We start from the raw sequence: 54,959 nt of genomic DNA, 5'->3' as shown, positions 1-54,959 counted from the left end.
CTGGCGTCCGCGTGGTAAATGATCAGGTCGCCGGGGCGCATGTTCTTGATGTCGATGCGCGGCAGTTGCTTCCACTGCTCCTGTGACGTGCGCGGAATGCCCTTGCCCGCGGCGGCCCATGCCTTGGACGTGAGTCCTGAGCAGTCGTACGAGGACGGGCCCTCGGCGCCCCAGACGTACGGCTTGCCGATCTGCGCGGTGGCGAACTCGATGGCCTTCTTGCCGGATCCGCTCGCCTTGCCCTTGATGTCCTCCAGGACACCCGAACTCACCCACGCCGACTGCTTCTTGAGCTGGGCCTCCTCCTCGAGCTTCCGGAGCCGCTGGAGCTCCTTCTTCTCGAGCTTGGACTCCATCTCCTCGGCGGTCTCGATCTTCTTCTTGATCTTCTTCTTCGACTCGGCCTTCGCCTTGCGGTTGGCTTCCAGCTTCTTCCACTGGGCGGTGGCGTCCTTGGCGTAGATCCGCAGGTCTTCCTGCGTCCGCTCCATCTCCGTCATCATGCCCTTGGTGGCCTTGTGGCCCTCCCGCATCCGCCCGGCTCCGTCGAGGAACTCCTGGGGGTCGTCGCTCAGCATCAACCGGGCCTCGGAGGACACCCCGCCGCTGCGGTACTGGGCGCGGGCGGCGGCGCCCGCGCGGGACTTGAGCTTGTCCAGCTTCTGCTGGCCCTCGGTGATGGACCGGGCGAGCTTCACGATCTGCTTGGACTGCTTCTCGCTCTTCTCCTCCGCCGCGTTGTACGCGTCCGTGGCGACGCCCGCGTCGTGGTAGAGCTTCTCGATCTCCTTGCGCAGGTCCTCAAGGGACTTGGTCTTGCCGGGCGTTGGCTTCGCCGGACTCGCGTGGGCCGCGCCCGGTGCGCCGAGCACCGCTGCCGCGCAGATCAGCGCCAGGCCGGCCACAGTCGAACTCCGCTTGCCGGTCACGTCCGCCTCCCCAGAGCTGATTTACCGTCAGTAACTTACGGGTGCCCCGGGGATGGTGCCACGCCGACGCGCAATGCGACAGGGCACAGCGACAACTCCGATCCCCACCCGCCCCATGTGACGAACGGCACGCGTAGATCGTTCCCTTCGCGGCGCGCCGCACGCGGAGTTCACCCGGCGCCGCCTCGCGAATTCACCCGTAGGCACCCCGCGCGTTCACCCCTGACGCGGCGCCAACGCTCCCCACGGAACTGTCACTTCACCCTGCCGCCATCGCGCGGCGCGGTCCGCCACCGGCCAGTCCGCCGCCAGGTCCCGCACCGCCCGCATCCACCGCTGCCGCGCGCCGTACGAGGCGTAGGGCGCGGCGGCGGCCCAGGCGCGGTCGAAGTCGCGCAGGAACGCGTGCACCGGCTCGCCCGGTACGTTCCGGTGGATCAGCACCTTGGGCAGGCGCTCGGCGAGGTCGGACGGCCGGTCCAGCGAACCGAGGCGGGTCGCGAAGGTCACCGTGCGCGGCCCTTCGGGTCCGAGCGCGACCCAGACGTGCCGCCGCCCGATCTCGTCGCACGTCCCCTCCACGAGCAGCCCGCCGGGCGCGAGCCGCCCGCACAGCCGTTCCCACACGGCGGCGACCTGTTCCTCGTCGTACTGCCGGAGCACGTTCGCGGCCCGGATCAGCGTGGGGCTGCCCGGCAGCGGGATCTCGAAGCCGCCGTGCCGGAAGGACAGCCCCTCCCTCTCGTACGGCTTCGCGGCCGCGACCCGCGCCGGATCGATCTCGACGCCGACCACGCGCGCGTGCGGGGCGGCGGTTCTCAGCCGCAGGAGCAGCTCGACGGCGGTCCAGGGCGCGGCCCCGTAGCCGAGGTCGACGGCGAGGGGGTCGGGGGAGCGGCGCAGCTCGGCGCCGTGCGTGGCGGCGATCCAGCGGTCCATGCGGCGCAGGCGGTTGGGGTTGGTGGTCCCGCGCGTCACCGTTCCCACGGGGCGGGAAGGGGTGCGGGAGGCCATGGGGGAAAGGGTATGCGCCCTGGTGGCGGGGTACGCGCCCGAGCCGGGTGCACTCACCGTGTGCTCACCGGTTGAGCCTTGGCCGGTAATGATTTGGCAAACAGGAAATGGAGCGGCCCCTTCCGATGTTCTCCCTCTGGAGGACCGTGCACGCCCTCCCTCAAGCCATGCCCGCGCGCGCACAAGGAGGACCGCCACGTGAGCCAGTACGTGACCAGGCTCGGCCGTCGCTCGCCGGCAGCGCCCAGCAGGCTCCGGATCCCCGGCACCCACCGGCGCCCCCGCCGGGTGGCCATGCTCAGCGTGCACACGTCCCCGCTGCACCAGCCGGGCACGGGCGACGCGGGCGGCATGAACGTCTACATCGTGGAGCTGGCCAAGCGCCTCGCCGCCATCAACATCGAGGTCGAGATCTTCACGCGCTCGACGACGGGCGCGCTGCCGCCCTCCGTCGAACTGGCACCCGGCGTCCTCGTGCGCCACGTCGACGCGGGTCCCTATGAAGGCCTGGCGAAGGAGGAGCTGCCCGCCCAGCTCTGTGCCTTCACGCACGGCGTGATGCAGGCGTGGGCGGGCCACCGTCCTGGCCATTACGACCTGGTGCACTCCCACTACTGGCTCAGCGGCCATGTCGGCTGGCTCGCCGCCGAACGCTGGGGCGTGCCGCTGGTGCACGCCATGCACACGATGGCCAAGGTCAAGAACGCGGCGCTCGCGGCGGGCGACACCCCCGAGCCGGCGGCGCGCGTGATCGGCGAGACGCAGATCGTGCGGGCGGCCGACCGGCTGATCGCCAACACCTCCGAAGAGGCCGACGAGCTCGTACGGCACTACGAGGCCGAGGCCGGCAAGGTCGCCGTCGTCCACCCCGGCGTGAACCTCGACCGCTTCCGGCCCGCCGACGGCCGCGCGGCGGCCCGCCACCGCCTCGGCCTTCCGCAGGACGCGCTCGTCCCGCTCTTCGCGGGCCGCATCCAGCCCCTGAAGGCGCCGGACGTTCTGCTCCGCGCGGTGGCCGTCCTCCTCGACCAGCGCCCCGAGCTCCGTTCGAACATCGTCGTCCCCGTGGTGGGCGGCCCGAGCGGCAGCGGTCTCGCGAAGCCCGAGGGGCTGCAGAAGCTGGCGGCTCGTCTTGGCATCGCCGACGTGGTCCGTTTCCAGCCGCCGGTGGACCAGGAGCAGCTCGCGGACTGGTTCAGGGCGGCCTCGGTCCTGGTGATGCCGTCGTACAGCGAGTCGTTCGGGCTCGTGGCCATCGAGGCCCAGGCGGCGGGCACTCCGGTCCTCGCGGCGTCGGTGGGCGGTCTGCCGGTCGCCGTACGCGACGGGGTCACGGGTTTCCTGATGGACGGCCACGAACCGGCCCACTACGCGCGCGTGCTGCGCGATTTCGCCGAGACCCCGCACCTCGCGGACCGGATGGGCGAGGCTGCCGCGCTGCACGCGGAGTCCTTCGGCTGGGACACGGCCGCTTCGGCCACGGCGGACGTGTACACGGCAGCCGTGCATGAGCACAGGCGTCGCGTACGCTCGCATCATGGCTGATGAGGCGGGCGCGGCGGAGATCATCGAGGGGACGCTGACCGAGGCGGACCTGCAGTGGGAGAGCCCGGAGCCGGGCTCGTACGTGGTGACGCTCCCCGGCACGCGCAAGTTGTCGACGACCCTCTCCGTGAAGCTCGGCAAGCACGCGCTGTCGCTGACGGCGTTCGTGATCAGGCATCCCGAGGAGAACCACGAGGCGGTGCACCGCTGGCTCCTGGAGCGCAACCTCCGCCTGTACGGCGTGAGTTACGCGATCGACTCCCTCGGCGACATCTATCTCACCGGAAAGCTCCCGCTCTCGGCGGTCACCCCCGACGAGCTCGACCGCCTGCTCGGCTCGGTCCTGGAGAACGCGGACGGCTCCTTCAACACGCTCCTGGAGCTGGGATTCGCGTCGGCGATCCGCAAGGAGTACGCGTGGCGGGTGTCGCGGGGCGAGTCCACGCGCAACCTGGACGCGTTCACTCACCTGACCCAGCCGCAGGGCTGAAGCGGGCTGACACGGGCTGGCACCGGAGAGCCAAGAGGCTTAGCGCGACTCCTTCCCCGTAGGGGGCACCCATGGCATGCTCGCGCCCATCGCAGACGTGAATGGCGTTCACATCCATGGAAGGTGGCGGCGGGCATGGGCAGGGAACACCCCAGCAGACGTGGCGTACTCGGCGGCGCGATGGCCGTGGCGGCGGTCACCGCGAGCGGCGGATCGGCACAGGCACACGCGGGAGCAGGCGAAACCCCCCTTCTCTGGCGGGAGTTCAAGGCAGCCCCGTACACGCACCCCCAGATCCCCTACGTAGCCCGCGCGGGCGCCCACTGTGGCACCGGCCGCCTCCCTCGCCCCAAGGTGGTCGCGAACGTAAGGGACTACGGAGCGAGGCCGGACGGCACGCAGGACGCGGCCCCGGCGATCAACCGCGCCCTGGCGGACGCGGGAGCGAGGGGCGGGGGCACGGTCGTCATCCCGCCCGGCGACTACCGCATCGACGACATCATCCGCATCGCCCACGACAACGTGGTGCTCCGCGGGGCGGGCAGCGCCCGCACCACCCTCCACGCGACGAAGAACCTCACGGAACTGATCGGCCCGTACGGCTCACGGTACGGCGGCGACAAGTCCAGCTGGTCCTGGGCGGGCGGCCTCATCTGGCTCTGCCCGCAGGCCCGTTGGCAGTCGCTGACGACGGCCATCAGGGCGAAGGAGTGGCCCTTCGAGGGCTGGACGGGCAACAAGCGCGACGCATGGCAGACGCTCACGACCACGGCCCCCGCGCGCCGTGGCGACCGCACCCTGAGGGTTACGGACCCCTCCCGCCTCCACAAGGGCGACCTGGTGCTCCTACGCCTCGCGGACGACGCGGACCACACGCTCCTGGAGCACATGGCGGGCGGGGGCGATGGCCCGAAGGCGTACACCTGGGACGACAAGACGAAGCTCACGTCGTACGTCCCCTATGAGTGGCCGGTACGGATCACTTCGGTAAAGAAGAGCACGGTCACCCTGGAGCGCCCGCTTCCGTTGGACGTACGCGAGGAGTGGGACCCGCGCCTGACGACGCACGTAACGGCACTCACGGGCGCGGGAGTCGAAGCACTGACCCTCGAAGCAGTCGAGAAGCCCCAGTCCCCGCACCTCCTGGACAAGGGCTACAACGGGGTCACGTTCCAGTGCGCGTACGACTGCTGGGCGGACGACATCGTGGTCCGGCACGTGGACAACGGCTTCGGCCTGGTCAGCGCATCGGCCTGCACCCTGCGCCGCACACGTGTCACCGGCAGGGGCGCGCACCACCCGTACTTCTGCCGGGAGGGCTCGCACGACAACCTGACCGAGGACTTCCGCATAGACCGGCGCACGACCCCGGCACCCTCGGACACTCAGCTCCACGGCATCAACGTGGAGGGCCTGTCCTCCTACAACGTCTGGTCCCGGGGCGAGATGGAGATGGGCACGTTCGACAGCCACAGGGGCATGCCCTTCGCGAACGTCCGCACGGACATCACGGTCGACAACAACGGCCGCCACGGAGGAGACGCCAGCGCTGGCCCCCTCTTCGGAGCCCGCTTCACCCACTGGAACATCCGCGTCACCAACGAGCGCGCGGGCCTGATGAAGATCGACGGCCTGGCCCCGTACAGCGCCACGGTGGGCATCAACGAAGTCCGCGAGTTCGACCAGATCGACGTACCGGACTTCCCCGGAGCCCTGCACGCACGCCTGGAGCTCTACGGCACGACGAACGCGGTACGCCCACGGAACCTGTACGAGGCGCAGCGGGACCTGTAGTCCGCACCGCCCTGGCAAGCTCGCCGATTCGGCCCCGGATGGGCGCTTTGCCGCCAACCCCGCCCAACTGAGTGCCCCCGGCACGCGGTTGGGGCTACACAGGAGAACTGGAACGTTCTTGCCTGATGGGGAGGGCCGGCCAAGTGGTGATGACGATCGACCTCGCGGTTCTGCTGGCTGTTGTCATCATCGTGCTGCTGCGCAGGCGCGTGGCGCCGCGGACCAAGTTCGACACGGGGATGACCATGGCCGTCGTGTTGGTGTTCGGCGTCCTGATCGCCCCGACCGCCTTCGGCCAGTGGATCCTGGACGCGGTGCGCGAGCTGGCCCAGGGGATCTCGGACACGGGCAGCCCGTGACCGGGCCCCCGGCCCGCGCCACACGCGCGGGCCGAGGGCGTGGTCGTCGTCCCTGCCTACTTCTTCTTGCCCTGGTTCTTGACCGCCTCGATGGCCGCCTTCGCCGCGTCGGGGTCGAGGTATGTGCCCCCGGCCTTCAGCGGCTTGAACTCGGCGTCCAGTTCGTACGACAGCGGGATGCCCGTCGGGATGTTCAGGCCCGCGATGTCCTCGTCCGAGATGCCGTCCAGGTGCTTGACCAGGGCGCGCAGCGAGTTGCCGTGGGCCGCGACCAGGACCGTCCTGCCGGTCAGGAGGTCGGGGACGATGCCGTCGAACCAGTACGGGAGCATCCGGACCACGACGTCCTTGAGGCACTCCGTCTGCGGGCGCAGCTCCGGCGGGAGCGTCGCGTATCGCGGGTCCTCGAACTGCGAGTACTCCGCGTCGCGGTCGAGCGCCGGCGGCGGGGTGTCGTACGAGCGGCGCCAGAGCATGAACTGCTCCTCGCCGAACTCGGCGAGCGTCTGCGCCTTGTCCTTGCCCTGCAGCGCGCCGTAGTGACGCTCGTTCAGGCGCCAGCTGCGGTGGACCGGGATCCAGTGGCGGTCGGCCGCTTCGAGGGACAGCTGCGCGGTGCGGATCGCGCGCTTCTGGAGCGACGTGTGGACCACGTCGGGGAGCAGGCCGGCGTCCTTGAGCAGCTCACCGCCGCGGACCGCCTCCTTCTCGCCCTTCTCGTTGAGATTGACGTCCACCCAGCCGGTGAACAGGTTCTTCGCGTTCCACTCGCTCTCGCCGTGGCGGAGGAGGATCAGCTTGTACGGTGCGTCGGCCATGCCCCTGAGCGTAATCGAACCGCCGGGTGCCCCGCGCGTCCGCCCGCGGCCCGGACGGGGCGGCCGTGGGGGCGGCGTCAGTTGACGGGTTCTGCTAATCCACTGGCTCTTCCGGCCCCGCGCGACGTAATGTTCGATCGTCGATAGAGACGCTTACACGTCGACGCTCCGACCCATCGGCGCTACGGCGCTACGGCGCTACGACACTCGTACCTCGGCGCGCTCGGGCGTCGGCACTCACCTGCCCGTCAGATCCTGTGGGGGACCCCTATGCCACTCGCCGCCCTGAGACGCGCCGCCAAGGAGTCCGTCTCCGGTCTTCCCCGCGAGTTCTGGTGGCTGTGGATCAGCACCCTCGTCAACCGCCTCGGCGCCTTCGTCGCCACCTTCATGGCGCTCTATCTGACCCTCGACCGCGGCTACTCCGCGACGTACGCCGGTCTCGTCGCCGCCCTGCACGGACTCGGCGGAGTCGTCTCCTCGCTCGGCGCGGGCGTGATGACCGACCGGCTCGGGCGGCGGCCCACCCTCCTCATCGCCCAGGCGTCCACCGCGCTCTCCGTAGCCCTCCTCGGCTTCATGAAGGACCCCCTGGCCATCGCGGCCGTCGCCTTCCTCGTCGGCATGGCGAGCAACGCCTCCCGGCCCGCCGTCCAGGCGATGATGGCCGACATCGTCCGTCCCGAGGACCGGGTGCGGGCCTTCTCGCTCAACTACTGGGCCATCAACCTCGGGTTCGCGATCTCGTCCGCGGGCGCGGGCTTCATCGCCGAGTTCAGCTACCTCGCCGGGTTCCTCATCGAAGCCGTGATGACCATGGTCTGCGCCGTCGTCGTCTTCATGAAGCTGCCGGAGTCGCGGCCGGTGCGGTCCGCTCTGGAGAAGGAGTCGGAGCCGGAGGTCGGGCTGGGGACCGTCCTGCGTGACGGGCGCTTCATGGGCGTGGTCGGGCTCTCGTTCCTCATCGCGCTGATCTTCATGCAGGGCTCGGTGGGGCTGCCGGTCGCCATGGGGGAGGCCGGGTTCACACCCGCCGACTACGGAGTGGCCATCGCCGTCAACGGCGTACTGATCGTCGCCCTCCAGATCCCCGTCACCCGGTTCATCGAACACCGCGACCCGCAGCGGCTCCTCGTCATCTCCGCGCTGCTCGCCGGCTACGGCTTCGGGCTCACCGCCTTCGCCGGGTCCATCGGCGTCTTCGCCCTGACCGTGTGCGTCTGGACCCTCGCCGAGATCGTCAACGCCCCCACCCAGACCGGCCTCGTCGTACGCCTCTCGCCGACCCACGGCAGGGGCCGCTACCAGGGCATGTACACCCTGTCGTGGGCCGTGGCCTCGCTCGTCGCCCCGCTGATGTCCGGCTTCGTCATCGACCGCTTCGGGGCCCCGTGGCTCTGGGCCACCTGCGCGGTCATCGGCACGGTCGCCGCCATCGGCTACTGGTCGCTGATGCGGGGGCTGCCCGCCGAGGGGGAGACGGTGGAAACGGTCGTCGTGCCGGCGGCTCCGCCGTCCGGCGAGGCCGCCGATCTTCCCGCCCGCGCATAGGGGCCGCGCCACTGCCCGCCCGTCAACACCCGCGCGCGTGTGCGCCGTTGCTGCGCCCCTCCCAGTGGGCATGGAATGGGCATCAGGCAGTACGCCTTCGAGGAGGAGACCCATGGCCGAGTCCCCCATGACCGAAACCGCCCCCGAGCAGTCGGCGAAGACGCCCGGCCTGCCCGAGCTCGTGCTCCTTGGCTCCTGCGGCTGCGGCTCGGGCTGCGGCTGCGGCTGCCAGTCGGGCGGACCGTGCCAGTGCGGCGGCTGCTGCGGCTGAGCCACCGCCCCCACCCAGCACAAAAGGGTGTGCCCCGCACGAATAGCGGGGCACACCCTCATGCAGCGGGTCCGGTGCGAGGGCCAGGCCCCCTCCACCGGCGGAGCCCGGTCCGGTGCGAAGGTCAGGCCCCCTCCACCGGTGCCCCCGTCACCTTTCCTCGTGCGCCCCTCGCACTGCTCGGCGCCGGGGCGCCTCCCAGGCTTCGGAGCGCTGTGCCGGACTCCGTCCGGCGGTGTGAGTTCGGGGGGGGTCCGGTGCGAGGGCCAGGCCCCCCTCCACCGGCGGAGCCCGGCCGGTGCGAAGGTCAGGCCCCCTCCACCGGTGCCCCCGTCTGCTGCATCTCGTCCGCGTGTTCGCCCGTCACCAAGTAGACGACCCTCTTCGCCACCGATACCGCGTGGTCCGCGAAGCGCTCGTAGTAGCGGCCCAGGAGCGTCACGTCCACGGCCGTTTCGATGCCGTGCTTCCAGCGGTCGTCCATCAGGTGCTGGAAGAGGGTCCGGTGCAGCAGGTCCATCTCGTCGTCGTCCTGCTCCAGCTGGAGCGCCAGGTCGACGTCCTTCGTGATGATGACCTCCGCCGCCTTGGCCATGAGGCGCTGCGCCAGCTGACCCATCTCCAGGATCGTCGCGTGCAGATCCTGCGGAACGGCCGACGCGGGGAAGCGCAGGCGGGTCAGCTTGCCGACGTGCTGGGCGAGGTCACCCGCGCGCTCCAGGTCGGCGCTCATCCGCAGCGAGGTGACGACGATGCGCAGATCCGTGGCGACCGGCTGCTGCCGCGCGAGGAGGGCTATCGCGCGCGCCTCCAGCTCGTGCTGCAGATCGTCGACCTTCTGGTCGGCGGCGATCACGCTCTCCGCCATCTTCAGGTCGGCGTCGAGCATGGCCGTGGTGGCGCGCCCGATCGCGGACCCGACAAGGCGGGCCATCTCGACCAGGCCTTCGCCGATCGAGTCAAGTTCCTCGTGGTACGCGTCCCGCATGTGGATGTCCCTCTCTAGTACGTCCCGGGGGGTGACCCCCACGCTCCCACGGTGCGGCTCGGACGCGTCCGTTTCCGGCACCCTGAATGAACCGCCCCTGTCACCGAGGTGAACTGTGGGCGACGGGCAGCGCCACGCCCGGAACCGCACCGGTGCGGACCGGAGTAACCCGTTCGGCCGAAGTGAACCATCACCGTCCCCTCGGTGAACTCTGGGCGACGAGTGTTCGAGCGGGCCCCCGTATGGCTGTGGCCCGTGCGTAAAGGGCGCATAACCTGGAGGCATGGACGTGAACGCGGCGGTCGCCGCAGCGGCAGCGATCGCCGGGGTGTGCACCGGTGTCATCGCCATGCTGGCGTTCCGCTGGAGCGAGCGCGACCTGAAACGCCCCACCCGGACCTCCCTGCACACCGACCCCGTACTGCCGCCGGGCGTCGACACCGTACTTTCCGTGCTCCGCTCGTCCGCCGTCGTCCTCGACGAGGCGGACAGCGTCGTCAAGGCGAGCTCGGCCGCGTACGCCCTCGGGCTCGTCCGCGGCGGCAAGCTCGCCGTGGAGCCCATGCTCCAGATGGCACGCGACACCCGACGTGACGGCGAGATACGCCAGGTCGAGCTGGACCTGCCACGCCGCGGCACCGGCCGGGGCGAGGCCCTCGCCGTCTCCGCACGCGTGGCCCCCCTCGGCTCCCGCCTGGTCCTGCTCCTCGTGGAGGACCTCACCGAGGCCCGCCGTATCGAGGCCGTACGACGCGACTTCGTCGCGAACGTGAGCCATGAGCTCAAGACCCCGGTAGGGGCACTCTCCCTGCTCTCCGAGGCCGTCATGGACGCCTCGGACGAGCCCGAGGCAGTCGAACGCTTCGCGGGCCGCATGCAGATCGAGGCGACCCGCCTGACCAGCCTCGTCCAGGAACTCATCGACCTCTCCCGGGTCCAGAACGACGACCCCTTGGAGGACGCCGAACCCGTCCGTGTCGATGAACTGGTGGCGGAGGCGATCGACCGCAGCCGTCACCAGGCCTCCCACAAGCAGATCACCATGGCCGCGGGCGGCACCGCCGACCTGCAGATATGGGGCAACCGCGGCCAGCTGGCCGCGGCTCTCGGCAACCTCGTCGAGAACGCCGTGAACTACTCGCCCGCCCGCACCCGCGTGGGCATAGCGGCCCGCCGGGTCAGCGCGCCGGGCGGAGACCTCATCGAGGTGGCCGTCACCGACCAGGGGATCGGCATCTCGGACAAGGACAAGGAGCGCATCTTCGAGCGCTTCTACCGAGTGGACCCGGCCCGCTCCCGGGCCACCGGCGGCACCGGCCTCGGCCTCGCCATCGTCAAACACGTGGCCGCCTCGCACGGCGGGGAGGTCACCGTGTGGAGCTCCGAGGGACAGGGCTCCACCTTCACGCTGCGGCTGCCCGAAGCAGCCGCGAACCGCGACCGCGGATCCGGTCACGGCGGAGACGGCAGCGAAGCCGGCACCGCACGGCCCGAAGAGACCACTTCGTACGAACCCATTCCTGCCCCGGAGGTCCTTCCGTGACCCGAGTGCTCGTCGTAGAGGACGAGGAGTCCTTCTCCGACGCCCTGTCCTACATGCTTCGCAAAGAGGGCTTCGAGGTCGCCATCGCGGCCACCGGCCCGGACGGTCTCGACGAGTTCGAGCGCAACGGCGCCGACCTCGTCCTGCTCGACCTGATGCTGCCGGGCCTGCCCGGCACGGAGGTCTGCCGCCAGCTGCGCGGCCGCTCCAACGTCCCGGTGATCATGGTCACCGCCAAGGACAGCGAGATCGACAAGGTGGTCGGACTCGAAATAGGAGCCGACGACTACGTGACGAAGCCCTTCTCGTCCCGTGAGCTCGTGGCCCGCATCCGCGCGGTCCTGCGCCGCCGCGGCGAGCCCGAGGAGGTCGCGCCGCAGGCCCTGGAGGCGGGCCCGGTCCGTATGGACGTGGACCGTCACGTCGTCACGGTCTCCGGCTCCAAGGTCGACCTGCCCCTCAAGGAGTTCGACCTCCTGGAGATGCTCCTGCGCAACGCGGGCCGCGTCCTGACCCGCATGCAGCTCATCGACCGCGTCTGGGGCGCGGACTACGTGGGTGACACCAAGACCCTCGACGTCCACGTCAAGCGCCTGCGCGCCAAGATCGAGCCCGACCCCGGCGCACCGCGCTACCTGGTCACGGTGCGCGGCCTCGGCTACAAGTTCGAGCCGTAGACGGCTCCTCGGTAGAAGCCACGTGAAAGGGGCGGGAACCCGGCACCGGGTTCCCGCCCCTTTCACATGTACGGCGACGCGTGCACGTACGGCGGTGCGTACGTAAGGCGACGCGTACGTACGTCGATCAGTGCTCGACGGCGGCGTCGCCCGCACCGTGCGACTGCGTGCCGCCACCGGCCGGCGACGATGCCGCGCCGGACGGCTCGGTGTTCGCACCGTCGGCGGGCGTGCCCGAGGGGTTCGTGGAGGGCGAGCCCGACGGGTCGGCCGAGGCGCTGCCGGACGGCTCCGACGAAGCGCCCGAGCCCGGAGCCTTCGGCACCTCGGTCGGGCCCCACTTCTTGAAGTAGCTCTCGGCCGGCACGACGAAGGTCTTCATCTTCACGTCGCCGGTCTTGTCGAAGGCGAAGGTGACCGGCTGCGCGTTGCCGTCCTTGACGGCCTCACGGCTGCTGGGCAGGACGGCGGAGGCGTTGTCCTTGCCGCCGATGATGACCGAGCCGCCCGCGGGGATGGTCAGCGGACCGCCACGCTTGGAGATCTTGTCGTCCTTGGCGGGCGTGATCTTGGCCTTCTTGCCGGTGCCGTCGACCGCGATCTCTTCCAGCTTCTGGTCGGTGCTGCCGTTGTTGAAGATCGTGGCGGCGATGACCGCGGGACCGGTCGACTTCAGATCCGGCTGGGTGATCACCATGGCGTTCTGGATCTTGATGTCGCCGACGGTGATCGCGGCGTTGTCCGGCTTGATCTCGTGCGTCTGGGCGTTGTTACCGGCGCCGCACGCGGCGAGCGACGCGAGCGAGAACGCGATGGCGGTGGCGGCAATGGCGCCACGTCGAAGGCTGCGGCTCACGGCGGCGGCAACTCCTTGAACGAGGGCGGAACGGAGGGGGCGAGCGGCCGTAAAGCCGCCCTAAGTGTGTGTCAGCGGGCTTAGGTTACCGAGCCGTTCCCGTGCCACCGCACCCGACCCGCCCCTACGGGTGGTGAGCCGTTCTCCCACGGCTCGTGTCCCGACACGTGCGCCCCTGCCGTCACGTCCACGACATTGGCATCTCGTTCACCATTCACTTAAGCGCCGTCAAGAGTCGTCACGGCCCCTCCTGCGGATTTCCGGTAAGGAATGCATGGCGGTCCGGGGAAGTCCGGAGAATTGATCACCGGAGGCTCTTGATCAATTTCGGATTCCTGTCGAACAGGAAGCCGTACGTCTCTCCGGTCGCCGAACGGAGTAGCGGAAGTTCACCGCTTGGAACCCGGCAAAACGGGACGTTCAGCCTCGTGGAGCGCTCTCGCGGGGGGCGTGACGGGCGCGTTTCCGCTTCCCCGAAGAGCCGCTCCCACCTGCGAATACCTCGCTCCGGAAGCCCTTCGCAGCACGTTCCTGTTGCTGTTGTCAAGCCCCGAGATATGCCCTGACCTGCGAAAACGCCATTCAGAAGAGGCGGTTCTCGTGTTAGGATGGATAGCCACGGAAGGGGTACCTGTCACATGACGTTCAAGGTTGGCGACACCGTGGTCTATCCCCATCACGGGGCCGCGCTGATCGAGGCCATTGAGACTCGCCAGATCAAAGGCGTGGACAAGACCTACTTGGTGCTGAAGGTCGCCCAGGGCGACCTGACGGTACGTGTGCCTGCGGACAATGCGGAGTTCGTCGGCGTGCGTGATGTGGTCGGTCAGGACGGGCTCGACCGGGTCTTCGAAGTACTGCGCGCGCCGTACGCCGAAGAGCCGACGAACTGGTCCCGTCGCTACAAGGCAAATCTCGAGAAACTCGCTTCGGGCGATGTCATCAAGGTCGCGGAAGTCGTGCGTGATCTGTGGCGTCGTGAGCGTGAGCGCGGACTGTCCGCGGGCGAGAAGCGCATGCTCGCCAAGGCTCGCCAGATCCTGGTGAGCGAGCTCGCCCTCGCGGAGAACACGAACGAGGACAAGGCCGAGGCCCTGCTTGACGAGGTCCTCGCGTCCTGATCGCGTCCTGACACAGGCATACGTCTTGGCGCCATGAAATGCCGCGGTGCCCGCTGACCCTCAATGGTGTCGCCGGGCGCTGCGGCATGTTCGTACCCGGACGTAATCCCTGAGGAACGCCATCCTGAAGCGCCTCATTCCTGAAGCGTGAGTGCCGGGCTCGGGCAGCTGGCTCGACCAGATGTCACGGAAGGGTCCGGTCAAAAGGCCCGCGCCCGGCGTCGCTGTGGCCATACCCACCTCGGCCGAGCACACAAACCTGAACGGAAGCGATGTCTGAGGAATCCCGCACCGCGGTCGTGATCCCCGCCGCCGGACGCGGCGTGCGGCTGGGTCCCGGCGCCCCCAAGGCGCTCCGCGCGCTGAACGGCACGCCCATGCTCATCCACGCCGTACGGGCCATGGCGGCATCCCGCGCCGTCTCGCTCGTCGTCGTCGTGGCCCCGCCGGAGGGCGCCGCCGAGGTCAAGTCACTCCTCGCCGACCATGCGCTGCCCGAGCGCACCGACTTCGTCGTGGTCCCCGGCGGCGAAACCCGCCAGGAGTCCGTGAAGCTCGGTCTCGACGCCCTGCCGGACGGCATCGGCGTCGTCCTGGTGCACGACGCGGCCCGCCCGCTGGTGCCCGTCGACACCGTCGACGGCGTCATCGAAGCCGTACGCGACGGCGCCCCCGCCGTCGTCCCCGCGCTGCCCGTCACCGACACCGTCAAGCAGGTCGAGCCCGGGGACCCCAAGGAGCCCGGCCGGCCCGAGCCCGTGGTCGCCACACCCGAGCGGGCCCGCCTGCGCGCCGTGCAGACCCCGCAGGGCTTCGACCGCGACACCCTCGTCCGCGCCCACGAGACGGTCACCGGGAACGTCACGGACGACGCCGGCATGGTCGAGCAGCTGGGCCTCCAGGTCGTCGTCGTACCCGGCCACGAGGAGGCCTTCAAGGTCACACGGCCCCTCGACCTCGTCCTCGCCGAGGCCGTGCTCGCCCGCAGGAGGGCCAACGATGGCTTCTGAGCAGCAGCCGCGCGTCACGCTCCCGCAGGTCGGCATCGGCACCGACGTGCACGCCTTCGAGGAAGGCCGCGAGCTGTGGTGTGCCGGGCTCCTCTGGGAGGGCGAGAGCGCGGGCCTCGCCGGGCACTCCGACGGGGACGTCGCCGCGCACGCCGCCTGCGACGCCCTGTTCTCCGCGGCCGGCATCGGCGACCTCGGCGCGCACTTCGGCACCGGCAGGCCCCAGTGGTCCGGTGCCTCCGGTGTGACGCTGCTCGCAGAGGCGGCCAGGATCGTGCGCGCCGAAGGCTTCGAGATCGGCAACATCGCCGTCCAGGTCATCGGCGTACGCCCCAAGGTCGGCAAGCGGCGGGACGAGGCGCAGAAGACGCTGAGCGCCGCCGCCGGCGCCCCGGTCGCCGTGTCCGGCACGACGACGGACGGACTCGGCCTCACCGGCCGCGCCGAAGGCCTCGCCGCGATCGCGACGGCACTGGTCGTACGGACGGGCTGACCGCGGCAGCGGGTGCGGGCGAAATGCCGCTGGGGCGGGGCGCGTTGGAGGAGTATCGGGAGCGCACCCGACAGCAGCACAGCGTCAGTCAGCGACGTACGAGAGAGGCGCCCCATGCCCGCCGAACTGTCCGACAAGCTCAAGGCCCTGCTCGACACCCCCGTGTTCGTCTCCGTCGCCACCATCCAGCCCGACGGCAGCCCCCAGCTCTCACCGGTCTGGGTGAAGCGCGACGGCGACGACCTGCTCTTCTCCACCACGATCGACCGCCGCAAGGCGAAGAACCTGCGCCGCGACCCCCGCGTCACGGTGCTCCTCCAGCCCTTCGACGCCCCGTACACGTACGCCGAGATCCGCGGCGAGGCGACGATGACCACCGAGGGCGGGCGGGAGCTGATCGACGAGCTGGCCCTGAAGTACACCGGCCTCAAGTACGCCGAGTTCAACCCGTCCTCCGTGAACGAGGCGCCCCGCGTCGTCGTCCGCGTCACTCCGCGCAAGGTCGTCGGCCGCATCTGAGGCCTCTCGCGCCCGCGCGTGTCACAGTTCCGTGCCCTGTTGACCCCGGAGGTCGCAGGGCACTGCCCTGCGACCACTACCCTGGTGTAGTGACGATTCGCCTGTACGACACCAGCGCCCGGCAGATCCGAGACTTCAGCCCGCTCACCGACGGTTGTGTCTCGATCTACCTGTGCGGCGCGACGGTGCAGGCGGCCCCGCACATCGGACACATCCGGTCGGGCCTCAACTTCGACATCATGCGGCGCTGGTTCGACCACCGCGGCTATGACGTCACCTTCATCCGCAACGTCACGGACATCGACGACAAGATCATCCGGAAGTCGGCCGAGCAGGGCCGCCCGTGGTGGTCGATCGGGTACGAGAACGAGCGCGCCTTCAACGACGGCTACGACGTCCTCGGCTGCCTGCCGCCCACCTACGAGCCGCGTGCCACCGGTCACATCACCGAGATGGTCGAGATGATGCGCGGCCTGATCGAGCGCGGCCACGCGTACGAGGCGGACGGCAACGTCTACTTCGACGTGAAGTCCTTCCCCGGCTACCTGGAGCTGTCCAACCAGGAGCTCGACAACCTCCTGCAGCCCGAGGGCGAGGGCGAGACCGGCAAGCGCGACCCGCGTGACTTCGCCATGTGGAAGCGGGCCAAGGAGGGGGAGCCCAGCTGGGAGACCCCGTGGGGCCGCGGCCGTCCCGGCTGGCACCTGGAGTGCTCGGCCATGGCCCACAAGTACCTCGGCCGTGAGTTCGACATCCACGGCGGCGGCATCGACCTGATCTTCCCGCACCACGAGAACGAGATCGCGCAGGCCAAGGCCTTCGGCGACGCGTTCGCGCGGTACTGGGTGCACAACGGCTGGGTCACCATGAGCGGCGAGAAGATGTCGAAGTCGCTCGGCAACTCCGTCCTCGTGTCCGAGATGGTCAAGAAGTGGCGCCCGATCGTCCTTCGCTACTACCTGGGCACCCCGCACTACCGCTCGATGATCGAGTACAGCGAGGAGGCCCTGCGCGAGGCCGAGTCCGCGTTCGCGCGGATCGAGGGCTTCGTACAGCGCGTGGTGGAGAAGGCAGGGGGCGTCGTGGAGCCCGCCTCCCAGGTGCCGCCCGCCTTCGCCGACGCGATGGACGACGACCTGGGCGTCCCGCAGGCGCTCGCCATCGTGCACACGACGGTCCGGCAGGGTAATTCCGCCCTGGCCGCTGACGACAAGGAAGCCGCGGTGGAGCGGCTCGCCGAGGTGCGGGCCATGCTGGGCGTCCTCGGCCTCGACCCGCTCGACCCGCAGTGGGCCGGTGAGAGCGACCGCGGCGAGGACCTCCACGGGGTCGTCGACACGCTCGTACGTCTCGTCCTCCAGCAGCGGGAGGCGGCGCGTGGCCGCAAGGACTGGGCCACCGCCGACGCCATCCGCGACCAGCTCAACCAGTCGGGCCTCGTCATCGAGGACGGCCCGACCGGACCGCGGTGGACTCTCGGCCCGCGCTGAGCGTCCGGGGCCGTCAGGGCTCGCGATGTGCCGCCCGGCGACCCGGGCGGCACACTTCATATACGTACGCAGTCACGCAGTGGGCCGCCATGCAGCACGCAGGCAGCCGCACGCAACACAGAGACAGGTAGGTCATGGCCGCTAACAACCGCCGCATGTCCGGCAAGAAGGGCGCGCAGGTCGGCAGCGGTGGAAATCGGCGCCGCGGCCTTGAGGGCAAGGGCCCGACGCCGCCCGCCGAGGCGCGCAAGGGACACAAGAAGAACCGCATCGCCAACGCCGCGGCCAAGAAGGCCTCCGGCGGACCCGGTGGCAGCCGCCGCCCCAGCCCCGTGAAGGGCCGCGGCAAGGGCACCTCCGAGATGGTCGTCGGCCGTAACTCGGTCGTCGAGGCGCTGCGCGAGGGCGTGCCCGCCTCGATGCTCTACGTCCAGCAGTTCATCGACAACGACGAGCGCGTCCGCGAGGCGCTGCAGATCGCCGGTGAGCGCGGCGGCATCCACCTCATGGAGGCCCCCCGCCCCGAGCTGGACCGCATGACCAACGGGCTCAACCACCAGGGCCTCGTGCTCCAGGTGCCGCCCTACGAGTACGCGCACCCCGAGGAGCTCGCCGCCGCCGCGTACGACCAGGGCGAGGACCCGCTGATTGTCGCGCTCGACGGTGTGACGGACCCGCGGAACCTCGGCGCCGTGGTGCGCTCGGCCTCCGCCTTCGGCGGGCACGGCGTCGTCGTCCCCGAGCGCCGGGCGGCGGGCATGACCGCGGGCGCGTGGAAGACGGCCGCCGGCGCCGCGGCCCGTACACCCGTGGCGCGGGCCACGAACCTGACCCGCGTCCTGGAGTCGTACAAGAAGGCCGGGCTCGCGATCGTCGGGCTCGCGGCGGACGGCGAGCACGAGGTCGGCGACCTCGAAGCGCTCTCCGGTCCCGTCGTCATCGTCATCGGCAGCGAGGGCAAGGGTCTCTCGCGGCTGGTCGGCGAGACCTGCGACTACCGCGTGCGGATCCCCATGCCGGGCGGCACGGAGTCCCTGAACGCCGGTGTCGCGGCGGGCGTCGTGCTCTACGAGGCGTCCAGGCGCCGGAGTTGATCCGCCCCCCGGACGTCGGCCGGCCCGCGGTAACAGGGCCGGCCGGCGCCCGGGGAAGATCTTGACGCGGTCCGGACATTTCCGCGCGGTCAAGGCAGTGTCCTAAACACACATCACTCGGTTAGATGAGTGTGGACACCAGAACGCCCCGCAATCCCACGGGGGGAAGCTCGTCAGGGTTCGACGAAGCTCCCGCGCTGAGCATGGTGAAGGTGCCGAGCGACCCGGCCCAGGTCATCGTGAATCACGCAAGCTTCCGCGTGCAGCTCCCCACCGCGCAGCGGACCCAATCCCCGCGTATCGCACGGCACTTGAGCAATGCCGATGACACCGTGCGTATCCCCGCCGCCGGCTCCGCAGCCCGGCGCCGCACGCCCGTCGTCTGGAGCGGGAAGTCGGAACCCGGCGATCCCGGAGCCACCGGACTGCTGCAAGCGGTGCGTGGAACCGGCGTGCGCCATTCGGCCGAGGCAGGCGGCTCCTCCTACGACGACGGAGGTGCCACGCAGGTCATCCCACGCATCGACGAGGACGATCTCGAGAGTACGCAGGCCACGCCTGCCGTCATCGGCCCCCGTCATCCCGACCCCGGGACCCGGCTCATTCCGCGCATGCCGATGCCGGAGAGCGATCTCGACGAACAACTTCCCTACAGGGACGACGACTTCGGCGACGACTTCGACGACACGGGCGAGCGCCAGGTCGTACGGCGGCACGGGGCCGACCCCGTGCGGCACGCCTACTACCCCGGCCGCCGCATGAACCTCGGCGTCGTGCTGCTTCCGCTGCGCGTCTTCCTCGGGTTCATCTCCATCTACGCCGGCATGGGCAAGCTCTGCGACCCCGTGTACTTCGACGGCGGCGACCGCGGCTCCATGGTCAAGTGGCTCAACTCCCTGCACCCCTGGGCGCTGGCGGAGCCGCTGCGGGACTTCGCCCTCTCGCACCCGGTGGGCGCCGGGCTCTGCATCGCCTTCCTGCAGATCATCGTCGGCGTGCTGACGGTGCTCGGTCTCTGGCAGCGGGTCGCGGCCGGCATCGGCGTGCTCCTGTCCGCCGCGCTCATCGTCACCGTCAGCTGGAAGACCGTCCCCGCCTACGACGCGCCGGACATCATCTATCTGGCCGCATGGTCGCCGCTGATCATCGCCGGCGCCCCCGTCTACTCCGTCGACGGACGTCTCGCGGGCGAGGCCTGGCGGAGGCTCGGGCCGCGCGTGGACATCTGGGAGCTGCGGCGCCGAGTGCTGCGGCGCGGTGCCCTCATCGGAGGGCTCGTCGTCGGGCTCACACTCCTGATCGGTTCGATGCTCGGCGGCGCCGTCCGGGACGCCGACCGCGTGACCGTGCCGGGACCCGGCGAGGCCCCGCGCAACGAACTGCCGGGCTCACCGCTCCCCGGAGAGCCGGGGAAGAAGCAGCAGCAGCGCCAGGGCCAGTCGCAGAGCCCCACGGCCTCCGGGTCGGGGACGCCGACGCGGGGCAGTTCCGCGAGCCCCACCCAGGGCGCCACGGCGACCACTCCGGGTGCGGCGCGCGAGTCCGCTGCCGCGGGCACCGGCCAGCAGCAGCCGAGCCAGACCCAGGGCACCACCGGTCAGGCTCCCCCGCAGCAGACCTCGCCCCAGCAGCCTCCGACGTCGGCCACCGCGGGACCCACGTCCAGCGGCGGCGGCACCGGTGGCGCGGCGCCCGAGGGCGGTACGAGCGGCGGCAGCACGGGCGGCGGCAACGGCCGGCTCGTGGGCGGCCTCCTGGGCGGCGGCTGACCCGCCCGGTCTTCCTGAACACCGACGGGCCCCGCACAGTCACTGTGCGGGGCCCCTCGGCGTACGTACGTAGGGCGGCGGAAGGGCTCAACCCTCCTTGCCCGCAAGCTCCTTGGCCGCCTCGGTGAGGTCCTTCGCGGTGTCGATCGCCCGCCAGTAGGCGCCCTGCGGCAGCGGGAAGCCCGCCAGGCTCTTCTCGCGGGCCAGACGCGGGAACGTGGTGCGCTCGTGGTCGCCGCGGTCCGGCAGGAGCGCGGTGAAGGAGGCGGAGAAGACGTACACGCCCGCGTTGATGAGGTAGGGCGACGGCGGGGACTCGATGAAGTCCGTGATGTGGCCGAACGCATCCGTCTCGACGGCGCCCCACGGAATGCGGGGGCGAGCAAGGGCGAGGGTCGCGGTGGCGTCGCGCTCGGCGTGGAAGGCCGCCATGTCGCGCAGCGAGAAGCGGGTCCAGATATCGCCGTTCGTCGCGTACCAGGGGCGGTCCGCGTGCGGGAGGTGGCGGGCGGCGTACTTCAGGCCTCCACCGCGCCCCAGGGGTTCGTTCTCGACCACCGTGGTGACGTTCAGGGGGAGGTCCGCCGACTCCAGCCACTCCTGGAGGACTTCGGCGAGATGGCCGCAGGAGACGACCGCGTCCGTCACGCCCTCGGCCGCGAGCCAGGAAAGCTGATGGCCGATGATCGGGGTCCCCGTGCCGGGGATCTCGACCATCGGCTTGGGCCGGTCGTCGGTGTACGGACGGAGGCGCGAGCCTTGGCCTCCGGCCAGGACGACGGCTTGGACGGGGTGCGGGTCAGAGGTCATGCACCGCACGATATGCGGACGTGACGGTACTCCGACCCGGACCCCTGTCCTCCGTCGCCGGACGGCTCAAGACGACTGCGCGGCGACACCTGTCGCGAACGACGTGTCGCAGACCGGGCGGGAATACGACTGGGCGCGTGTCGGGCCGTACGCCCGGACGGCCGCGCGGCCGAGGGCACGGGCGATGGAGACACAGTGCTTGGCGAGCGACGGGTGGCGGTTCACCTCCTGCTGGAGGTGGGTGAGCGCGACGCCCGGGTTCCTCTCCTGGAGCTCCAGGAGAAGCCGGTCGCGCAGGATGTCCTGCGGCGCGCGGGACTTGGCCGGTGCGGAGAGATCGTCGGCGGATGCGGTGAGCATCGAATCCGAGGAGCTCTGGGACCAGTTGACGCTGGTGACCGCGAGGGTCCCGGAGAGCACCAGCATCACGGGCAGGACGAGGGCGAGCGTGCGGCCGATGCGGCGGGCGGGGCCCCGGTGGGCTCGGCGCGGCTTCTGGGTGTAGTTGGCGGAGTGCGTCACGCGAGTGAGCGTAGCGGTCGGTGATGATTTGGCGACATTACGTCACTCGGTCGAGCGACGGAGATTGAGGTTTCTTTGGAGCGGTGTTGACGCGCGCCAGGCGAAATGACCGGTCTGCCGGGGTATTTGTCGACAACGCGGGCGCACGCACAGGGCCCCGCACCGGAGTGCGGGGCCCTGTCCTTGCTGGTGAGCGGGATCGTCAGTCGGTGAGGCGCTCGCCCGTCGACGTCGAGAACACGTGGATCTCGCCCGGACGGGGCACGACGTGCAGCTGCGTGCCCTTCTCCGGGACCCGGCGGCCGTTCACGCGGACCACGAGGTCCTTGTGCTCGCCGCCGACCTCCGCGGAGCCGTAGACGTATCCGTCGGCGCCGAGCTCCTCGACGACGTTCACGGAGACGGCGAGGCCCGCGGGGGCGTCCTCGGTCTCCTTCGAGAGGGACTTCGCCGTGGTGCCGTCCTGCTCGACGATGTCGAAGTGCTCCGGGCGGACGCCGACGGTGACCGTGCGGTCGCCCTTGTCGGCGGCGGCGGACAGCGCCTCGCGGTTGACCGGCACGACGGAGTTGCCGAACTTCACGCCGCCGTCGGTGATCGGGACCTCGACGAGGTTCATGGCGGGGGAGCCGATGAAGCCCGCGACGAAGAGGTTGGCCGGGCGGTCGTACATGTTGCGGGGGCTGTCCACCTGCTGGAGGAGCCCGTCCTTCAGTACGGCCACGCGGTCACCCATGGTCATGGCCTCGACCTGGTCGTGGGTGACGTAGACGGTGGTGATGCCCAGGCGCCGCTGGAGGCTGGCGATCTGCGTACGCGTGGAGACACGGAGCTTGGCGTCGAGGTTCGACAGCGGCTCGTCCATGAGGAAGACCTGCGGCTCACGCACGATGGCACGGCCCATCGCGACGCGCTGGCGCTGACCACCGGAGAGCGCCTTCGGCTTACGGGCCAGGTAGTCCGTGAGGTCGAGGATCTTCGCCGCGTCCTCGACCTTCTGGCGGATCTCGGCCTTGTTGACGCCCGCGATCTTCAGGGCGAAGCCCATGTTGTCGGCGACCGTCATGTGCGGGTAGAGCGCGTAGTTCTGGAACACCATGGCGATGTCCCGGTCCTTGGGCGGCAGGTGCGTGACGTCGCGCTCGCCGATGCGGATGGCTCCGGCGTTCACGTCCTCCAGGCCCGCGAGCATGCGCAGGGAGGTGGACTTTCCGCAGCCGGAGGGACCGACGAGGACGAGGAACTCGCCGTCCGCGACGTCGAGCTCCAGCTGGTCGACGGCGGGCTTGTCGCCACCCGGGTAGATGCGGGTCGCCTTGTCGAACGAAACAGTGGCCATGGTGAGGGCCCCCTTCACCGGCAGGAACGTGCCGGACGATCCGTTGTAAAGAGAGGAGTGGTGTAGTCCACCTGAGTGAACTGCTCGGACGGTACCCCGGGGGCCGTCCGTCTGTCAGTAGTCGGGGCGCGGTGACCTTCGAGGAAATTTTCGACGGAGGCACGCCCGGTGTTGGTTACACTGCTCGGGCACGTCGGTGCACGCCTCCTTAGCTCAGATGGCCAGAGCAACGCACTTGTAATGCGTAGGTCGTCGGTTCGAATCCGACAGGGGGCTCTTTTTCTTGTGTTGGCCCGGCTGGCCGGCCCGCCTGGTGGTCCCTCTAGTGGCGGCCCGACAGGCGGTCTGCGATGCGGGCCAGGCGGGGGGCGCTGGCGGTCGGCGTGGTGAGTTCTTGGCGGTCCGCGTTGCGGTACGTCGCGTACATGCCCTGGACGCCGATCCAGCGGAACGGCTCCGGCTCCCACTTGCGGACCTTGTGGTTGACCCAGGGGAGGGTCGTGAGGTCCGTGGGGCCCGCCTGGCCCGAGTCCTGTTGGACCAGGTCGCGCAGGGTGCGGGCCGCGAGGTTGGCGGTGGCGACGCCCGAGCCGACGTAGCCGCCCGCCCAGCCGAGGCCCGTCGCGCGGTCCAGGGTGACCGTGGCGCACCAGTCGCGGGGGACGCCGAGTACGCCCGACCAGGCGTGGGCCACCTCGACCCCGGCCAGTTGCGGGAAGAAGCGGGTCAGGATTTCGCGCAGGGCCTCGATCGTGGCGGGTTGCGTGCGGCCGTCGTTGTCCGTTTTTGAGGCGTAGCGGTACGGGACTCCCCGGCCTCCGAGTGCGATGCGGCCGTCGGCGGTGCGCTGGGCGTACATGTACGCGTGCGCCATGTCGCCGAGCGTCTCGCGGCCCTCCCAGCCGATCGATTCCCACTGGGCGGGGGACAGGGGGGCTGTGGCGATCATGGAGGAGTTCATGGGGAGCCACGTGCGGCGTTGGCCCTTCAGGGACGCTGTGAAGCCCTCCGTGCAGCGCAGGATGTATGGGGCGCGGACCGTGCCGTACGGGGTGATGGCGTGTTTCGGCTTGATCTCCGTGACGGGTGTTGATTCGTGGATGGTCACGCCGAGTGCCTCGACCGCCGACGCCAGGCCCTTCACCAGTTTCACCGGGTGCAGGCGCGCGCCGTGCGGGGTCCAGGTGGAGCCGACGGCGCCCGCGACGCGGATGCGGTCGGCCGTTTCCCGGGCGCCGTGCAGCGTGCGTTCCTTCTCGCCGTACGCGAGCTCCGCTGCGTGGAACTCCTTCAGGCGTGCCAACTGGGCCGGGGTGTAGGCGACTTCCAGTACGCCGCCGTGGTGGATGTCGGCGTCGATCCCTTCCGTCCTCGCCGTCTCGATCACCTCGGTGACCGTGTCGTTCATCGCTTCCTGGAGGCGGACGGCCGCTTCCCTGCCGTGCAGGCGGGCGTAGCGGTCGCGGCCCGCGATGCCGTTGTAGAGCCAGCCGCCGTTGCGGCCGGAGGCTCCGTAGCCGCAGAACTTCTGCTCAAGGACGGTGATGCGGAGGAAGGGGGCGGCCTTCTTCAGGTAGTACGCGGTCCACAGGCCCGTGTAGCCGCCGCCGACTATGCAGACGTCGGCACTCTCGTCGCCCGGCAGGGGCTCACGGGGGGCCGGGGTGCCGTGGTCCGTGTACCAGAACGAGATGCCGCCGTTGATCGTGCTGCTCATGAGCCGGACGTTACTGCGCTGGTGGGGACTTTGGGGAGGGGTTCGGAGGGGGTCGTTCCGATACGTTGATCGGGCACGTGGCGATGTCGAAGCGTCAGGTGCCGAGATCCAGGAGGACTGTTCAGATGGCCGTACGCAAGGCCGGGCGCATCGTCGCCGCGGTGGCCGCCACCGCACTCGTCGCCGGGGGCGCAGCCGCCTGCGGGCCCGAGGACCTCACGGGCGGGGGCGACGACAAGGGCTCGGCGTCGGGGGCCGCGTCCACTGGTGGCCCCGAGGTGAAGGAGCCGCCGGCCGGCACCGACGCGCTCGCGAAGACGCCCGCCACGGTGAAGGGTGGCGTGATCACGGTCGGCGACCCGAAGGCGGCGCACACGGTCAAGCTGTACGAGGACGCGCGCTGCCCGATCTGCAAGAAGTTCGAGGAGACGGGCGCGCAGGCCCTGGTGGAGCCGGTGGCCGCGGGCAAGGTGAAGGTCCAGTACACGCTCGCGTCGTTCCTCGACAAGAACCTCGGCGGCAGCGGCTCGGTGAACGCGGCGAACGCGCTGCGGGCCTCGGTCGATGCGGGCAAGTTCCCGCAGTACCACGCCGCGGTCTTCGCCAACCAGCCCGAGAGCGAGACCGAGGACGCCTTCACGCCCGGCTTCCTGCTGAAGATCGCCGACAAGGTGGACGGACTGCGGGGCGCCGAGTTCGACAAGGCCGTGCAGAAGGGGACGTACGAGAAGTGGGTCGGCGAGGCGATGCAGGCCTTCACCGACGACGGCATGCAGGGCACGCCGACCGTGGTCATCGACGGCAAGAAGGCGGCCAGTAACTCGCTGTTCGACCAGGACGCGTTCGCCAAGGAGCTCAAGGCCTCCGGGATCTCCTGAGGCTCTTGACCGCCCAGCTCCTCGGTGCGGGGCGTACGGCACTCCGGGTCAGCGGGTAGCAGACGAGACCGATCAGGACCGATGTGAAGTGGCCCAGGTCGGTGAAGGTCCTGCCGGTGATCAGCGGAGTGCCGTACACGGCGAGGACGATCAGGAGGTACGCGTACCTCCAGGGGCTCGGCACCCAGTACGTGAGGACGGCGATCACGCCCGCCAGCGCGTAACTCACGCCCACGTCCAGGGTGTTGACGGACGAGGCCGGGGCGGCGCCGTGGTGGATCGCGAGCGCGAGCACGCCCTCGCTGATGAGGGTGGCCCCGATGTGCGCGGCGGCGGCCACCGCGAGCCAGCGTGCCGTGCCGAGCCAGCGTTCGGCGGTGGCGTGGAAGACGGTGTAGAGCACGGCGTACGACAGCCAGGTGCCGCCGTCGGTCCAGAGCGCGCTGGAGATCAGGACGCGCACGGGGTGCTGCGACAGCTCGTTGATGTTGGTGGAGCGCTGGCGCAGGAAGTCCTTCTCGAACTCCGGCGACATGTGGTGCACCGCGACCGTCGTGACGAAGAGGACCGCGAGCCAGATGTACGTTCCCGGAGCGCTGCGGACGTAGGCCCTGATGCCGTGGACGCCCGCCCGGACGCGGCGGGCGGAGGCCCGGATAATCCCCATGCGGCGATTCACCCACGCCGGTAGCGTCGCGGGCGTGATCGACATTCGTATTCCGGACGAGCTGATCGAGTCGCAGTACACGTACGCGGGGGAGCCGGGACGTGCCTTCATCGCGGCGCTGCCCGCGCGCGTGGCGGAGTTCGTCGAGCGGTGGGACCTGAGGGTCGACGGCCCTTCGATGCACGGCATGGCCGCGCTCGTGCTGCCCGTGGTGCGGCGGGACGGCACCCCGGCCGCGGTCAAGTTCCAGCTTCTCGACGAGGAGACCGAGAGCGAGCCGGTGGGGCTTCGGGTGTGGGACGGCGACGGGGCGGTGCGGCTGCTCGAACACGACGACCGGACGGGCACGATGCTGCTCGAACGGCTCGACTCGGGGCGGATGTTGTCGACGATGGAGGACACCCACCAGGCGGTCCTCGTCATCGCCGAGCTGCTCGCCCGGCTCACCTCGGTGCCCGCGCCCGGGGGCATGCGGCGGCTCGCGGACATCGCGGGGGAGATGCTCGACGACCTGCCCGGGGCCCTGAAGGCGATCCGTGACCCGGCCCGGCGCGCGATCGTGGAGCGGTGCGGGGGCGCGCTGCGCGAGGTCGTGGGGGAGCCCGGTGACCGGCTGCTGCACTGGGACCTGCACTTCGAGAACGTCCTCGCGGCCGAGCGCGAACCGTGGCTCGCCATCGACCCGAAGCCGCTGGCCGGGGACCCCGGGTTCGACCTCTGGCCCGCGCTCAACAACCGCTTCGACCCGGACGACCTGCTGTGGCGGTTCGACGCGATGAGCGAGGTGCTGGGCCTGGACAGGGAGCGGGCGCGCGCCTGGACCTTGGCCCGGGTGCTGCAGAACGCGCTGTGGGAGATCGAGGACGGGCGGGAGCCGGACGAGGAGGACCTGGAGCTGGCGCGGCGGCTGCTCGGGGCGTGAGACGCGGGTGGGTCCGGGTGGCGGTCTCGGGATGCGGGTTGGTCCGGGCGGACGGTCTCCGGGCTCGGGTTGGTCCCGGCGTGCGGTCTGGTTAGCCTGCGGCCATGATTCGTCACGCCACGCCTGCCGACGTCCCCGTCATCCACGCCATGGTCCGCGACCTCGCCGAGTACGAGAAGGCTCTCGACGAGGCCAGGGCCTCCGAGGAGCAGCTGCGTGAAGCGCTCTTCGGGGAGCGGCCCGCCGCGTTCGCGCACATCGCCGAGGACGAGGTGTCGGGGGAGGCCGTCGGGTTCTCCCTGTGGTTCTTGAACTTCTCCACGTGGCGCGGGGTGCACGGGATCTACCTGGAGGACCTGTACGTACGGCCCGAGGCGCGCGGCGGCGGGCACGGGAAGGCGCTGCTGCGCGAGCTCGCGCGGATCTGTGTGGAGCGGGGTTACGAGCGCCTGGAGTGGTCCGTGCTCGACTGGAACGAGCCGTCGATCAACTTCTACAGGTCGCTCGGTGCGTTGCCGCAGGACGAGTGGACCGTGTATCGGCTGACCGACGGGGCGTTGGCGGGGCTGGGGGCCGCTGCCGAGTAGCGGCGGGGGCGGGGGGCCGGGGGGCCGGGGGGCTTCTTCAGGGGATCAGTACCACCTTGCCCGTGGTGCGGCGGTTCTCCAGGTCAGCGTGGGCGGTTGCCGCCCGCGCCAGGGGGTAGCGCTGGACCGCCGGGGTGAAGTGGCCCTTCTCCGCTTCGGCGAGCGCCGCGAGCTCCAGGGCGCGGACCGGGTTGTCGCTGCCCGCCCTGCGCATCATCTCCGGGCCCAGGACGTTGAGTTGGGTGATGCCGCGGGCCGCGAGCTGCTCGTCGGTGAACGTGAGGGGCTCGCCGTCGTGCAGGCCCTTGCCCGACCAGCCGAAGACGACGTGCGCGCCGCCGGGGGCAAGGAGGTCCACGGCGGCCATGCCCGCGTCGCCGCCCACCCCGTCGAAGACCACGGTGGCGCCGGGCACGCCGCTGCCGCCGAGCTGCGCCAGGAACGCGCGGACCTCGTCCGGCCAGTCCGGGTTCTTGTAGTCGACGGCCAGGTCGGCGCCGTTCGCCTCGACCGTGGCTGTCTTCTCCGGGCCGCCCGCCAGGCCGATCACCGTGGCGTCCGCGTGCTTGGCGTACTGCACCAGGAGCGTGCCGATGCCGCCCGCCGCCGCGGGGATGACGGCCACGGAGTCGGGGGTCAGCTCGGCGAACTGCAGGATTCCCATCGTCGTACGGCCCGTGCCGATGAGGGCCACGGCCTGTGCGTCGTCCAGGCTCGCGGGAATCTCGTGCAGGCGGGAGGCCTCCGTGACGACGAGCTCGGCGTAGCCGCCGGGGGCGAAGCCGATGTGGGCGACGACGCGCTTGCCGAGCCAGCTGCCGTCGACTCCCTCGCCGATGGCGTCGACCGTGCCTGCCACTTCGCGGCCCGGGATCGTGGGCAGCTCGGGGAGTTCGGGCAGCGGGCCCTGGAATCCCTCGCGGATCGCGGTGTCCAGGAGGTGCACGCCCGCCGCGGTCACCGCGATGCGGACCTGGCCGGGGGCCGGCGCCGGGTCCGGGACTTCCTCGTACGTGAGGTGCTCGGCCGGGCCGAAGGTGTGCAGGCGGATGGCGTGCATGGGGTGCGCTCCCTGGGTGGTGGGTGTGCGTGCGGTGACGAGATGAGGTGGCGTGGGCGGTGCGTTCTCCCGGTGTTGTCGCCACCCTCGTACCTCAAGCGGACTTGAGGTCAAGCTTCGTCCGGGTCAGGGCGAGCGACACCGCTTCGATGGCGCTGTTGAAGGAGACCTCGGAGAGCAGGCCGGGCGCCGCGACCTGGTCCCCTGCCAGGTAGACGCCGTTGCCGCGGTCGATCGCGGGGCGGTCGCGCCAGGTGGTGCCCGGCAGGTCCACCGCGCCGGTGCGGCCGTTGGACACGGCGTCGCGCCGCCAGACCAGGCGTTCGCGCCAGCCCGGGAAGCCGAGGTCGAGCAGGTGGTCGGCGCGGGCCGCGCCGTCCGCCTTGGACTCCTCGGGGGAGAGCGGGACCTGACCCTGGATGAGTTCCTGTCCCGCGGGGGCGAGGCTGCGGTCCTGGGTGGTGAACCGCTCGATCCAGCCGGTCCCGTCCAGGTCGGAGAGCGCGAAGAGGTCGCCCTTGCGGGAGGTGAGGGCCACGTCGACGAGGGTGGTGCGGCCGCTGTCCCACCGGATGCTGTCGTCCTGGAGGAGCGCGCGGGCCGCGGGGAGTGAGGTGGCCACGACGACGGGGCCCGCGGTGGGGAGGGACGCGAGGGTGTCGACGCGGGAGAGGGTCTCCACGCGTACGCCCAGGTTCCAGGCGAGTGTCGCCATGCGGTCGATGACCGAGCCCCAGCCGCCGCTCGGGTAGTGCGCCTCCGGGGGCAGTTTCGTGGCGCGGCGCAGGCGCTCGTGCACGAACCTGGCGGAGAGGGAGCCGGGGTCGTGGTGGAACGTCGCCACGGCGATGTAGTGGGCGGCGGCGCGGGCGCCTTCCTCGCCGACCTCGGCGGTGGCCCAGGTCATGAAGTCCAGGTCCACCGGCGCCTGTTCGGGCTTGCGGCGCAGGAGCTTCAGCATCGCGAGGGGTGGGGTGCGGCGGAGCCTGCCGTGGTGGTGGAGGCGGAGCCGGGTGCCTTCGAGGGGCGGGATGGGGGAGAGGGGGCCGATGAGGTCGCGCTGCTTGAGCCAGGTCCAGTGGGGGCCACCGTTGTAGAGGGCGTGCGGTCCTTCGTTCGTGCGGTACGCGCCTTCGGCGGTGCGGGCCCGGCCGCCGAGGGTGTGGTGGGCCTCGTGGACGGTGACCCGGGCGCCGGACTCCGCGGCGCTGATGGCCGCGGCGAGGCCGGCGAAGCCGCCGCCGATGATGGTGAGGGGCTTGAGGGGCTTGAGGGGCTTTCGGGGGGTGGGCATGGGGTGGGCTCCTGTCGGGGTGTCGGGGCCGGTGCGTTCACTCGGTACGACGGACGGGGGTGCCCGGGATGTGACATGGGGTGCGGGGGCGTTGTCAGTGGGCGGGTGCAGGATGGGTGGATGGGACAGAGGGATGCGGCGAGGGATGCGGCGGGAGTGAAGAAGGCGCGGCGGCCGGAGGTGCGGCTGCCTGCGTTGCGGGGGTTCGGGGAGGCTGGGCTCGAGCCCGACGGGGACTATGACGGGGTCGAGTTCCGGGACCTCGATCTCGCGGGGCAGGACGGCGGGGGAGCGCTGTTCCTGGACTGCGCGGTGACGGGCTGCGGGGTGACGGAGACCCGGCTCAGCAGGGCACGCTTCGTGGACTCCGTGCTGACGGAGCTGCGGGGGGTCGGCACCGAGCTGGCGGAGGCGTCGCTGCGGGACGTGGAGGTGGTGGACGCGCGGCTGGGGGGTGTCCAGCTGCACGGGAGTGTGCTGGAGCGGGTGGTCGTGCGGGGCGGGAAGATCGACTATCTGAACCTGCGGAAGGCGCGGTTGAAGGACGTCGTCTTCGAGGGGTGCGTGCTGGTGGAGCCGGACTTCGGGCAGGCGGTGCTCGAGCGGGTGGAGTTCGTGGGCTGCGTGCTGAAGGGGGCGGATTTCAGCGGGGCCCGCCTGAAGGATGTCGACCTGCGGGCCGCTGCCGAGGTGGACATCCTGCGGGGGATCGACTGCTTGGCGGGGGCGGTGATCAGTGCGGCGCAGCTGATGGACTTGGCGCCGGCGTTTGCTGCGCAGGCGGGCGTACGGGTGGACTAGCGTCCGGCTTTGGCGGTGGGGTTCGCTTCTGGGGGCGGGGGCCCTGCGGGGGTGGGGCGAGGGGGGTGGGGCGGCTGCGGGTCTCGCCCGTCTGGGGGTGCGGGGTCCCTGCGGGGCTGGTCCGTCTTCGGGTGCGGGGCCGTGCCGGTATGTCCGTCCTCGCTATCGTCCGGTGGGCGTGGGGCTACTTCGGCTCCGGAGCCTGCGGGAACCGTGCTCCGGGCAGACATACCGGCACGTCCCCTCGCGTGGGCTGCCGGCTGCGGGTGCGTGTCGCTGCGGGGCTGGTCCGTCTTCGGGTGCGGGGCCGCGCCGGTATGTCCGTCCTCGCTATCGTCCGGTGGGCGTCGGGTTGCTTCGGCTACGGAGTGCCGCGAGCCGTGCTCCGGGCAGACATACCGGCACGTCCCCTCCCGAGCGTCGCCGACTGCGGGTGCGTGGCTGCATTCCGTAGCCGGTGTCGGCTATGGACGTGTGAGGGCTTGTTCAAGGAGGCTCTGGAGCGCGCGCTGCTGTTCAGAGCTGAGGTTGGCCAGCGGTGAGTCCTGGACGAGTAGTTCGAGGAGCCGTTCGCGGGACGCGGTGCCCGCTGCGGTGAGCACGAGGAGCTTGGCGCGGCGGTCCGTGGGGTGCGCGTGGCGCTCGACCAGGCCCTGTTTCTCCAGCTTGTCGATGACGAACGTGGCGTTGGAAGGCTCGCAGCTCATGCGTTCGGCGAGCTCCCGCATGGTCATCGGCCCGGTCATCTCCCGCAGCGCGGTCGCCTGGGCAGCAGTGAGGTCCAGGGTGACGGCGCGTGCGCGTACATGGTCGGCGATCTGCTGGGCCAACCCGTTCACCAGGCCGCACAGCTCTCGCTCGGCGATGGCGTGCGGCTCCAAGGGCGTCGTCATGCATCCCATCCTACCAAGTCCATCAAGCAAGAATATTTCAAGCTCACATGGTTCTAGCTCACATGGTTCTAGCTTGCATGGTTCTAACTTGATGCTTATGGTTGCGTCGTCGCCTCGAGGGGCCCGGCGACGACCCACCAGAAGCAGGGGAGATGGATCATGACGCGTTCCACGATTGACCCGGATGAGCGGCTACGGCGGTCAGCAGGCATCCGGTCGATGCAGCTGGGCGACACGAGGGTGTCCTACGTGCCGGACGGAGCGGTGCGACTGCGGCCGGGCGATTTGATCCCCGACACCACCAGCGACGTGTGGGCCGCCCATCCCGAGTACCTGGATGAGTCCGGCAGCCTGGTGGCGAGCATCGGCGGCCTGCTGGTGGAGAACGGCGACCGCGCCCTGCTGATCGATGCGGGGTTCGGGCCGCAGTCCTGGCCGCCCGCGCCGGACGGCCCGCGCGGTGCGATTCACGGGGGCGCGCTCCTGGACAGCCTGGCCGAACTCGGGCGCAAGCCCGAGGAGATCGAGGCGGTGGCCTTCACTCACCTGCATCCCGATCACACCGGCTGGGCCTGGCATCCCGCACCTGGCGCTGACCGGCCTGCGTTCGCCCATGCCGACTACCTGGTGTCCGAACCGGAATGGGCCCGGCGCGACCTCCTCGAGGCCCAGGAGGTTGCCGGGCTGGCGCCGAGCATTCGTACCGTGGCCGACGGGCAGGAGATCTTCCCGGGCGTACGGATGCGGATCACCGCCGGCCACTCTCCCGGACATGCCGAATACGTCATCACCTCGGGCGGACAGCGGCTGATCGCCTTCGGCGATGCCCTGCACTCCCCGATCCAGGTCGACCACCCCGAATGGTCCACCACCTTCGACCACGACCCCGCCCGGTCCGCCGCCCATCGCCGCCAACTCGTCGCCGAACTGACAGAGCCCGACACCATCGGCTTCGGTATCCACTTCGCCGACGTGGTGTTCGGAGAGGTCAGGCCGGACGGCGACCGCCCCGCCTGGCGTTCCCTGGACGCCTGACGGCGAGGGGGCGGGTGGGTGGGAAAGGCTTGTTCGGCCAGGGGCGGATGCGGGGTGATCGGGTGGGTGGGTGGGAAAGGCTTGTTCGGGGCGTGAGGGCCGCGGGGGGTCCCGTTGGGCGCCTACGCCCGGGGGAAGCGGGACTGGAGCGCCCAGATCGCCGGGTTGTCCCCCAGGGGCTCGTGGAGGTCGATGAGGTCCGCCAGGAGGTCCTGGAGGAAGTCGCGGGCCTCGCGGCGGAGTTCGGAGTGGGAGAACGTCAGTGGCGGCTCCTCCGCCCGCATCCAGTCCGCCTCGATGTCCACCCACCCGAAGCGCCGCGTGAACAGCATGCGGTCGCTCGACTCCGTGAAGTCCAGCTCCGCGTACTGGGGGCGGGAAGCACGGCTGCCCCGCGGGTCCTGGTCCACCCGCTCGACGATGTCGCACAGCGCCCACGCGAAGTCCAGGACGGGCACCCATCCCCAGGCTGTGGACAGTTCCCGGTCCGCCTTCGTGTCCGCGAGATACACGTCCCCGCAGAACAGGTCGTGCCGCAGCGCATGCACATCCGCGCGGCGGTAGTCGAACTGAGGGGGGTCGGGAAAGCGGTGGGAGAGGGCGTAGCCGATGTCGAGCACGTGGTCGATGGTGTCATGGCCCGCAGGGGCGGGACGGCACAGCTCAGGGCAGCAGCCGCTGCTCCTTCGCCACCGCCACCGCGCCCGCCCTCGTATCCACCCCGAGCTTGTCGTAGATCCGGCCCAGGTGCGTCTTCACCGTGGCCTCGCTGATGAACAGCGCCCGCGCGATCTCCCGGTTGCCGAGACCCTGGGAGAGCTGCGCGAGGATGTCGAGCTCGCGGTCGGTGAGGGTCGGCAGCGGCTTGCGCATGCGGGCCATCACGCGGGAGGCGACCGGCGGGGAGAGCGTGGTGCGGCCCTGCGCGGCGGCGTGGATCGCGGCGAAGAGCTCCTCGGGGCGTTCCGCCTTCAGGAGATAGCCCGTCGCGCCCGCCTCGATGGCGCGGGTGATGTCCGCGTCCGTGTCGTACGTCGTCAGGACCAGCACGTGGGGCGCGGGGGCGGCGACCGACGTGATGCGGCGCGTCGCCTCCACGCCGTCCATCCCCTCGCCCAGCTGCAGGTCCATCAGGACCACGTCCGGGGTCAGTTTCGCGGCGAGCGCGATCGCCTCCTCGCCGGTGCCCGCCTCGCCGACCACCTCGATGTCCGGCGCGCTGCCCAGCAGGGCGAGCAGTCCGGCCCGTACGACGATGTGGTCGTCGCAGACCAGGAGGCGGACCGGGGGCGCGGCGTGGGTCGTCATGCGGGCTCCTGGGGGGTCAGCGGGATCGCCACCGAGAGCACCGTGCCCTCGCCCGGCGCCGACTCGATCGTCAGTGTGCCGCCGAGCTGCCGTGCGCGGGCCCGGATCGCGGGCAGGCCGTGGCCCCGCCGGTCGGGGGCGGAAGGCGATTCCCTGGGGGTGAAGCCGCAGCCGTCGTCGGCGATGTCGAGCACCACCTGGTCGTCCAGGTGCGTGAGCGTCAGCGCCGCCGTCGCCGCGCCCGCGTGCTCCGTCACGTTGGCCAGGGCGCCCTGCGCGATGCGAAGGAGCGCGGACTGTGTCCGGTCGGGGAGCGGGACGGGGGCGCCCTCGGAGTGGAAGCGGACCGTGAGGCCCGCGTCGAGCGCGGTGCGCGCGGCCAACGTCCGCAGGGCCTCGTCGAGGCCGCCGCCGTCGGCGAGGTCGGCGGGCGCGAGGTCGTGCACGAAGCGGCGGGCCTCGGCGAGGCCGCGTTCGGTGATCGACTCCGCGGTACGGACATGGGTGCGGGCCTTGGCCGGGTCCGTGTCCCAGACGCGGTCCGCGGCCTGGAGCAGCATCTGCTGGCTGGACAGGCCCTGGGCGAGGGTGTCGTGGATCTCCATGGAGATGCGCTGCCGCTCGGCGAGCGTGCCCTCGCGCCGCTCGGTGGCGGCCAGTTCGCGGCGGGTGCGGATGAGGTCGTCGATGAGCGTGCGCTGACGGGCCGCCTGGCGCTGCATGTACAGGAAGACGGCGGTCGCGACCGCGGCCCAGGCGGGCGGCGCGAGCAGCAGGTTCGGGTCGAAGCCGCCCGCGAGCCGCAACTGCGCGACGACCACGAAGGCGGTCAGGACGGCCACCAGGAACAGGGCGGCGCGCGGCGGCAGCGTCCGCAGGCCGGTGTAGAAGAGCGGCACCGCGCACCATGCGAAGCTCGGCGCGAGTATGACCAGCACGACCCAGACGGCCACGACGAGAATCAGCCAGGTGAGGCGGCGGGGTGCGGTGGGGCGGGCGCCGATGGCGGGGCCGAGCACGTAGAGAAGTGCGAGGGAGACCGAGAGCGCGATGATCCACGGGGTGCGCGGTTCGCCGGGGTGCCGCATCAGGAAGCGGGTCAGCGAAGAGCCCAGGAGGACGAAGAACGCCGTGTGCATGACGGCTGCGAGCCAGCGTGAGTCGGGGTCCTCGGGCCCCCTGCCCGCGCGGGCGGGCGCCTGCGGGGTGACGCGCGGTCGGCCGGAGGAGTCGCCCCGCGGGGCGGCGGGCTCTTCGGGGGCGCCTGCGGCCTGCTGCACGGCTTCGCTCCTTCCGACTCGCTCCTGAACTGCGCAAACAACCTCATTGTGACCCGGCGGGATCACCAGGGGGTCAACCGATCGGCTGACCCTCGTGTCGGCCGAGCCGCGCGCAGGTGGCAGCCGGTACGTCGAGGGGTGGGCCCCGGATGCGGCCGGAGGATTGATCGCAGAGGAAACGACCTCCCCCGGAACAGGGGAAACGACCTCCCCCGAAACCCGCCGCCTTCACGCCTTCACCCGAGGAGCCCCCGATGCAGAAGCTCTCCCGCCGCACCCGTGTCCTGACCGTCGCCGCCACCGCCGCCGTCCTCGGCGCCGGAACCTTCGGCGCCGTCTCCGCCAGCGCAGAGGCCCCGGCCGCCGCTCCCCAGGCCGCCGTCGCCGCCGACGCGGGCAACAAGAACCTCACGCAGTCGACGCACCTGAACATCGACGCCGCGACCAAGGCCGCCCAGGCCACCCTCGACGCCGCCGAGAAGGAGAACCAGCGCGTCTCCGTCGCCGTCGTCGACCGCAACGGCAACACCATCGTCGAGCTGCGCGGCGACGGCGCGGGACCGCAGTCCCCCGAGTCCGCCGTGAAGAAGGCCTACACCGCCGTCTCCTGGAACGCGCCCACCTCCGAGCTGGTCAAGCGCCTGGAGCAGACCCCGAACCTGAAGGACATCCCCGGCACGCTGTTCCTCGCGGGCGGTGCGCCGGTGACCGCCAAGGGCGCGCCCATCGCGGGCATCGGCGTCGCGGGCGCCCCGAGCGGCGACCTGGACGAGAAGTTCGCGAAGGCGGGCGTCGCGGCGCTCGGCCGCTGAAGCCAGCGGATCTCATGACTCCGAGGCTGTTTCCGGTCCGTACGACGACGAGGAGGACGACCATGGCGAGGACCGCCGATGACCAGCGGCTGCTCGACGCCGCACGGGCCGGTAACGCCGACGAGGTGAGAGCCGCTCTCGAAGCGGGCGCCCGCGTCGAGGCCCGCGACACCGAGCTGCGCACACCCCTGCTGATCGCCGTCACCGGCGATCACGTCGAGGCCGCGCGAGCCCTGGTGGCCGCGGGCGCCGACGTCGACGCCCAGGACCACCGCGCCGAGAGCCCCTGGCTTGCCATCGGCGTGACCGGCAGCGTCGCCATGCTGCACGTCCTGCTGCCCGCGGGGCCCGACCTGAAGCTCCGTAACCGCTTCGGCGGGATCTCCGTGATCCCCGCGGCTGAGCGGGGCCACGTCGCGTACGTACGGGAAGTCCTGCGCGTCACCGACATCGACGTCGACCACGTCAACGACCTCGGCTGGACCGCCCTGTTGGAGGCCGTGATCCTCGGCGACGGCGGGCGGAAGCACCAGGAGATCGTGGAGCTGCTGCTCGCCGCGGGCGCGACGCCCGGCCTCGCCGACCGGGACGGCGTGCCGCCACTCGCGCACGCCGAGCGCCGCGGTTTCGCCGAGATCGCCGCGCTGTTGAGGGGCGCCGCGTGAAGGCGCGGGCTTTCGCCACGGGTGCGTCGGCCGTCCTCGCGGCGGCGGTACTCGCGGGCTGCGGAGCCGCCGCGGACAGCCGGGCGGCCTCCGGCACCGAGCGCGCCACCGAGCCCGCCCGCCCCAAGGCCACGGCCACCCTGCCGGCGGAACAACGCACCCCCGACGGCACCCTCCTGGTGGCCGACTTCGGCTCGGACACCGTCACGTTCGTCGACCCCGAGCGCGGCCCCATCGAATCCGTGCGGGTCGGTACAGCCCCGTACGGCCTGACCGTGGGCGACGACGGCCGCGCCTGGGTCGCCACCGCGGATGCCGTGGCGGTCGTCGACACCCACACCCGTGAGCGCGTCGACCGCATCCCCTACGAGACCGACACCGGCCCCGTGACGACCGGCGAGTACCGCGGCGGCGGCATGGGCATCGCACTCTCCCCGGACGGCGAGCACGCCTACGTAGGTGTCAACGTGCCGGACGGGAAGGGGGCGTTGGAGGTCATCGACACCGGGAAGCGCGAGGTCACGGACACCGTTCCAGTGGGCCGGCGCCCCTTCGACGTGGACGTGTCGAAGGACGGCCGCGAGGTCTACGCGACCAACCACGACTCCTTCGACGTGACGGTGGTCCGCGCCGACTCCCTCGACCCCCGCCGCATCGAAGTCGCCCCCTACGGCACGGAAGGCGGCCTCGGCTCCTGGCTGAAGCCGCACTACGCCGCCGTACGCCCCTCGGACGGCAAGCTCCTGCTGCCCTTCGAGGGCGAGAAGCTCGTCGTGCTCGATCCGCGCACGGGGGAGTCCGCCATCGAGAAGATGACGGCCAACACCCATCAGCACGGCGCACGGATCACGGACGACGGCACGCTGTTCGCGGTCGGCACGGGACCCATCGACCCCTCGACGGACGAGGGGCCCTCGCTGACCATGCGTACGAAGGACGGCAAGGAGAAGGTCTTCCCGCTCGAAGGGCCGCACGAGGACGTGGCCGTCTCCGAGGACGGCGGCACCGCCTACGTCACCGGCGGCTTCACCCGCGACGGCTTCTGGAACGGGATCACGGTCATCGACCTGAAGAGCGGCGACACGCACCGACTCCCCGCGGGAGAGCGCCCGTTGGGCATCGCTGTCCTGTAGGGCGGCGCCACCGCGTACGGGCGGGACAGCCGGACGAACATATGCCGCATAAGATCGCATCCGTGCACCTACGATCCACGGCGCTGCGCGGCACGTCCGCCGCCGCCCTCACCGCCCTCGTCCTCACCGCGTGCAGCGGCTCCGGAGTGCACGGCACGCCCGGGGCCGACGGCGTGCGTGACCCGTACTTCCCCAAGCTGGGCAACGGCGGTTACGACGTCGCGCACTACGACCTGGCCATCGGGTACGACCCCGACGCGCGTCACCTCACCGGCACGGCCGAGATCACGGCGCGCGCGACGAAGGACCTCAGCGCCTTCAACCTCGACCTCAAGGGGCTCGAGGTGAAGAGCGTGAGCGTCGAGGGCAAGGGCGCCTCCTTCCACCGCGACGGGCAGGAGCTGACGATCCGGCCCGCGGACGACCTCGACGAGGGCGAGACGTTCCGCACGGTCGTCCGCTACTCCGGCAGCCCGGAGACCATCACCGACCCGGACGACTCCGAGGAGGGCTGGCTGAGGACCGAGGAAGGTGCCATCGCGCTGGGCGAGCCGTCCGGCTCGATGGCGTGGTTCCCCGCCAACAACCATCCCTCGGACAAGGCGTCGTACGACATACGCGTCACCGTCCCCCAGGGCCTGAAGGCCATCTCCAACGGTGAGTTGACCCGCGAGTCGACCAAGAACGGCCGCACCACCTTCGCCTGGCACGGCGCGGAGCCGATGGCCAGCTATCTCGCGACGGTGGCGATCGGGCCGTACGAGGTGAAGAAGTCGACGACGAAGTCCGGCATCCCGGTGCTCACCGCGGTGCTGCCCTCCGAGGCCAAGGCCAGTGCGAAGGCGCTCGCCCGCATCCCCGACATCATGGAGTGGCAGGAGCTGAACTTCGGCCCCTACCCCTTCTCGTCGACCGGCGCGATCGTCGCCGGGGAGGGGGACGCGGGCTACGCCCTGGAGACCCAGACCCGGCCCACCTACCCCGGAGCCCCCGAGCCCCAGCTCATCGTGCACGAGCTGGCCCACCAGTGGTTCGGGAACTCCGTGACGCCCAAGTCCTGGCGGGACATGTGGCTGAACGAGGGCTTCGCGACGTACGCCGAGTGGCTCTGGCAGGAGGACAACGACGGCGACAGCGCGCAGGAGATCTTCGACCAGATCTACGCGGGCGACTACTACGAGGACCAGGAGGACAACGACGCCATCTGGGCTTTCCCGCCCGCCAAACCGCCGTCCGCCGCGGACATCTCGGACAGCCCGGTGTACGAGCGGGGCGGCATGGTCATCCACAAGATCCGCCGGGCGGTGGGCGACGACACCTTCTACGACATCGTGCAGGGCTGGACGAGGACCCACCGCCACGGCAACGCGGACACCGGTGACTTCACCCGCTACGTGGAGAAGCACGCGGGCAGCGAGGCGGCGCGCAAGAAGGTGCGCGCCATCTGGGGCCCGTGGCTCTACGGCGACGGGAAGCCGGCGCGTCCCTAGGGCAGGGGTGGACGAAGACCAGGGCGTCCTGCGTGGCTGCTTCGGTGCGGTGGCGTACGGAACGGGCCTACGCAAGCTGCTTGCGAAGGACCGCGCAGGGGCGGTCCGCCCGAAGATCGCGGCGGTGGTCGATGACCTCGTACCCGAGTGCGCTCCAGAAGGCGAGCCCCGCTGCGTTCCCCTCCAGGACGGCGATCCGCACCCCGCCGCGCCCGTCCGCCCGGAACCGCTCCTCGATCCTGCCCGCGAACTCCCGGCCGTGCCCCTTGCGTTGCTGCCCGGCATCGACCATGAGCAGGCCGATCCAGGGATCGGGGTCGGCGGGGTCGGGGTGGCGCTCCAGCGTGACGGCGATGCCGACGACCCGCCCCGCGGACCGTGCGACGAGCACCTCGGCCCCCGGCGCGGCCAGCTCGTCGGCGAGCTCCGCGGCGACCTGCTCGGGGCGGATGTCCGCGGGGTCGGGGAAGTCCCCGGAGAGGGCGTGGAAGACGTGGTTCGACGCGTACAGGGCGGTGAGCTCGGTGAGCAGCTCGCCGGGGAGCGCGCCGTCCTCCGCGGGTGCGAGCGGTTCGAGGATCATGCGGCGCAGATTAGCCGTCGCACCTCGCCCTCGCGCCGAGGCGGGCGGCGACCCACCACGAGGGCCCCCGGCGGAGATTCCGCCGGGGGCCCTCGTGAACTGGCCTATGAACCTCAGACGTTGACGCCGAAGTCCTGCGCGATGCCGACGAGGCCCGAGGCGTACCCCTGGCCGACCGCGCGGAACTTCCACTCCGCGCCGCTGCGGTACAGCTCGCCGAAGACCATGGCGGTCTCGGTGGCGGCGTCCTCGCTCAGGTCATAGCGGGCGATCTCGGTGCCGCCGGCCTGGTTGATGATGCGGATGAAGGCGTTCCGCACCTGGCCGAAGTTCTGCGAGCGGTTCTCGGCGTCGTAGATCGAGACCGGGAAGACGATCTTGTCGATGTCGGCCGGGAGGCCCGCCAGGTTGACCTTGATCTGCTCGTCGTCGCCCTCGCCCTCACCCGTGACGTTGTCACCGGTGTGCTCGATGGTCTGGTCCGGCGTCACCTTGTTGTTGAAGAAGACGAAGTGCTGGTCCGAGAAGACCTTGCCCTGCGGGTTCACCGCGATGGCCGAGGCGTCCAGGTCGAAGTCGGTGCCAGTGGTGGTACGGACGTCCCAGCCGAGGCCCACGGTGACGGCGGTCAGGCCCGGAGCCTCCTTGGTGAGCGAGACGTTGCCACCCTTGGACAGGCTTACTGCCATTGTTGGGAGTCCCTTCCCTCGTTGCGTACGAACGGGCTTCGTACTGGGGACGAAGCTACCGTCACCCCTATGAACGTCGACCGGGGTCCCAGAGGTTCCAGGTCCTTTTACTTTCTTTACTCGTCTCTTGCGCCCCTTACGCCGCAAGCGTGCCGCGCCGTAAATGCGGGTGACGTGGACCGGACAGACGCGGGACCATAGGACTCATGTCCGGTCCCTATGTCATCCGCGGCTCCGTCTCCCTGCCCGAGGCCGAGCTCATGTGGCGCTTCTCCAGGTCCTCCGGGCCGGGCGGTCAGCACGTCAACACCAGCGATTCGCAGGTGGAGCTGAGGTTCGACCTGGCCAACACCCAAGCCCTGCCCCCGGTGTGGAAGGAACGCGCCCTGGAGCGGCTCGCGGGCCGCCTGGTCGGCGGTGTCGTCAGCGTGCGGGCCTCCGAGCACCGCTCCCAGTGGCGCAACCGCGAGATGGCGGCCACCCGCCTCGCCTCGCTGCTCGCGGAGGCCACCGCGCCGCCGCCGCGGCCCCGCCGCGCCACGAAGATCCCCCGCGGGATCAACGAACGGCGGCTGCGCGAGAAGAAGCAGCGCAGCCAGACCAAGCGCGGCCGCTCGGGGGATGGCTGGGGCTGAGCCCCGGCCGGGCGGGCGCCCCTGAGCGCAAAGGTGCGCCAGCAAAGTCCGTTGAAGCGAAAACCATCAGCCCAACTGTCGGTACTTCCCCTTGAAGTACGTCAATGGGCCGCCGTCGGCGCTCGGCAGATCAGCCGAAAGTACCCGCCCGATGACAAGGGTGTGGTCACCCGCTGTCACGGTCTGTTCGGTCCGGCACTCCAGCGTCGCGAGCGCGCCGCCGATCAAGGGCGCCCCGGACGTCTCCCCCCGGGCGTAGGCGATGTCCTCGAAGAGGAGCCGGTCGCTGATCCTGCCCTTCATCGCGAACCGTCCCGCGATGTGCCGCTGGCTCTCGGAGAGCACCGAGACCCCCCACAGCGGCTGCTCGGCGAGCAGGTCGTCCATCCGGGAGCCCTCACGCAGGCTGACCAGCACGAGCGGCGGGTCCAGGGACACGGAGAGGAAGGCCGTCGCGGTCATGCCGACGTCCTCCCCGACCGGTGCCTGCGGGTCGTCCGCGTCGAGGGACGGCTCGCGGGCGGTCACCAGGACCACCCCCGCGGCGAGCCGGGACATGGCGGCGCGGAACTCTTCGTTGCTCACCCCCACAGGATGCCCGTCGGGGGACGGGGCACGGGGGGAGGGCGGGGCAGGGGGAGTCGCGGCAGCGCTCTCGGCAGATGTCTTCAGTACGGGAACCACGAGAGTGACGCTAGCCGCGCCGCCCCCGCCGTCACATCGGGCCCAGGGCCGAGACCGGGCCTAGGACCGATGGCCGATGCCCGCGACGCCCTGGCAGGGTGTGCGACGGAGGAGTGGACTGGACCAACGAAGGCTTCCCATCTGTGACTTGAGTCACAGGACCCATATTTTGTTGACCCTGTGTACCGAGTGAGCTGCTCGCTGTGATTCAGTGACGGTGGCAATCAGACACTGAGGAAACTCAGGTACGACGAGAACACTAAGGGCGCTGCGAATCCTGGAGTTGCTGTCGAGGTCTCGGGGAGAGCGAGCAATGGAGACCGAGTCGGAGCCGTACGTCCGTCTTGCGACCCTGCGGCAGCTGCATCAGGTGGTGGCGGATCTCAACACGGCCCGGAGCCTGGCGGACACGCTGCAGACGGTCGCCGACGGCGTGGTCAACGGCCTTGGCTATGAGCTGGCGTGCGTCAATCTCGTGCGCCCCGACGGCGACCTCGTGGTCGCCGCCTTCGCGGGCAACACCGCCGCCGAGGCCCTCATCACCGGCCGTGTCGGCTCCCGCGAGGCCTGGGAGAAGCGCCTCGCCATGGGTGAGGCCTGGGGCGCCCTGCGGTTCATCTCGTACACCGAGGGCTGGGTCCTGGACGAGGACGACGTCCCCCAGTGGTACACCGACGGCCCCGAGCCCCGCTTCGAGGACGAGTGGCACCCCGCCGACCGCCTCTTCGCCCCGATGTACGCGACGGGCGCCGCCGGCGGCGAACTGCTCGGCGTGATCTCCGTGGACCGCCCCCGCAACGGCCGCAGGCCCGGCGCCTGGGGCCGCGAGGCCCTCCAGATGTACGCCTTCCAGGCCGCCATCGCGATCAGCAACGCCCGCCTGCGCGCCAACATGCAGCGCGCCCTGGTCCGCCTGGAGCGCGAGCAGCAGGCGCTGCGGGCCAGCGAGGAGTCCTTCCGCCAGGCCTTCGAGTACGCGCCGTCCGGTATGGCCATCGCCGAGATGGGCGGCGACCAGCACGGCCGCATCCTGCGCACGAACGACGCCCTGTGCCGCCTGCTCGGCCGCCCCGCGTCCGCGATGCGCCGCTACTCGTTCTCCGACCTGGTCCACCCCGAGGACATCGGCACGCTCCTGCGGACCTCCGCCGAGGGCGGCAGGGCCGAGCTGCGCCTCGCGCGCCGCGACGGGACGTACGTCTGGGTCTCCCTGCGCAACAGCGTGGTCGCCGACGCCGCCGACGGGCCGCGCTTCCTGCTCACCCACGTCGAGGACATAGAGGAGCGCAAGCGCCGCGAGCTCCAGCTCGCGCACCGCGCCTCGCACGACTCCCTCACCGGCCTGCCGAACTCCGCCGAGCTGCGCTCGCGCCTCAGCGCCCGCCTCTGTCGCAGGCCGCACGCGGGTCAGCCGAGCGCGGTGGACTCGCTGGACGCGGCGTACGACGGCGTGTACGACGCCGACGGGCAGCACAGCTTCGACTACGGCTCGAACAACGCGCACGCACTCCAGCAGGGCGCCGACGGCTTCGACCACCATGTGCACACCGTCGCGCCGCCCGAGGGGCACGGGGACACGGACGACGGCACCAAGGGCCTCGCGGTGCTCTTCTGCGACCTCGACGGCTTCAAGTCGATCAACGACCGCTTCGGGCACCACACCGGTGACGCCGTCCTCATCGAGGTGGCCAGGCGCCTGACCAGCGGCGTTCGTGACGGGGACACCGTGGCGAGGCTCGGCGGCGACGAGTTCGTCGTCCTCGCGGACGGCCTCGGCCGTGCCGACGCGCAGGACCTCGCGGTCCGGCTGCGGAACGCGATCATCCCGCCGATACGGGTGGACGGGCGAGCGGTCCGGGTAGGTGCGAGTTTCGGCATCGGCTGGGCGCACTGCGGGATGTCGGCAGACGAGGTGTTGCACTCCGCTGACCAGCGGATGTACGTGGAGAAGCGGTCACGTGCCAAGCAGCACAGGCGGGCCGGATGAGGCGCACGCCACCCATTGGGCCTACCCGGAGCGGGTAGGCTCCCCCGGTCAGCGATATGAGGGAGTGACCTGGGAATGACGCCCGGCAATAACGGCGAACACGCGCCGAACCCGCCGGAGGGCGACGACGATCCGTTCGGCTATCTGTACGAAGACGGACAGGCGGCCGGCGCCACCCCGCCCAGCGGCGGGGGCGGCTACGGGTACCCCGGTTCCCGGTCCTCGTACAACCAGGTGCGTGCGGTCGGCGACCGCCGCCCCCCTGCCTACGGCACACAGGCCCCGCCCGCGTACGGCCAGCAGGTGCCGTCGCAGCAGCAGGCCTACGGCCAGCCGAACGCGCACTACGCCGCTCCGGAGACGCAGCCCGGCGGAGCCCCCACGGCCCCGCAGTACACCCCGGCGTCCCGCGGCTCCGGCGGTCGCGGCGGCGGCCCCAACACCAAGGGCCTCCTGATCGCCGCGATCGCGGTCGTCGCGGTCGTCGCCATCGGGATCGGCGCCGCGATGCTGTTCGGCGGCGGCGACGACAAGGGCGGCGAGACGGACGCGGGCGCCGGCTCCACCCAGGCCGAGACGGTCGAGCCCAGCGAGAAGCCGACGAAGAAGCCCGACGGTCCCGCCGACCTGCCGAAGACGGACGCGAAAGCCCTGAAGCTGGAGGGCGGCACGACCACGGCCTCCGACATAGAGGGCGCCGAGTCCGAGGGCGGTGTCTACGTCTCCGGGTTCGACAAGGTCGGCGCCCAGGTGACATGGAATGTGAGCGGCATCCCGAAGTCCGGCTCGTACAGCCTCCACGTGAACTACGGCGTCCCCGGCAAGGACTCGAACGCCACCATCCTCGTCAACGGCAAGAAGCAGACCCGTCCCCTGAACATGAAGAACTTCGCCCACGCGGAGGAAGGGGACTGGGAGAAGGGCTGGACCAACACCTGGGCGGTGGTCCAGCTCACCAAGGGCACCAACTCGGTCACGCTCACCTGCGCGCAGAGCGACCTGTGCGGGACGACCGGGGCCAACATCGACAAGATGTGGCTCGTGGAGGGCGACAAGGGCTGAGCCGTCACCGCCTGCCTGGGGCTGCTCCCGGTACTACGTCAGCAGCCCCAGGAACCCCGCCACCGTCCCGGCCATCGCCTCGCGAGCCGGGGCGAGGTATTTCCGGGGGTCGACGCCCTGCTCATGGGCGCCGAGGTACGCGCGCACCGCGCCCGTGAACGCCGTGTTGAGGGCCGTGCCGACATTTATCTTCACCATGCCGGACGCGACGGCCTGCCGGATCTCGTTGTCCGGCACGCCACTTGAGCCGTGCAGCACGAGCGGTACGGGGACCGCCGCCGTGAGCGCGGCGATCAACTCGTGGTCCAGGGTCGCCGTACGGGACGTCATCGCGTGGGAGGAACCCACCGCCACCGCGAGGGCGTCGACTCCCGTGTCGGCCACGTAGGCCGCCGCCTCCGCGGGGTCCGTCCGCACCCCGGGGGCGTGCGCGTCCAGGGGGGCCTCGCCCTCCTTGCCGCCCACCTTGCCCAGCTCCGCCTCGATCCAGATGCCCCGCTCGTGGCCCCAACGCACGGCCTCCGCGGTCGCCTTGACGTTCTCGTCGTACGGCAGCTTCGACGCGTCGAACATCACCGAGCTGAAGCCCTCGGGGTGGGCGGCCCGCAGGAGTTCCGGGTCCATGACGTGGTCCAGGTGCAGGGAGAGCGGGGCCGATGACGCCTTCGCGACCGCCGCCGTCGCCGCGGCGATCGCGGTGAGGCTGCCGCCGTGGAACTTCACGGCGTTCTCGGAGATCTGCAGGATCGCGGCGGAGCCCGCCCGCTCGGCGCCCGCGGCGATCGCCTCCGCGTGCTCCAGCGTGATCACGTTGAACGCGGCGATCCCGCGCCCCGCCGCGCGCGCGTCGGATACCAGGTCGCCGGTGGATACCAGTGGCACGTTGAATGTCCCCAATTCCTGGGCCGCAGCGGCCCGTTGTGCGTCGCGTTGTGCGTCGCCCACGCGGAGACGCGTGGTCTCACGCCGCGGTGGCCTCCCCGGTCACCGCGACCCGCGCGAGCAGGTCTTCGTACGTCGACGGCGCGAACTCGCCCGCCACGGGGGACTCGACCGTCGCCGCGGACAGGGCCACGGCCCGTGCGAGGCGCCGCGGCCACGGGAGTCCCTCCACCAGGGCGGAGAGCAGGCCCGCCACCGCCGAGTCACCGGCGCCCGTCGGGTTGCCGCGCACGCGGGTGGGCGGGGCCGCCTGCCAGGTGCCCTCCGGCGTGACGGCGCGCAGGCCGTCGGCGCCCAGGGACGCCACCACGGCGTACGCGCCCCTGCGGCGGGCGTCACGGGTCGCCTGGGCGGGCTCGTGGGAGCCGGTCAGCTCGGCCAGTTCGTCGGCGTTCGGCTTGACGATGTCGGGGCGGGCGGCGACGCCACGGCGCAGCGCCTCGCCGCTGGTGTCGAGGAGCACGGGGACCTTGGCGGCGCGTGCGGCCCGTACGAGCGTCGCGTACGCGCCGACCGGGACGCCCGGCGGCAGGCTCCCGCAGAGTGCGACGGCCGCCGCGTCCCGGCGCAGCAGCTCCTCGTACGACTCCTGGAAAGCGGCCCATTCGGCGGGCGAGATCGCCGGTCCCGGTTCGTTCAGCTGTGTCGTGTCGCCGGTCGTCGCGTCGACGATCGCGAGCGTGCGGCGGGTGGCGCCGTCGACGGGCACGAGCGCGTCCGTGACGCGGGGCTCGCGGGTGAGGCGCTCGTGCAGGACGCGGCCCGTGTCGCCGCCCGCGAAGCCGGTCACCGTCACGTCGTGGCCGAGGGCGGCGAGGACGCGGGCGACGTTCAGGCCCTTGCCGCCGGGCCGCTCGATGACCTCGGTGACGCGGTGCGAGGCGTGCGGGGTGAGGGCGGGGACGCGGTAGGTGATGTCCAGGGCGGCGTTCAGCGTGACCGTCAGAATCACGTGTCGTCCACCCCCGGGATCAATGGAGAACGCGCTTGCTGCTGTCCTCTTGCGCGGCTGATCATGCCAAAAAGAAGGCGGTTGGCCCAGGGGTCCGGACCGACCGCCTTCTCCGCGGCGCCTTTCAACGCGTGGGCGCGACGACCCACTCGCCCTTGCGCATGACGGCCACCAGGTCGAAGGCCGCGTCCAGGACCACCAGGTCGGCGTCCTTGCCGGGCTCCAGCGAGCCGACCGTGTCGTACATCCCCAGCAGCTTGGCGGGGTTGGCGGAGATGGCGCGCACGACGTCGTCGACGGCGAGACCGTCGACGGTCACCGAGCGCTTGAACGCGCGGTCCAGGGTGAGGGTGGAGCCGGCGATCGAACCGCCCTCGACGAGGCGCGCGACGCTGTCCTTCACGTCGACCTCCAGCGGGCCGAGCATGTACCGCCCGTCGCCGAAGCCCGCCGCGTCCATCGCGTCCGTGATGAGCGCGGTGCGGTCGGCGCCCGCGTGGTGGAAGGCCAGCTCGAACGCGGCGGGGTGCAGATGCGTGCCGTCGTTGATCAGCTCGACCGTGATCCGCTCGTCCTCCAGGAGCGCGGCGATCGGGCCCGGCTCGCGGTGGCCGAGGCCGGGCATCGCGTTGTAGAGGTGCGTGGCGACGGTCGCGCCCGCGTCGATGGCCTCCACCGTCTGCTCGTACGTCGCGTCCGTGTGCCCGATGGCCGCGATGACGCCGTGCTCGGCGAGGAGCCGTACGGAGTCGATGCCGCCCGGCAGCTCCGTGGCGAGCGTGAACATCTTCGCCCGGCCGCGGGCCGCGTCCATCAGCTTGCGGACCTCGGCGGGGTCCGGGTCGCGCAGGAGCACCTCGCTGTGGGCGCCCTTGCGGCACGGCGAGATGAAGGGGCCCTCGAAGTGGATGCCCGCGATGTCGCCCTGCTCGGCCAGTTCGCTGAGCAGGCCGGCCCGCTGGGCGAGGAAGTCCATCTCGCCGGTGACGGTGGAGGCGACGACGGTGGTCGTGCCGTGCAGGCGGTGCGTGTGGACGCCCTTGAGCACGTCCTCGACCGTGCCGGAGGTGAAGGAGGCTCCGCCGCCGCCGTGGTTGTGGATGTCGACGAAGCCGGGGACCACCCAGTGGCCGGTGAGGTCGATCGTCTCCGCGTCCGCGGGAGCTCCCCCAAGCTCTCGGCTGCGCTCGAGCAGGGAGGTGCCCCCATCCGCGATGCGCGTGCCGTCGACGATCACGCGGCCGCCTGTGAGCGTCCCGGTGGGGAGTACCACCTGAGCACCGGCGAGAACTTTGCTAGCGGCCATCAGGCGGTTACCTCCGTGGAGTCGGGGTCAGTGGGGGGCAGGGGCCCGGGTTCGCCGAGGAGATCCCAGGCGAGCAGGCCCGCGCCCAGGCATCCGGCGGTGTCCCCCAGGGCGGCGGGGACGACGAGGGGCAGGGTCTGGAACTGGACGATCCGTTCCGTCATGGCCGCCCGCAGGGGTGTGAACAAGGTTTCCCCCGCCTCGGCGAGACCGCCACCGATGATCAGGGTGTGCGGGTCCAGGAGGGTGAGGGCGGTGATGAGGCCGTCGGCGAGCGCGTCGACGGCGTTCTGCCAGACCTTTATGGCCCGTGGGTCGCCCGACTCCACGGCCTTCGCGCAGTCCGCCGCGTCCGCGTCCGGGTCGCCGCTCGCCGCCGCCCAGGCCTCGCTCACCGCGGACGCGGATGCGAGGCGCTCCAGGCAGCCGCGCTGGCCGCAGCCGCAGGGCGGTCCGCCGGGGCGCACGATGATGTGCCCGATCTCGCCCGCCGAGCCGTGGGCGCCGGGCTCGATGCCGCCGCCGATGCCGATGGCTCCGGCGATTCCCGTGCCGAGCGGCACGAACAGGAACCGGTCGGCACCCTTCCCCGCGCCGATCCGGCCCTCGGCGAGGCCGCCGGTGCGGACGTCGTGGCCGAGTGCCACGGGTACGCCCTCCAGCCTGCGGCTCAGGAGCTCGCGCATCGGGACGTCGCGCCAGCCGAGGTTCGATGCGTAGACGGCGATGCCGCGCTCGGTGTCGACGATGCCGGGGACCGCGACACCGGCCGCGGCGGCGGGCTCCCCGAACTCCTTGATCCCGTGGGCGCGGAGGTCGGCGGCGAAGCCGAGGATGGACTCGACCACGGCGTCGGGCCCGCGCTCCCGGCCGGTGGCCCGCCGCGCCTCGTACAGGAGCGCGCCGTCCGCTCCGACCAGGGCGGCCTTCATTCCGGTGCCGCCCACATCGAGGGCGATGACATGTCTCACGGGTGACAGTGTCGCGCCTTCGCCGCGAGAGGTCTAGTCCACTTCGGGGTGCTTGCGCGGGGGCGAAGGTCCTTTTCGCGGCGGGGCGCCCCTTTCCGCCCCACGGGGGCGAGGCCTCTGGGCTCCGCCCGGGGCGGGCTCCCCTGTACCGCCGCTGCGCGGCGGATCTTCCCCACCCGCCCGCCCGTTACCCCGCGGTGTGCCGGGCTTTGTCTGGGTTCTGTCCGTCCTTCCGGCGCGGTCTCCCAAGCCCGCCGCTGCGCGGCAGATCTTCCCCACCCGCCCGCCCGTTACCCCGGGTGGGAGGTTTTGCGTCGTTCGGTGTGGGGGCGCTGCTGGGTGATCGGGTGGGTGGGTGGGAGACATCCGTCGCGAAGCGGCGGTTCAGGGTTAGCCGCCCACCCGCCGAAAGGTGATCGCAGCCGCCCCCCCCCGGGGCGGGCATGGCCCCCCGGGGGTCGGCACGGCACCCCCCTCAGCCCAAGATCACGCTCCGCGTCAGATTCCGCGGGCGGTCCGGGTCGTAGCCCCGTGCTTCTGCCAGGGCCACCGCTAGCCGCTGGGCCCGGATCAGGTCCGCCATGGGGTCCATGGTTCGGTGGGTCACCAGTTCGCCGCCCACCCGGGCGACATCCGCCGCGAGCCCCTCCGGAAGCACCCCGAACATCCACGCCACCCGGCCGGGGCCGGTGATGGCGATCGGGCCGTGGCGGTACTCCATCGCGGGGTACGACTCCGTCCAGGCGCCCGCCGCCTCCCGCATCTTCAGCGCCGCCTCCAGCGCGAGGCCGTACGTCCAGCCGCGGCCCAGGAACGTCCACTGCTCGGCCTCCACGACAGTGGCAGGCAGCGGCTCCCGCACCGCGAGCTCCGCGTCCGCCGCCGCGTCGGCGACCGGCTTCACGCCGGGGATGTCACCGAGCCCGGCCCGCAGGAACGCCAGGGCCGTCGTCGCGAAGCGGGTCTGGACGACCGAGTCTTCGTCCGCCCAGTCGAGGACCGCCACCGCGTCGGCCGCGTCCATGACCGGCGTCTTCGGATCGGCGGTGAGCGCCGTGGTCGGGACCGTGCCCTTCAGCTCGCCGAGGAGTTCGAGTACCTCCGTCGTCGTACCCGAGCGCGTGATGGCCACGACCCGGTCGTACGTCCGCCCCGCGGGGAACTCCGACGACGCGAACGCGTCCGTCTCGCCCTGCCCGGCGGCCTCGCGCAGCGCCGCGTAGGCGATGGCCATGAACCACGACGTCCCGCACCCGGTGACAGCCACCCGCTCGCCCGGCCGCGGCAGCCCGTCGAAGGCGAGCGCGGCCTCGGCCGCCCGGTGCCAGCAGGCGGGCTGCGTTGCGATCTCTGCTGCGGTACGCGACATGCGTCAGGGCTCCTTGCCGGTGGGACGTCATTGGTACGCCGTTGCACAAGCGATACTGAGGTGGTGTAGACCTCGTGTCCATACGCGAGGGAAAATCGCAGTTCACGAAGATCATCGAGGGTGGGAACAGCTGTGCAGCGGCGCGCGACAGGACTGACCGCGGCGATAGCCGCACTGGGCATGGCGGCGGTACTCGCCGGCTGCGGCGGTCCGGGCGACTCCGGCGACGTCACCCTCAAGCTGGTGGCCGCCGACTACGGCGACTCCAAGGCCAACAGCTCCCAGAAGTACTGGGACAAGCTCGCCAAGAAGTTCGAGGCGGAGAACCCCGGCATCAAGGTCGACGTCGACGTCTACTCCTGGACCGACGTGGACCGCAAGGTCAAGGAAATGGTCAAGGCCGGCGACGCCCCGGACATGGCCCAGATCGGCGCCTACGCCGACTACGCCGCGCAGGACAAGCTGTACCGCACCGAGGACCTGGTCTCCATCTCCACCCAGGCCGACTTCATGGCCCCCCTCTCCGAGGCGGGCGAGCTCAAGCGCGTCCAGTACGGCATGCCGTTCGCCTCCTCCACGCGCCTGCTCTTCTACAACGAGAAGATCTTCAAGGACGCCGGCCTCAGGCCGCCGCAGAGCTGGAGCGATCTCGCGGCCGCCGCCAAGACACTCAAGGCGCGCGGCGTGAAAATCCCCTACGCCCTGCCGCTCGGCAAGGAAGAGGCGCAGGCCGAGACGATGCAGTGGCTGCTCAGCGGAGGCGGCGGCTACACCGACAACGTCGGCACGTACGACATCGACTCCCCGCAGAACGTGAAGACCTTCACCTGGCTGAAGGACGAGCTCGTCGGCAAGGGCCTGACCGGGGCCACGCCCCCCGCCAAGCTCGACCGCGCCGAGGCCTTCGCCGCCTTCACGCGCGGCGACGTCGGCATGCTCAACGGCCACCCCACGCTGATGCAGATGGCCGCCAAGAAGGGCGTGAAGTACGGCATGGTGCCGATGCCCGGCGTGAACGGCAAGGCCCAGGCCACGATGGGTGTCGCCGACTGGATGATGGCCTTCAAGCAGAAGGGCCACCGCGAGGAGGTCGGCAAGTTCCTCGACTTCGCCTACAGCACCAAGAACGTCCTGGACTTCTCGCGCGAGTACGACCTGCTGCCCGTGACGAACACCGCCGCCGAGCAGATGACGGGCAACAAGAACGACGAGGCGCTCGCCGAGTTCCTCGACGAGCTGCCCACCTCGCAGCTGTACCCCGTCGGCAAGACGTCCTGGGCGCAGGTGTCCGTCGATGTGAAGAAGTACATCGGCAAGTCCGTCGACGAGAACGGCAACCCGGCGTCGATCCTCAGCCAGATCCAGACCAAGGCGGCCACCGAGGAGAACTCGGAATAGCGTGGCCGGCATGACGGATGCCACGGACGCCTCGGATCCAGCCGATTCCTCCGACGACGCGTTCCCCGACACCGGTCTCTCCGAGCGCGACCGCGCGATCCTCGCCCTTGAGCGCCGCGACTGGGTGACCGGTCCCGGCGCCAAGGAGCGGGCGGTGCGTGAGCAGCTCGGCCTGGTGCCGGTGCGCTACTACCAGCTCCTGAACGCCCTGCTCGACGATCCCCGCGCCCTCGCGCACGATCCGGTCACCGTCAACCGGCTTCGGCGGGTCAGGGAGTCCCGGCGCACGGAGCGTTGAGCGTAGGGTCGGGCCCATGGGTGACCTTGAGTATGCGCCGAACTCTCCCGAGCTGCCCGAGCCCGTGACCCCCGCGGGGCGCGAGGGCCTTGCCGCGCTCCTCGCGCGGCCCGGGAAAACCGTGATCGCGCTCGACTTCGACGGCACGCTCGCGCCGATCGTGCCCGACCCCGAGCAGGCCCGCGCCCACCCCGACGCCGTCCCGGCCCTCGCCGCGCTCGCGCCGAAGGTGCTGTCCGTCGCCGTCGTCACCGGGCGCCCCGCGGGCGTGGCGGTGCGCTACGGCGGCCTCGCGGGTGTCCCGGGCCTCGAACACCTCGTCGTGCTCGGGCACTACGGCGCCGAGCGCTGGGACGCCGTCTCCTCCACCGTGCACGCGGCCGAGCCGCACCCCGGGGTCGCCGCCGTGCGCGCCGAACTGCCGGGGTTCCTGGACACGATCGGCGCCTGGCGCGGCTCGTGGATAGAGGAGAAGGGGCGCGCGGTGGCCGTCCACACCCGCCGCGCGTCCGATCCGCAGGCCGCCTTCGAGGCGCTGCGCGAACCGCTCGCCGAGCTGGCGTCCCGCCACGGCCTGATCGTCGAACCGGGCCGCATGGTCCTGGAGTTGCGCCCACCGGGCATGGACAAGGGCGTGGCCCTCGCCGACTACGTACGGGAGGTAGGCGCCGAGACCGTCCTGTACGCGGGCGACGACCTCGGCGACCTCCCCGCCTTCGCGGCGGTGGAGAAACTCCGCTCCGACCAGGTGCGGGGGCTGCTGGTGTGCAGTGGCAGTGCGGAGGTGGCGGAGTTGGCGGAACGGGCCGACTTGGTGGTGGACGGGCCGGAGGGCGTGGTGGAGCTGCTCTCCGCCATCGCTGCTCAACTGGGCTGACCGGCGCCGAGGTTAGGGCTGACGCCTACCCGGTGACTTTTCCCCAACCCCGCCCCTTCCCGAAAACCCGCTCGGCGCGGGGGCCTTGGTGGCCGTCATCACCGGCTCCGCCGAGTTCGTCCTCAAACGCCGGACGGGCTGAAAATGGCCGGCTCCGGGGCAATCGGGCGGGTGGGCGGGGATTCAGCCCCTCCGGCGTTTGAGGAGCGGGGTCTGGGGCGGAGCCCCAGTTTCGGGAAGGGGTGGGATTGGGGAGAGCCCCGCAGGGTCCGCCCTACCCCAGCGCCCGCAGCTGGTCCAGGAACCACTGGGCCGGGGGGAGTGCCGTCGCCGCTGCCGCGAGGCGTTTCGTGCGTTCCGCCCGCTCCTCCAGAGGCATCGTCAGCGCCGCGTGCAACGCCGCAGCCGTGCCCGTCACGTCGTACGGGTTGACGACGATCGCGTCCTCGCCCAGTTCCTCGTACGCCCCCGCCTCCCGAGACAGGACAAGAGCGCACCCCTCGTCCGAGACGACCGGAACCTCCTTGGCCACGAGGTTCATGCCGTCCCGGATGGGGTTCACCAGCGCCACGTCCGCGAGGCGGTACGCCGCCAGGGAGCGGGCGAAGTCGTCCTTCACGTGGAGGACGACCGGGGTCCAGCCCTCCACCCCGAAGCGGGAGTTGATCTCGTCGGCGACCCGCTGCACCTCCGCCGTGTAGTCGCGGTACACCGAGAGGTCCTGCCGCGAGGGGTACGCGAAGGCGACGTGCACCACCCGCTCCCGCCACTCGGGGCGGGACTCAAGCAGCTCGCGGTAGGCGTGCAGGCCCCGCACGATGTTCTTCGACAGTTCCGTCCGGTCGACGCGGACGATCACCTTCCGGTCGCCGGAGCCCCCGATCTGCTCCCGCAGCGCGACAAGACGTTCCTCCACGTCCGCCCGCCGCGACCGCTCCCGCAGGAAGTCCGCGTCCGCGCCCAGGCCGTGCACCCCGATCCGCGTACCCGTCGTACCGCCGAGGACGGCCACGCAGCATTCCGTGAACGCGTCCGCCCACCGGCCCGTGAGGAACGCCGCCCGGTCGGCCCCGAGGATGCCGCGAAGCAGCTGCTCCGCGACGTCGTCCGGCAGCATCCGGAAGTAGTCGACCGGTGCCCACGGCGTGTGCGAGAAATGGCCGATGCGCAGGTCGGGACGGAGCTCGCGCAGCATCCCCGGCACCAGCGCCAGGTGGTAGTCCTGGACGAGGACCGCCGCGCCCGCCGCGGCGCTCTCGGCGAGTGCCTCGGCGAAAGCGCGGTTGTACGTCTCGTACGACGCCCACTGCGCCCGGAACTCCGGGCCGAAGGCCGGTTCGAGCGGGGTCTGGTAGAGCATGTGGTGGACGAACCACAGCACCGAGTTCGCGATCCCGTTGTACGCGTCGGCGTGCACCTGCGGATCGATGTCGAGCATCCGCACGCCCGGCTCGCCGACCCCGCGCCGCACGGCCTCCCGGTCGCCGTCGCCCAGCGCCGCGCAGACCCACAGGGCATCCGCATCGTCCCCGATCGCGCTCAGACCCGAGACGAGTCCGCCTCCGCCCCGCTTGGCCGTCAGTTCCCCGTTCTCTTCAAGGGTGTACGTGACGGGGCCGCGGTTGGACGCGACGAGGACGTGGGCGGCGGCGTGCTCGGAGA

General features: G+C 71.1%; 55 protein-coding genes and 1 tRNA gene (2 of these 56 only partly in view). 31 read left to right on the top strand and 25 right to left on the bottom strand.

Going from position 1 to position 54,959, the window contains the following annotated elements:
• A protein-coding gene (locus ACIBCK_RS15890; protein WP_399390521.1) for an NlpC/P60 family protein crosses the window boundary here: on the bottom strand, nt 1-929 show its 5' portion. Its footprint begins 121 nt before the window's first position; the window shows 929 of its 1,050 coding nt (coding positions 1-929); the start codon lies at nt 927-929; the stop codon falls past the left edge of the window.
• A 216-nt stretch (nt 930-1,145) separates the two neighbouring features.
• Nucleotides 1,146-1,943 carry a class I SAM-dependent methyltransferase gene (locus tag ACIBCK_RS15885; RefSeq protein WP_399390519.1) on the bottom strand — a complete coding sequence of 266 codons (798 nt, stop codon included), beginning with the start codon at nt 1,941-1,943 and terminating at the stop codon, nt 1,146-1,148.
• A gap of 198 nt (nt 1,944-2,141) precedes the next feature.
• Between ACIBCK_RS15885 and mshA the strand changes: the two genes are divergently transcribed.
• The 4 genes from mshA (at nt 2,142) to ACIBCK_RS15865 (ending at nt 6,131) form a co-directional block, all read left to right on the top strand.
• The gene (gene mshA, locus ACIBCK_RS15880) at nt 2,142-3,488 is read left to right on the top strand and encodes a D-inositol-3-phosphate glycosyltransferase (protein WP_399390517.1); all 1,347 of its coding nucleotides are present in this window, start codon (nt 2,142-2,144) and stop codon (nt 3,486-3,488) included.
• Nucleotides 3,481-3,978 (top strand): YbjN domain-containing protein, encoded by a 498-nt coding sequence (locus tag ACIBCK_RS15875; RefSeq protein ID WP_399390515.1) that lies wholly within the window; start codon nt 3,481-3,483, stop codon nt 3,976-3,978. The genes mshA and ACIBCK_RS15875 overlap by 8 nt, the downstream gene beginning before the upstream one ends.
• Nucleotides 3,979-4,113: 135 nt before the next feature.
• Nucleotides 4,114-5,772 (top strand): glycoside hydrolase family 55 protein, encoded by a 1,659-nt coding sequence (locus tag ACIBCK_RS15870; RefSeq protein WP_399390513.1) that lies wholly within the window; start codon nt 4,114-4,116, stop codon nt 5,770-5,772.
• A 149-nt stretch (nt 5,773-5,921) separates the two neighbouring features.
• Entirely contained in the window at nt 5,922-6,131 is a 210-nt protein-coding gene (locus ACIBCK_RS15865) for a hypothetical protein (protein WP_399390709.1), read from the top strand.
• A gap of 56 nt (nt 6,132-6,187) precedes the next feature.
• Here the strand turns inward: ACIBCK_RS15865 and ACIBCK_RS15860 are convergent, their stop codons facing one another.
• On the bottom strand, nt 6,188-6,949 hold the full coding sequence (locus ACIBCK_RS15860; protein ID WP_399390512.1) for a phosphoglyceromutase: 762 nt from the start codon (nt 6,947-6,949) through the stop codon (nt 6,188-6,190).
• A gap of 270 nt (nt 6,950-7,219) precedes the next feature.
• On the opposite strand from ACIBCK_RS15860, the gene ACIBCK_RS15855 reads away from it, so the two are divergent.
• Entirely contained in the window at nt 7,220-8,500 is a 1,281-nt protein-coding gene (locus ACIBCK_RS15855) for an MDR family MFS transporter (RefSeq protein ID WP_399390510.1), read from the top strand.
• Nucleotides 8,501-8,612: 112 nt separating this feature from the next.
• Entirely contained in the window at nt 8,613-8,771 is a 159-nt protein-coding gene (locus ACIBCK_RS15850) for a hypothetical protein (protein ID WP_363312846.1), read from the top strand.
• Between the two features lie 307 nt (nt 8,772-9,078).
• On the opposite strand, the gene phoU is transcribed toward ACIBCK_RS15850, so the two are convergent.
• Nucleotides 9,079-9,759, bottom strand: coding sequence for a phosphate signaling complex protein PhoU (gene phoU / locus ACIBCK_RS15845; protein ID WP_399390707.1), 681 nt, complete (start codon nt 9,757-9,759; stop codon nt 9,079-9,081).
• A 283-nt stretch (nt 9,760-10,042) separates the two neighbouring features.
• Between phoU and ACIBCK_RS15840 the strand changes: the two genes are divergently transcribed.
• Together ACIBCK_RS15840 and ACIBCK_RS15835 are read left to right on the top strand one after the other, a co-directional pair.
• Nucleotides 10,043-11,302, top strand: coding sequence for a sensor histidine kinase (locus ACIBCK_RS15840; RefSeq protein ID WP_399390508.1), 1,260 nt, complete (start codon nt 10,043-10,045; stop codon nt 11,300-11,302).
• Nucleotides 11,299-11,979 carry a response regulator transcription factor gene (locus ACIBCK_RS15835; protein ID WP_018527980.1) on the top strand — a complete coding sequence of 227 codons (681 nt, stop codon included), beginning with the start codon at nt 11,299-11,301 and terminating at the stop codon, nt 11,977-11,979. Before ACIBCK_RS15840 ends, ACIBCK_RS15835 begins: the two co-directional genes overlap by 4 nt.
• A gap of 127 nt (nt 11,980-12,106) precedes the next feature.
• On the opposite strand, the gene ACIBCK_RS15830 is transcribed toward ACIBCK_RS15835, so the two are convergent.
• Nucleotides 12,107-12,835: a DUF461 domain-containing protein gene (locus ACIBCK_RS15830; RefSeq protein ID WP_399390506.1), complete on the bottom strand. Its 729-nt coding sequence runs from the start codon at nt 12,833-12,835 to the stop codon at nt 12,107-12,109.
• Nucleotides 12,836-13,473: 638 nt separating this feature from the next.
• Here ACIBCK_RS15830 and ACIBCK_RS15825 point away from each other — a divergent pair.
• The 7 genes from ACIBCK_RS15825 to ACIBCK_RS15795 all read left to right on the top strand — a co-directional run bounded on the left by ACIBCK_RS15825 (nt 13,474) and on the right by ACIBCK_RS15795 (nt 20,331).
• A complete protein-coding gene (locus ACIBCK_RS15825) occupies nt 13,474-13,956 on the top strand; it encodes a CarD family transcriptional regulator (RefSeq protein ID WP_003953493.1) in 483 nt (160 codons plus the stop codon).
• Between the two features lie 272 nt (nt 13,957-14,228).
• Nucleotides 14,229-14,966, top strand: a complete 738-nt coding sequence (gene ispD / locus ACIBCK_RS15820; RefSeq protein WP_399390504.1) for a 2-C-methyl-D-erythritol 4-phosphate cytidylyltransferase — start codon at nt 14,229-14,231, stop codon at nt 14,964-14,966.
• Complete coding sequence (ispF, locus tag ACIBCK_RS15815; protein WP_399390502.1) at nt 14,956-15,459, top strand: 2-C-methyl-D-erythritol 2,4-cyclodiphosphate synthase; 504 nt, start codon at nt 14,956-14,958, stop codon at nt 15,457-15,459. Before ispD ends, ispF begins: the two co-directional genes overlap by 11 nt.
• A 114-nt stretch (nt 15,460-15,573) precedes the next feature.
• A complete protein-coding gene (locus tag ACIBCK_RS15810) occupies nt 15,574-15,978 on the top strand; it encodes a PPOX class F420-dependent oxidoreductase (protein WP_399390500.1) in 405 nt (134 codons plus the stop codon).
• A gap of 89 nt (nt 15,979-16,067) precedes the next feature.
• A complete protein-coding gene (gene cysS, locus ACIBCK_RS15805) occupies nt 16,068-17,468 on the top strand; it encodes a cysteine--tRNA ligase (RefSeq protein ID WP_399390498.1) in 1,401 nt (466 codons plus the stop codon).
• Nucleotides 17,469-17,602: 134 nt separating this feature from the next.
• Nucleotides 17,603-18,562: a 23S rRNA (guanosine(2251)-2'-O)-methyltransferase RlmB gene (gene rlmB, locus ACIBCK_RS15800; RefSeq protein ID WP_399390496.1), complete on the top strand. Its 960-nt coding sequence runs from the start codon at nt 17,603-17,605 to the stop codon at nt 18,560-18,562.
• A gap of 125 nt (nt 18,563-18,687) precedes the next feature.
• Nucleotides 18,688-20,331: a DoxX family protein gene (locus ACIBCK_RS15795; RefSeq protein ID WP_399390494.1), complete on the top strand. Its 1,644-nt coding sequence runs from the start codon at nt 18,688-18,690 to the stop codon at nt 20,329-20,331.
• An 87-nt stretch (nt 20,332-20,418) separates the two neighbouring features.
• Here the strand turns inward: ACIBCK_RS15795 and ACIBCK_RS15790 are convergent, their stop codons facing one another.
• The 3 genes from ACIBCK_RS15790 to ACIBCK_RS15780 all read right to left on the bottom strand — a co-directional run bounded on the left by ACIBCK_RS15790 (nt 20,419) and on the right by ACIBCK_RS15780 (nt 23,002).
• Nucleotides 20,419-21,141: a nucleotidyltransferase family protein gene (locus tag ACIBCK_RS15790; protein WP_367043303.1), complete on the bottom strand. Its 723-nt coding sequence runs from the start codon at nt 21,139-21,141 to the stop codon at nt 20,419-20,421.
• Nucleotides 21,142-21,207: 66 nt separating this feature from the next.
• Entirely contained in the window at nt 21,208-21,663 is a 456-nt protein-coding gene (locus ACIBCK_RS15785) for a hypothetical protein (RefSeq protein WP_399390492.1), read from the bottom strand.
• A 202-nt stretch (nt 21,664-21,865) separates the two neighbouring features.
• Nucleotides 21,866-23,002: an ABC transporter ATP-binding protein gene (locus tag ACIBCK_RS15780; RefSeq protein WP_399390490.1), complete on the bottom strand. Its 1,137-nt coding sequence runs from the start codon at nt 23,000-23,002 to the stop codon at nt 21,866-21,868.
• A gap of 202 nt (nt 23,003-23,204) precedes the next feature.
• Between ACIBCK_RS15780 and ACIBCK_RS15775 the strand changes: the two genes are divergently transcribed.
• A tRNA-Thr gene (locus tag ACIBCK_RS15775) sits at nt 23,205-23,278 on the top strand.
• A gap of 46 nt (nt 23,279-23,324) precedes the next feature.
• On the opposite strand, the gene ACIBCK_RS15770 is transcribed toward ACIBCK_RS15775, so the two are convergent.
• Entirely contained in the window at nt 23,325-24,719 is a 1,395-nt protein-coding gene (locus tag ACIBCK_RS15770) for an NAD(P)/FAD-dependent oxidoreductase (RefSeq protein ID WP_399390488.1), read from the bottom strand.
• Nucleotides 24,720-24,844: 125 nt separating this feature from the next.
• Between ACIBCK_RS15770 and ACIBCK_RS15765 the strand changes: the two genes are divergently transcribed.
• A complete protein-coding gene (locus ACIBCK_RS15765) occupies nt 24,845-25,597 on the top strand; it encodes a DsbA family protein (RefSeq protein WP_399390486.1) in 753 nt (250 codons plus the stop codon).
• On the opposite strand, the gene ACIBCK_RS15760 is transcribed toward ACIBCK_RS15765, so the two are convergent.
• Nucleotides 25,575-26,264 carry a rhomboid-like protein gene (locus tag ACIBCK_RS15760; RefSeq protein WP_399390484.1) on the bottom strand — a complete coding sequence of 230 codons (690 nt, stop codon included), beginning with the start codon at nt 26,262-26,264 and terminating at the stop codon, nt 25,575-25,577. The genes ACIBCK_RS15765 and ACIBCK_RS15760 overlap by 23 nt on opposite strands.
• 34 nt (nt 26,265-26,298) lie before the next feature.
• On the opposite strand from ACIBCK_RS15760, the gene ACIBCK_RS15755 reads away from it, so the two are divergent.
• The gene (locus tag ACIBCK_RS15755; protein ID WP_399390482.1) at nt 26,299-27,186 is read left to right on the top strand and encodes an aminoglycoside phosphotransferase family protein; all 888 of its coding nucleotides are present in this window, start codon (nt 26,299-26,301) and stop codon (nt 27,184-27,186) included.
• A gap of 104 nt (nt 27,187-27,290) precedes the next feature.
• Nucleotides 27,291-27,773: a GNAT family N-acetyltransferase gene (locus ACIBCK_RS15750; protein WP_399390480.1), complete on the top strand. Its 483-nt coding sequence runs from the start codon at nt 27,291-27,293 to the stop codon at nt 27,771-27,773.
• A gap of 37 nt (nt 27,774-27,810) precedes the next feature.
• Here ACIBCK_RS15750 and ACIBCK_RS15745 read toward each other — a convergent pair whose 3' ends face one another.
• Nucleotides 27,811-28,833, bottom strand: a complete 1,023-nt coding sequence (locus ACIBCK_RS15745) for a zinc-binding dehydrogenase (RefSeq protein WP_399390478.1) — start codon at nt 28,831-28,833, stop codon at nt 27,811-27,813.
• Nucleotides 28,834-28,927: 94 nt separating this feature from the next.
• On the bottom strand, nt 28,928-30,127 hold the full coding sequence (locus ACIBCK_RS15740) for an FAD-dependent oxidoreductase (protein ID WP_399390476.1): 1,200 nt from the start codon (nt 30,125-30,127) through the stop codon (nt 28,928-28,930).
• Between the two features lie 120 nt (nt 30,128-30,247).
• Between ACIBCK_RS15740 and ACIBCK_RS15735 the strand changes: the two genes are divergently transcribed.
• Nucleotides 30,248-30,928, top strand: coding sequence for a pentapeptide repeat-containing protein (locus ACIBCK_RS15735; RefSeq protein ID WP_399390475.1), 681 nt, complete (start codon nt 30,248-30,250; stop codon nt 30,926-30,928).
• 464 nt (nt 30,929-31,392) lie between these two features.
• On the opposite strand, the gene ACIBCK_RS15730 is transcribed toward ACIBCK_RS15735, so the two are convergent.
• Nucleotides 31,393-31,821 (bottom strand): MarR family winged helix-turn-helix transcriptional regulator, encoded by a 429-nt coding sequence (locus tag ACIBCK_RS15730; RefSeq protein WP_399390473.1) that lies wholly within the window; start codon nt 31,819-31,821, stop codon nt 31,393-31,395.
• A 159-nt stretch (nt 31,822-31,980) separates the two neighbouring features.
• Here ACIBCK_RS15730 and ACIBCK_RS15725 point away from each other — a divergent pair, with 159 nt between their 5' ends.
• Entirely contained in the window at nt 31,981-32,856 is an 876-nt protein-coding gene (locus ACIBCK_RS15725; RefSeq protein WP_399390471.1) for an MBL fold metallo-hydrolase, read from the top strand.
• Nucleotides 32,857-32,978: 122 nt separating this feature from the next.
• On the opposite strand, the gene ACIBCK_RS15720 is transcribed toward ACIBCK_RS15725, so the two are convergent.
• Genes ACIBCK_RS15720 through ACIBCK_RS15710 form a run of 3 tightly spaced genes read right to left on the bottom strand, consistent with a single transcriptional unit; the run spans nt 32,979 to nt 35,444 of the window.
• The gene (locus ACIBCK_RS15720; protein ID WP_399390469.1) at nt 32,979-33,476 is read right to left on the bottom strand and encodes a hypothetical protein; all 498 of its coding nucleotides are present in this window, start codon (nt 33,474-33,476) and stop codon (nt 32,979-32,981) included.
• 43 nt (nt 33,477-33,519) lie between these two features.
• Nucleotides 33,520-34,164 carry a response regulator gene (locus ACIBCK_RS15715; RefSeq protein WP_399390467.1) on the bottom strand — a complete coding sequence of 215 codons (645 nt, stop codon included), beginning with the start codon at nt 34,162-34,164 and terminating at the stop codon, nt 33,520-33,522.
• On the bottom strand, nt 34,161-35,444 hold the full coding sequence (locus ACIBCK_RS15710; RefSeq protein WP_399390465.1) for a sensor histidine kinase: 1,284 nt from the start codon (nt 35,442-35,444) through the stop codon (nt 34,161-34,163). Before ACIBCK_RS15710 ends, ACIBCK_RS15715 begins: the two co-directional genes overlap by 4 nt.
• A gap of 254 nt (nt 35,445-35,698) precedes the next feature.
• On the opposite strand from ACIBCK_RS15710, the gene ACIBCK_RS15705 reads away from it, so the two are divergent.
• The 4 genes from ACIBCK_RS15705 (at nt 35,699) to ACIBCK_RS15690 (ending at nt 39,544) form a co-directional block, all read left to right on the top strand.
• The gene (locus ACIBCK_RS15705; RefSeq protein WP_399390463.1) at nt 35,699-36,256 is read left to right on the top strand and encodes a heme-binding protein; all 558 of its coding nucleotides are present in this window, start codon (nt 35,699-35,701) and stop codon (nt 36,254-36,256) included.
• 62 nt (nt 36,257-36,318) lie between these two features.
• Nucleotides 36,319-36,921 (top strand): ankyrin repeat domain-containing protein, encoded by a 603-nt coding sequence (locus ACIBCK_RS15700; protein WP_399390462.1) that lies wholly within the window; start codon nt 36,319-36,321, stop codon nt 36,919-36,921.
• The gene (locus ACIBCK_RS15695; protein ID WP_399390460.1) at nt 36,918-38,054 is read left to right on the top strand and encodes a hypothetical protein; all 1,137 of its coding nucleotides are present in this window, start codon (nt 36,918-36,920) and stop codon (nt 38,052-38,054) included. The genes ACIBCK_RS15700 and ACIBCK_RS15695 overlap by 4 nt, the downstream gene beginning before the upstream one ends.
• Nucleotides 38,055-38,095: 41 nt before the next feature.
• A complete protein-coding gene (locus tag ACIBCK_RS15690) occupies nt 38,096-39,544 on the top strand; it encodes a M1 family metallopeptidase (RefSeq protein WP_399390458.1) in 1,449 nt (482 codons plus the stop codon).
• A 67-nt stretch (nt 39,545-39,611) separates the two neighbouring features.
• Here the strand turns inward: ACIBCK_RS15690 and ACIBCK_RS15685 are convergent, their stop codons facing one another.
• Both ACIBCK_RS15685 and ACIBCK_RS15680 read right to left on the bottom strand, forming a co-directional pair.
• Nucleotides 39,612-40,127 (bottom strand): GNAT family N-acetyltransferase, encoded by a 516-nt coding sequence (locus ACIBCK_RS15685; RefSeq protein WP_399390457.1) that lies wholly within the window; start codon nt 40,125-40,127, stop codon nt 39,612-39,614.
• A 113-nt stretch (nt 40,128-40,240) separates the two neighbouring features.
• Nucleotides 40,241-40,816: a TerD family protein gene (locus ACIBCK_RS15680; protein ID WP_249589187.1), complete on the bottom strand. Its 576-nt coding sequence runs from the start codon at nt 40,814-40,816 to the stop codon at nt 40,241-40,243.
• A 206-nt stretch (nt 40,817-41,022) separates the two neighbouring features.
• Here ACIBCK_RS15680 and arfB point away from each other — a divergent pair, with 206 nt between their 5' ends.
• Nucleotides 41,023-41,451: an alternative ribosome rescue aminoacyl-tRNA hydrolase ArfB gene (arfB, locus tag ACIBCK_RS15675; protein ID WP_399390455.1), complete on the top strand. Its 429-nt coding sequence runs from the start codon at nt 41,023-41,025 to the stop codon at nt 41,449-41,451.
• Between the two features lie 66 nt (nt 41,452-41,517).
• Here the strand turns inward: arfB and ACIBCK_RS15670 are convergent, their stop codons facing one another.
• Nucleotides 41,518-42,042 (bottom strand): flavin reductase family protein, encoded by a 525-nt coding sequence (locus ACIBCK_RS15670; protein ID WP_399390706.1) that lies wholly within the window; start codon nt 42,040-42,042, stop codon nt 41,518-41,520.
• A gap of 406 nt (nt 42,043-42,448) precedes the next feature.
• On the opposite strand from ACIBCK_RS15670, the gene cdgB reads away from it, so the two are divergent.
• A complete protein-coding gene (gene cdgB / locus ACIBCK_RS15665; protein ID WP_367043256.1) occupies nt 42,449-44,122 on the top strand; it encodes a diguanylate cyclase CdgB in 1,674 nt (557 codons plus the stop codon).
• A gap of 75 nt (nt 44,123-44,197) precedes the next feature.
• A complete protein-coding gene (locus ACIBCK_RS15660; protein WP_399390453.1) occupies nt 44,198-45,184 on the top strand; it encodes a CBM35 domain-containing protein in 987 nt (328 codons plus the stop codon).
• Between the two features lie 33 nt (nt 45,185-45,217).
• On the opposite strand, the gene ACIBCK_RS15655 is transcribed toward ACIBCK_RS15660, so the two are convergent.
• The 5 genes from ACIBCK_RS15655 to ACIBCK_RS15635 all read right to left on the bottom strand — a co-directional run bounded on the left by ACIBCK_RS15655 (nt 45,218) and on the right by ACIBCK_RS15635 (nt 50,724).
• Entirely contained in the window at nt 45,218-46,066 is an 849-nt protein-coding gene (locus ACIBCK_RS15655; protein WP_399390451.1) for a ketose-bisphosphate aldolase, read from the bottom strand.
• A gap of 79 nt (nt 46,067-46,145) precedes the next feature.
• Entirely contained in the window at nt 46,146-47,078 is a 933-nt protein-coding gene (locus ACIBCK_RS15650; protein ID WP_399390449.1) for a 1-phosphofructokinase family hexose kinase, read from the bottom strand.
• 124 nt (nt 47,079-47,202) lie between these two features.
• A complete protein-coding gene (nagA, locus tag ACIBCK_RS15645; RefSeq protein WP_399390447.1) occupies nt 47,203-48,384 on the bottom strand; it encodes an N-acetylglucosamine-6-phosphate deacetylase in 1,182 nt (393 codons plus the stop codon).
• Nucleotides 48,384-49,355: an ROK family protein gene (locus ACIBCK_RS15640; RefSeq protein ID WP_399390445.1), complete on the bottom strand. Its 972-nt coding sequence runs from the start codon at nt 49,353-49,355 to the stop codon at nt 48,384-48,386. The genes nagA and ACIBCK_RS15640 overlap by 1 nt, the downstream gene beginning before the upstream one ends.
• 475 nt (nt 49,356-49,830) lie before the next feature.
• On the bottom strand, nt 49,831-50,724 hold the full coding sequence (locus ACIBCK_RS15635) for an SIS domain-containing protein (RefSeq protein WP_399390443.1): 894 nt from the start codon (nt 50,722-50,724) through the stop codon (nt 49,831-49,833).
• A 180-nt stretch (nt 50,725-50,904) separates the two neighbouring features.
• Here ACIBCK_RS15635 and ACIBCK_RS15630 point away from each other — a divergent pair, with 180 nt between their 5' ends.
• From ACIBCK_RS15630 to otsB, 3 genes are read left to right on the top strand one after another with little or no spacing between them, the layout of a single operon-like run.
• Nucleotides 50,905-52,122: an ABC transporter substrate-binding protein gene (locus ACIBCK_RS15630; protein WP_399390704.1), complete on the top strand. Its 1,218-nt coding sequence runs from the start codon at nt 50,905-50,907 to the stop codon at nt 52,120-52,122.
• 10 nt (nt 52,123-52,132) lie between these two features.
• The gene (locus ACIBCK_RS15625) at nt 52,133-52,420 is read left to right on the top strand and encodes a DUF3263 domain-containing protein (RefSeq protein WP_399390441.1); all 288 of its coding nucleotides are present in this window, start codon (nt 52,133-52,135) and stop codon (nt 52,418-52,420) included.
• Nucleotides 52,421-52,436: 16 nt separating this feature from the next.
• Entirely contained in the window at nt 52,437-53,297 is an 861-nt protein-coding gene (gene otsB, locus ACIBCK_RS15620) for a trehalose-phosphatase (protein ID WP_399390440.1), read from the top strand.
• A 274-nt stretch (nt 53,298-53,571) separates the two neighbouring features.
• Here the strand turns inward: otsB and ACIBCK_RS15615 are convergent, their stop codons facing one another.
• Nucleotides 53,572-54,959 carry the 3' portion of a trehalose-6-phosphate synthase gene (locus tag ACIBCK_RS15615; RefSeq protein ID WP_399390439.1) on the bottom strand. It continues 4 nt past the right edge of the window, so only the last 1,388 of its 1,392 coding nucleotides appear in the window; its start codon lies off the right edge, out of view; its stop codon occupies nt 53,572-53,574.

This window comes from Streptomyces sp. NPDC051218, assembly GCF_044455475.1.
Taxonomy (GTDB): Bacteria; Actinomycetota; Actinomycetes; order Streptomycetales; family Streptomycetaceae; genus Streptomyces.
This window is presented reverse-complemented; position numbering and strand designations above follow the sequence as displayed.

Coding starts and splice junctions, on each gene's coding strand:
- nagA (WP_399390447.1), bottom strand. CDS start 48,384: ATGGCCGCTAGCAAAGTTCTCGCCGGTGCTCAGGTGGTACTCCCCACC.
- ACIBCK_RS15865 (WP_399390709.1), top strand. CDS start 5,922: ATGACGATCGACCTCGCGGTTCTGCTGGCTGTTGTCATCATCGTGCTG.
- ACIBCK_RS15875 (WP_399390515.1), top strand. CDS start 3,481: ATGGCTGATGAGGCGGGCGCGGCGGAGATCATCGAGGGGACGCTGACC.
- ACIBCK_RS15730 (WP_399390473.1), bottom strand. CDS start 31,821: ATGACGACGCCCTTGGAGCCGCACGCCATCGCCGAGCGAGAGCTGTGC.
- ACIBCK_RS15795 (WP_399390494.1), top strand. CDS start 18,688: ATGAGTGTGGACACCAGAACGCCCCGCAATCCCACGGGGGGAAGCTCG.
- otsB (WP_399390440.1), top strand. CDS start 52,437: ATGGGTGACCTTGAGTATGCGCCGAACTCTCCCGAGCTGCCCGAGCCC.
- ACIBCK_RS15765 (WP_399390486.1), top strand. CDS start 24,845: ATGGCCGTACGCAAGGCCGGGCGCATCGTCGCCGCGGTGGCCGCCACC.
- ACIBCK_RS15630 (WP_399390704.1), top strand. CDS start 50,905: ATGGCGGCGGTACTCGCCGGCTGCGGCGGTCCGGGCGACTCCGGCGAC.
- ACIBCK_RS15690 (WP_399390458.1), top strand. CDS start 38,096: ATGCCGCATAAGATCGCATCCGTGCACCTACGATCCACGGCGCTGCGC.
- ACIBCK_RS15700 (WP_399390462.1), top strand. CDS start 36,319: ATGGCGAGGACCGCCGATGACCAGCGGCTGCTCGACGCCGCACGGGCC.
- ACIBCK_RS15705 (WP_399390463.1), top strand. CDS start 35,699: ATGCAGAAGCTCTCCCGCCGCACCCGTGTCCTGACCGTCGCCGCCACC.
- ACIBCK_RS15735 (WP_399390475.1), top strand. CDS start 30,248: ATGGGACAGAGGGATGCGGCGAGGGATGCGGCGGGAGTGAAGAAGGCG.
- ACIBCK_RS15680 (WP_249589187.1), bottom strand. CDS start 40,816: ATGGCAGTAAGCCTGTCCAAGGGTGGCAACGTCTCGCTCACCAAGGAG.
- ACIBCK_RS15860 (WP_399390512.1), bottom strand. CDS start 6,949: ATGGCCGACGCACCGTACAAGCTGATCCTCCTCCGCCACGGCGAGAGC.
- ACIBCK_RS15725 (WP_399390471.1), top strand. CDS start 31,981: ATGACGCGTTCCACGATTGACCCGGATGAGCGGCTACGGCGGTCAGCA.
- cdgB (WP_367043256.1), top strand. CDS start 42,449: ATGGAGACCGAGTCGGAGCCGTACGTCCGTCTTGCGACCCTGCGGCAG.
- phoU (WP_399390707.1), bottom strand. CDS start 9,759: ATGCGGGACGCGTACCACGAGGAACTTGACTCGATCGGCGAAGGCCTG.
- ACIBCK_RS15790 (WP_367043303.1), bottom strand. CDS start 21,141: ATGACCTCTGACCCGCACCCCGTCCAAGCCGTCGTCCTGGCCGGAGGC.
- ACIBCK_RS15885 (WP_399390519.1), bottom strand. CDS start 1,943: ATGGCCTCCCGCACCCCTTCCCGCCCCGTGGGAACGGTGACGCGCGGG.
- ACIBCK_RS15745 (WP_399390478.1), bottom strand. CDS start 28,833: ATGCACGCCATCCGCCTGCACACCTTCGGCCCGGCCGAGCACCTCACG.
- ACIBCK_RS15810 (WP_399390500.1), top strand. CDS start 15,574: ATGCCCGCCGAACTGTCCGACAAGCTCAAGGCCCTGCTCGACACCCCC.
- ACIBCK_RS15715 (WP_399390467.1), bottom strand. CDS start 34,164: ATGACGACCCACGCCGCGCCCCCGGTCCGCCTCCTGGTCTGCGACGAC.
- ACIBCK_RS15855 (WP_399390510.1), top strand. CDS start 7,220: ATGCCACTCGCCGCCCTGAGACGCGCCGCCAAGGAGTCCGTCTCCGGT.
- ispD (WP_399390504.1), top strand. CDS start 14,229: ATGTCTGAGGAATCCCGCACCGCGGTCGTGATCCCCGCCGCCGGACGC.
- ACIBCK_RS15780 (WP_399390490.1), bottom strand. CDS start 23,002: ATGGCCACTGTTTCGTTCGACAAGGCGACCCGCATCTACCCGGGTGGC.
- ACIBCK_RS15685 (WP_399390457.1), bottom strand. CDS start 40,127: ATGATCCTCGAACCGCTCGCACCCGCGGAGGACGGCGCGCTCCCCGGC.
- ACIBCK_RS15770 (WP_399390488.1), bottom strand. CDS start 24,719: ATGAGCAGCACGATCAACGGCGGCATCTCGTTCTGGTACACGGACCAC.
- rlmB (WP_399390496.1), top strand. CDS start 17,603: ATGGCCGCTAACAACCGCCGCATGTCCGGCAAGAAGGGCGCGCAGGTC.
- ACIBCK_RS15850 (WP_363312846.1), top strand. CDS start 8,613: ATGGCCGAGTCCCCCATGACCGAAACCGCCCCCGAGCAGTCGGCGAAG.
- ACIBCK_RS15660 (WP_399390453.1), top strand. CDS start 44,198: ATGACGCCCGGCAATAACGGCGAACACGCGCCGAACCCGCCGGAGGGC.
- ACIBCK_RS15750 (WP_399390480.1), top strand. CDS start 27,291: ATGATTCGTCACGCCACGCCTGCCGACGTCCCCGTCATCCACGCCATG.
- ispF (WP_399390502.1), top strand. CDS start 14,956: ATGGCTTCTGAGCAGCAGCCGCGCGTCACGCTCCCGCAGGTCGGCATC.
- ACIBCK_RS15825 (WP_003953493.1), top strand. CDS start 13,474: ATGACGTTCAAGGTTGGCGACACCGTGGTCTATCCCCATCACGGGGCC.
- ACIBCK_RS15740 (WP_399390476.1), bottom strand. CDS start 30,127: ATGCCCACCCCCCGAAAGCCCCTCAAGCCCCTCAAGCCCCTCACCATC.
- ACIBCK_RS15635 (WP_399390443.1), bottom strand. CDS start 50,724: ATGTCGCGTACCGCAGCAGAGATCGCAACGCAGCCCGCCTGCTGGCAC.
- arfB (WP_399390455.1), top strand. CDS start 41,023: ATGTCCGGTCCCTATGTCATCCGCGGCTCCGTCTCCCTGCCCGAGGCC.
- ACIBCK_RS15840 (WP_399390508.1), top strand. CDS start 10,043: ATGGACGTGAACGCGGCGGTCGCCGCAGCGGCAGCGATCGCCGGGGTG.
- ACIBCK_RS15760 (WP_399390484.1), bottom strand. CDS start 26,264: ATGGGGATTATCCGGGCCTCCGCCCGCCGCGTCCGGGCGGGCGTCCAC.
- ACIBCK_RS15625 (WP_399390441.1), top strand. CDS start 52,133: ATGACGGATGCCACGGACGCCTCGGATCCAGCCGATTCCTCCGACGAC.
- ACIBCK_RS15870 (WP_399390513.1), top strand. CDS start 4,114: ATGGGCAGGGAACACCCCAGCAGACGTGGCGTACTCGGCGGCGCGATG.